Below are 55,161 nucleotides of genomic sequence, written 5' to 3' on the forward strand. Positions count from 1 at the left end.
GCAGCGCCAAGTGCTCGGCCAGTTCCCGCAGTTCGCCGGCCGCCTCGGCCAGGATCACCCCGCCCCCCGCCAGCAGCAGGGGGCGCTCGGCGGCCAGCAGCAGCTCCAGGGCGGCCGCCACCTGCGGCGGGTGGGGGCCGTCCACGGGCACCGGCAACCGGGTGTCCAGGTGCGGCTGGTAGCGGATCTCGCGCTGGGCGATGTCCACCGGGATATCGATCAGCACCGGCCCGGGGCGGCCCCGGCGGGCGGTGCGGAAGCCCTCGCGGAGCAGCCAGGGAATCTGGGCGGCCTCCTTGGCCTGGACGGCCCACTTGGTGACCGGGCGGGCCATGCCCACGATGTCCACCGCCTGGAACGCCTCCTGGTGCAGCCTGCCGGAGGACGCCTGGCCGGTGATGCACAGCAGCGGGATGGAGTCGGCGCAAGCGGTGTAGAGGCCGGTGAGCAGATTGGTGGCACCGGGGCCGGAGGTGGCGATGGCCACGCCCACCCGGCCGTTGGTACGCGCCCAGCCATCGGCCATATGGGCCGCGGCCTCCTCATGCCGGACGATCAGGTGCCGTATCCCGCCGTCCGCTTCCAGCGCCTGGTAGAGCGGGAGGATGGCGGCGCCGGGGCAGCCGAAGACCACATCCACGCCCTCGTCCTTGAGGATATGGACCACCGCCCGCATGGCGGGCACCGGGGCCGGGCGGTTCATCGCCCGCCTGCCGGGGAGGACAGCCGCTGGACGCCGCGCAGCAGGGCGGAGTGGTCCAGCCCGCCGTCGCCCTGGGCGCGCAGCGCGGCCATCAGGGTGGCCACCAGATTGCCCACCGGCAGTACGGCGCCCACCTCCCTGGCCGCTTCGGTGAGGATGCCCAGGTCCTTGTGGTGCAGCTCGACCCGGAAGCCGGGGGTGTGCTCACCGGTGAGGAAGTCGCGCTTTTTGCGGGTGAGTACCGCGGAGGCGGCCAGTCCGCCGTTGAGCACCTCCAGTGCCGGGGCGGGGTCCACCCCCGACTTCGCCAGGAAGACCACCGCCTCGGCGCAGGCCTGGATATTGGCGGCCACGATCAGCTGGTTGGCGGCCTTGACGGTCTGGCCGCTGCCATGCGGGCCGCAGTGGACGACGGTGCTGCCGAGCGCCGCCAGCAGGGGCCTGGCCTCCTCGAAGTCGGCCGGATCGCCGCCGGCCATGATGGAGAGGGTGCCCTCCACCGCCCCGGCCTCCCCGCCGGAGACCGGCGCGTCCAGCACCCGGATGCCGAATTCCGCGGCCCGCCGCGCCAGTTCGCGGGCGGTGCGGGGGGCGACGGTGGACATCTCGATCAGCAGGGCGCCCGGCCGGGCATGGGCCAGGATGCCGTCCTCGCCATAGGCCACCGCCTCCACCTGGGCATCCGCCGGAAGCATGGTGATGATGACCCCGGCCTCGCCGACGGCCGCCGCCACCGAGGGGGCGCGGTGGCCGCCATGGGCGGCCAGGCGGTCCAACTTGTGCTGTTCCAGGGTGAATCCGGTGACGGGGTATCCCGCCTTGAGCAGGTTCTCCGACATGGGCGAGCCCATGATGCCGAGCCCTATCCAGGCGACACGGGGGAGCATGGCGGTCCTTTCGGGTCAGGGGCGGGCGGGCCCGGGGGCGGCCAGCCAGGCGAAGGGGTCGGTGCCGTCCTCGGGGTGGCGGTACTCCAGGCCGATCCACCCCCGGTAGCCGGCCGAGCGCAGCCGGCCGAGTAGGCCGGGGAAGTCCAGCCGGCCCGAACCGGGCGCGCCCCGGCCGGGGTTGTCGGCGATCTGCACATGGCCGGTCAGGGGCGCGTAGCGGTCGATGACCGAGGGCAGGTCCTCGCCGTTCATGGACAGGTGGTAGAGGTCCATCAGAAATCTGGCGTTGTCCAGTCCGGTCATGGTGTTCAGCCGCCGTACCAGCTCGATCGCCGACTCGGCGCTGACCAGTGGATAGCCGGGTGATTCGCGCGAGTTGAGCGCCTCGATCAGCAGCATGGCACCCGCCCGGTGGGCGGCCCGGGCGGCCAGTACCAGGTTGTCCAGGGCCAGTTGGTCCTGGACGTCCGGATCCACGCCGGGGACCCGGTTGCCGTAGAGGGCGTTGAGCGCGGGGCAGCCCAGCGAGGCGGCGAATCCGGCGGCGAGATCCAGGTGGGCGCGGAAGCGCTCGGCCTCCTCCCCCGGGATGGACAGGGCGCCGCGGTCGGGGCCGGGCAGCTGCCCGGCGTAGAGGTTGAGCGCCACCAGTCGGGTGCCCGCCTCGGCCAACGCCGAGCGCAGCTCGTCCAGTTGGGGCGGCCGGGGGAGCGGTGACCCGGGCCAGGGCCACCACAGTTCCACCGCCCGGAACCCGGCCGCGGCGGCAGCCGCGGGGCGCTTGGCCAGCGGTAGCCCGGTGAAGAGGAGGGAGAGATTGACATCCATCTGATTCCGGTATTCGGAAAATCCGTTCTGCTCCACGGAAGTTGATGCTGGCGAGAGACGGCGGATGTGTCAAGGCGATAGGGTCCTGCCATGCGTCCGACCGTGCTCGCGCCTCCCGCCGCCTAGGCGGGACGCCACCATTACCCGCGCGCCGAGGCCAATGAGCCCGGCGCGCCGGTCGGTTGTGCCCGCACTCAGAAGACCGTGACCACACTTCCGACTTCTGACGCATGCGGAGAAAACGCACAGTGCGCGACAACGTCATATCCCGTGGCCTGGCCTGTCTGGCCCTGGCCGGTGCGGCCTGGGGGACCACCGGGGCCGCCGTTGATCTCATCTACCGGTCCAGCCAACTGGGCCCGGTGTCCGTCTCCTTCTGGAGGCAGCTCAGCGGCCTGGTGCTGCTGTTGGCCGCCCGGCGGCTGCGCCCCGCGCCCCGGACCGCCGCCGCGCCCCGCAGGCCGCTGGTACTGCTGGGTACGGGGCTGGGCCTGGCCGTGTTCCAGACCGCCTACTTCGGCGCGGTACGGGAGACCGGGCTGGCCGTGGGCACCATCATCACCCTGGGCGCGGGCCCGGTGTTCACCGCCGCCGGAGGGCGGCTGCTGCTCGGTGAGCGGCTGGGGCGCGGCGGGATCCTCGCGGTGGGCGGGGCGATGGCCGGGCTGTCGGTGCTGCTGCTGGGTGACGGGGGCGGTACGGTCCAGCCGGTGGGCGCCGCCTGGGCGTTGGTGTCCGCTGCGGGCTATGCGGCGGCCACGGTCCTGGCCCGCTGGGCCGGGCGGCGGGGTGCCGGTGCGGAACCGTACGTCCTGACCGTCTGGGCCTTCGGCATTGGCGCGGTGCTGCTGATGCCCTTCGCCTGGGCCGAGGGGCTGCTGCCGCATACCGCCCATCCGGGGCGGGTGTTGCTGCTGATGTCCTATGTCGGCGTGGTCACCACGGCCCTGGCCTACCCCCTGTACTTCGCGGGGGCCGCCGTGGTGCGGGCCGCCACCACCTCGGTGGTGATGCTGATCGAGCCGGTGAGCGCGACGGTGCTGGCGGTGAGTGTGCTGGGCGAGCGGCTCACGGTGGCCACGGTGAGCGGCACGGTGGTATTGCTGGGGGCGGTGGTGTCACTGGGGGTGGCCGAGGCGCGGCGACGGATGTAAGTCACCGCCATCACCGGTGAATTGGCGCGATGCCCCATGCCTATCCGGAACGGGACGGATGCCGGCCGTCCGGTGACGGGTGGTACCCCAGGGGAGGAAAGCCGTCACCTTCCCATGGACGGCCGTGGCATGGACGTATCCGTCCCTGCGGGCCGTCCATGGCCGGTCGCGCCCACCCGGCGGAGCCGCATGGTGCCGGTGCCCCTGCGCCCCTGACGGGGCGCCGTTACCCAGGAGGCTTTGTGCGCAAGAGACTTGTGTCCGCCGCGATCGCGGTCGCCGCCGTGGGCGCGCTGGTGTCACCGGGGATCGCCCAGGCGGCGCCCGCCGCGGGGCCGGTCACCGTGGATGTGGCCGCCCATGGCACCCGGCCCGGAACCTCCGTCCTGGACGGGAAGGTCAAGCCCGGCACCACGGTCCGGCTGGCTCCCGCGCGGACCGCGGGCGACCACACCCTGGGGGTGGACTACCAGGTCCAGCAGACCCCCAACTGGTGTGGCCCGGCCGCCACCAGGATCGCCCTGTCGGCCAGGATGGCCGCGCCCAGCCAGGCCGACCTGGCCGGGCAGCTGGGCACCACCGACAACGGTACCGACTGGATCGGCCAGGTGACCCGGGTGCTCAACAACAACCTGGGCGGCGGCTGGTACGAGACCAAGGAGATGCCCAACGACCCGCCCACCCAGGACCAGCGGGACCTGCTGTGGCGCGACATCGTCTTTGACATCGACCGTGGTTACGCCCTGGTGGCCAATATCGTCGCCCCGGCCAACAACCACCCGCCCGGCTATCCCAACGAGACGATCTACCACTACTTCACCGTGATCGGCTACAACGACGACCGCGGGGTGCTGATAGCCGACCCGGCCAGTTTCGGTGGCAACCAGATCTACTGGCTGTCCTTCGACCAACTCGCCTCACTGATCCCGCCCAAGGGGTATTCCGCCTGACCGCATCGGAGAACCGGCGGGCGCGGCCCTACCGCGACAACCTGCGGAACCGGGTCATTCCCTGACCTTGCGCATCCCTGACCGACGGTCCTGCCGCCTCCCGGCGGCAGGACCGTTGACGTCCTGGAATCCGGCCGTCCTAGAAGTAGGACTGCAGAGTGCCCCGCCGCCGCACATCCAGGGTGGCGCAGTGGAAAGAGCCGCCAAAGCTGTTGAAATTGCGGAAGTTGCAGGGAATGGGGGTGAAGCCGAACTTCTTCATGGCGTCGATCATCGGCTGGTCCTGCCGCTCCACGATCACCCGCTGCTCGTCCAGCATCAGAATGTTCATGTTGATGGACTTGCTGGTCATATAGAGCGGGTGCGAGTCCGGAATCACCGGGGCCGGTGCGGCCATCACATCCCAGCCCTTGAACAGCGCGGGCACCTCCGGCACCCGCTCGGGGTGGATCAGCAGCTTGCCGGGGGCCATCGGCACCAGGGTGGCGTCGATATGCATCGGGTGCTGGTCATTGAACTCAAAGACATGGATGCGGTAGTCATCGCCCAGATGACGGCGCAGCCACTCGATGCCGAAGTCATTGGTGACATGGCTCTTCTGCGCGATAATGTCCCGGCCGCAGCGGGTGAAGTCCGCGGCGTCGAAGGTCGGCTCGAACTCGGTCACCACCAGCCGCTGGGGTCCGTCCTCGCCCGGGTCGGTCCACTCCTGGTCGAACTGGGCGTCGGTCAGCTCCGGTTTGGGCCCCGCGCTCCACTTGGCGCCGCCGTGGAAGTACTCCTTGAGCAACGGCCGGTAGGCCAGCGACTCGTAGTAGCGCGAACGCCAGGCCATCGGGCACTCGATGATGTCCTCGCCGATCACCAGCAGGGCGTCCCGTGGCATGGCCGCGTACATCCCGGTGCTGCTCCAGTCCAGGGTGGAGTACTCACGGCGCTGCGGAATGGGCTCCGGGCGGCGGACCTTGACCCCCTCGGCCTCCAGGATGTGGGCGAATTCCTCCAGTTCGGCGCTGGCGGCGGCCACCTGCTCGGCCGGGAAGGGCTGGCCGGCTCTGGTGCGGAAGGTCTCGTGCATACCGGCGGGCAGAACCGGCGGCAGGGCCATATGCCAGGTGGGGAAGCTGGCCCCGTCCACGATCCCGACGATCACTTCCTCCAGCGGGTCCCACTCGGTGTACGAGCTGACCGGGCTGGCCGGGCGGTCCGCGGGGGCGGTGTGCGCTCCGGAGGCACCGGAGGTCTCCAGGTAAGGCTTCACTTGTGTGCTCCTGAGGTGGCGTTGAGCAGCTCAGGCCGCGCGGGAGGCGTCGGCGAGGGGTGGGGGTCGGTGGATGCGTTGCCTCGCCGGTCCTCGCCGGAAAGGGCGGCGTCTGCGTGTTCGATTCAAACAATGGGCCATCTGACTGGCAAGAAGCGCCCGGAAGTTGTCCGGAAACACCCCCTGGCAAGGGAATAGAGCCGCCGTGCGGAGCGGCCAACCCGCGCCGGTCCAGGACCCCTTCGCCATCCCTTGGCCGGTTTCTTACGGTGGGGCCGGGCACTACGGTGGCGGCATGGCGCGATGGAGAGTGGAGTTCACCACCGAGCCCTTCGACCTGGACCGGCCGCCGCCGCATGCGGTGGTGGCCCGGCGGATCGTGGAGGGAGCGGGGCTGGACGAGGTGGAGGTCGGCCCCTTCGGCAACACCGCCGAGGGCGGCCGGGAGGCCGTACTGACGGCCGTTCAGCGGCTGTTGACGGAGGCGGTGGACGCCGGGGCCACCCGGATCTCGCTCCAGCTCAATGTGATCGAGGGGGACGGACCGTGACCTCCTCCTCGTCCTCCTCCTCCGACCTCTTCCGTGCGGCGGTCAAGCCTCTGGTGGACGCCATGGGCGGCCGCCTGATCGAGCCCGCGGAGGCGGGCCGGGACGATGTGATGCTGTCCTGGGAGGGCCGCCAGGTGGTGGCGGTACGGCTGCCACGGCTGTCCGACTCACTGGACCATCTGCTGGCCGACCAGGAGCGGCGCCATGGCATGCCGCTGACCCAACTCGACCGCAAGGCCAAACAGTCGGTGGTGCGCACCCTGGAGGAACGCGGGGCGTTCCGGATGCGGCGCGGGGTGGAGACGGTGGCGGCCGCCCTGGGGGTCAGCCGCTTCACGATCTACAACTACCTCAATTACCGCGATGAGCAGCGGGCGGGGCAGGGTGGGGAGGGGCGGTGAGGGCCGGCACTCCCACGGTCGCAGTCCGGGAGCGGACTGCTGCGGCAGGGGGCATCGCCCGCCGGCGGCCCAAGTGAGAAGGCGGGGACGGCCTCCCGCCACCGGAACCCGGTTCCCGCCGACCGAGGCCAGCAGCATCATCGCCCGCCGGAACCGCACCGAGCTGGTGCTGCCCCGGCGCGCGATCTGCCCCCAACGATCGGACGGACGCCACCGCACATCCAACCGCTGTTACCGCGAGCCGGGTGAACCTTCCTGATCGGAGAGCTACTTCTCGCGCAGGGTGTCGATTTCGGCTGCCAGCACGGCCATGTCGCGCACGTGCCTGTAGTACCTGGCCGCGTACTCGTCCTCGATCGCCGGGAGAACCTTGTCGAAGACCGCCACCAGCCGCGTGAGACCTACAAAGCGCTGTTCGGAGATAGGCCCTTTGAGGACGCTCGTGGCGTAGCCATACGCGTCCGCGTCGAGCGTCACCGTGTCCTGATCCTCGATGTCCAGGCCGCGGAAGCCAGACGGGAACGGCAGGGCCGTGTGTTCGGCCGCCATCCGCGAGAGCGCATCCAACTTTTCTTCGAACATGTCGGCGATCACCCTAGCGGTGCAGCGGCCGGTTCGGGCACGTTGGGCCCCGTAGGGAGGGAGGCTCTTCACGTCGCCTCCAGGGGGACGACCTCGTCCACGATGCGGCCGCCGACCCAGCTGATCCTGCGGCGGCGGACCAGGTTCGCGTCCTTGAAGTCCTGGTCCGTGGCCAGACGTACCGCCGACGGTTCAACAGTCCATTCGCGACCACCACCCGGCGGCCGTAGATAGACCACGCCGTCGAGCTTGTCTTCGTCCATGAGCTGCCCGACCTTGCCGCGCTGCGTGTCCATCAGCCATGCGCCAGGTCGGTAGGTGATTGACGATGCCATCCGTTCGCGCCTCCGTGTGTTCAGGCCACGCGGGGCGGGTAACTGGCGTTGTGTACCCCGGCACTGCCCACCATCGCGTGGGTGGTGTTTCCTGTCTGGCCGTGGCGTAGGCGTCGAACTCTCGCTGCGGCCAGACGGCTTTCAGCATCTGCCCGCAGCGGTACCGGCGCCAGGTGTAAACGTGTAAGGAGCGGCAGGCTTAAATTTGGAGTCGAACAACCGTGTCCCGTCGTAGAGTTGATCCATCGCAGGCGTTCATCGCGCGCTACGGTTTGGCGCTTCAGCAGTTTCGTGAACACAAGCGGTGGACGCAGGCGCAGCTGGGCAAGCAGGTGTGGCTGTCGCACGCTCGCATTTCACAGTTCGAAGCCGGAGAAAGCCTGCCGCCCAAGGACATTGCGGAGCTCCTGGACCATGTGCTTGAGGCAAATGGTGCCTTGCTTGATCTGTGGGACCGCCTCAACGACAATCCCGATGCAAGGTGGGCTCAGAAGATCCTCGCAACCGAGGCCAGGACAGTTCACTTCCGGCACGTGACCAATACAATTCCAGCCCTTTTGCAGACGGAAGCGTACGCTCGGGCACTGCTGGGCAAAGGAATTCCCTATTATGGGGGCAACGTTGACGAGAAGGTTGCGTATCGCGCTGAGCGCCGCAAGGTACTTCATTCCTCCGATCCGGCACAGTTCTGGGCGATTTTGGAGGAGTCGGCGCTTCACTGGCAAATTGCTGACCACGCCGTCATGCGTGAGCAGTTCACACATCTGCTGGACATGATGACGAGGCCGCATGTATGCCTTCAGGTGATCCCGTTCCGCAGTGTCGGGCTCATCCCGAACACTGGAATCACAACGCTGTTGACTCTGCGCAACGGACGGACCATTGTCTACCGAACAGATGCCGATCAGGGTACGTACATCACCAAGCCCAGCATCGTCGCCGACTTCGCGGCTCTGTACGACCACCTGCGGCACAGTGCCTTGACAGCGGATGAGTCAAGGGACTTGATTCAGCAAGTTTTTGAGGAGAATCTCCGTGTATACCTTTCCTGACACTACTTCAGCTGTCTGGCGTAAAAGCAGCTACAGTCAAATGGCCAACGACTGCGTCGAGATCACGGATCATTTTTTGCCTGCGGCCGTCCCCGTGCGGGACAGTAAGGCGCCCGTAGGGCCCGTGTTGGCCTTCCCGGTGCCCTCTTGGGAGGCGTTCGTGATGGGCGTCAAGAGCCTGGCCCGGTCGGCGGGTTAGCCTCTCGGTCCGGGAGGCCCCGGTCTGCTCAGCGGCGAGCTGGGGCTGCTGTGGGAACCGGCACTTTGATTCAACAAACTGTTGACGGCGTGCGGCCCAAGCGGTTGGCTGGGCGCAGCTTGTCCGAGCGCAGCGATCAGTGTCACGGAGGTTCCCGTGCCTGTCAGTCCTACGCCGGGCCTGGCCCGGTTCAACGCGGCCGGCGAGAGTGAGGCCACCGCGTTCCTTGAGGAGATCTGCACCAGTGCCGCCTGGGCGGGCGAGTTGCTGGCCCGGCGGCCGTACCGTGATGTCGCGGCGCTGCTGGCCGCGTCCGATGAGGCCGTGGCGCGGCTGGATGAGGCCGGGCTGGCGCAGGCGCTGGCCGGGCATCCGCCCATTGGGCGGCCCCGGCCCGGCGATCCGGCCTCCGCGCGGGAGCAGAGCGGGATGGCCGGGGCGTCCGAGGCGCTGAGGTCCGAGATGCTGGAACTCAACCTGGCCTACCAGGAGAAGTTCGGGCAGGTCTTTCTGATCTGTGCCAGCGGGCTGGGTGGCGAGCGGCTGCGGGACGCTCTCCGGGAGCGGCTGGGCAACAGCCCCGAGAACGAACGGGTGGTAACCAGAGCCGAGTTGGCGAAGATCAATCGGCTGCGGCTGGCGGGGCTGCTGGCGCGCGGTTCGGTGTCCACTCATGTGCTGGACACCGCGGCCGGCCGCCCGGCGGCGGGTATTGAAGTCCAACTGGAGGCGGCGGGTGGGGAGAAGGACCCCTGGACGGTGCTGGGGGAGGCGCGTACCGATGCCGACGGCCGCTGTACGGACCTGCCGGCGATGCCGGCGGGCAGTACCCGGGCCCGGCTGGTGTTCGACGCCGGCGCCCATTTCCCGGGGACCGGCTTCTTTCCCCAGATCACGGTGGTCTTCGCCGTCGAAGCGGGCGAGCACTACCATGTGCCGCTGCTGCTCAGCCCCTTCGGCTACTCCGTATACCGAGGGAGCTAGCGAGAGATGAGCGAGTCAGCCCGGCCGGCGGTGCTCGGCCAGAACCAGTACGGCAAGGCCGAGACCCGGGTGGTGCGCATCACCCGGGACGGGGCCGTCCACCACCTCAAGGACCTCAGTGTCTCCGTCGCCCTCTCGGGACGGATGGAGGAGGTCCATCTGCGGGGCTCCAACACCCATGTGCTCACCACCGACACCACCAAGAACACCGTATTCGCCTTCGCCAAGCAGCATGGCATCGCCTCCGCCGAGGAGTTCGGCATCCTGCTGGCCCGGCACTTCGTCAGCAGTCAGTCCGCCATCTCCACCGCCCGGATCCGCATCGAGGAGTATGCCTGGGAGCGGGTGGACGCTCCCGGCTGTGGCACCGCCCGGCACTCCTTCGTCCGCTCCGGCCAGGAGACCCGTACTGCGCAGATCACCTTCGACGGTGAGCGGTTGGAGATCGTCGCCGGGCTGAAGGGCCTGGTGGTGCTCAACTCCACCGGCTCGGAATTCCATGGCTATATCAAGGACCGCTACACCACCCTCAAGGAGACCACCGACCGCGTGCTGGCCACCGAGGTCAACGCCCGCTGGCGGTACGGGCGTACGGACGCCGACTGGGACGCCTGCTACCGGGGCACCCGCGAACTGCTGCTGCACGCCTTTGCCGAGACCTACTCCTACTCCCTGCAACAGACCCTGTATGCGATGGGTTCCCGGGTGATCGGGCAGCGGCCCGAGGTCGAGGAGATCCGGTTGTCCCTGCCCAACAAACACCACTTCCTGGTGGATCTGGCGCCATTCGGGCTCAAGAACGACAACGAGGTCTACTACGTGGCCGACCGCCCCTACGGTCTGATCGAGGCGACCGTCCTGCGGGAGGGCGCCGAACCGGGCATACCGGTGGACCTGACCAACCTCTAAGGACCCCCCATGGCCTCACCCATCACCCGCACCGTCATCGAGCACTGCGCCATCGCCACCGTCGATGCCCGGGACACCGAGTACGCCGACGGCCATATCGTCATCGCCGGCAACCGGATCGAGTCCCTGGGGCCGGGCCCCGCCCCGGAGGGGCTGACCGAGGTCACGCGCCGGGTGGACGGCCGCGGCCACCTCGCCACTCCCGGACTGGTCAACACCCACCACCACTTCTATCAGTGGCTCACCCGGGGACTGGCGCAGAACGCCGGTCTCTTCGACTGGCTGAAGGCGCTCTACCCGGTCTGGGCGCGGATCGACGAGCCCATGGTGTACCAGGCGGCGCGCGGCTCACTGGCCATGATGATGCGCGGCGGGGTCACCACCAGCACCGACCACCACTATGTCTTCCCCCAGGGCTGCGGGGACCTGCTGGGCGCCGAGATCCGTGCCGCCGGGGAACTGGGCGTACGCTTCCACGCCACCCGGGGGTCGATGGACCTCGGTGAATCTGACGGCGGGCTGCCGCCGGACTTCGCGGTGGAACGGCTGGACGAGGCACTGGCCGCCACCGAGCGGGCGATCGACGCCTACCACGATCCCTCGCCCGGCTCGATGCTGCGGATCGCGGTCGCGCCCTGTTCGCCGTTCTCCGTCAGCAGCGAACTGCTGCGGCAGTGTGCGGAGTTGGCCCGCGACAAGGGGGTGCGGCTGCACACCCATGGCTCGGAGACGGTGGAGGAGGAGCGCTACTGCAAGGAGCGGTTCGGCATGGGGCCCACGGAGTATCTGGAGTCCACCGGGTGGCTGGGGGAGGACGTATGGATGGCGCACTGTGTCCATATGAACGACTCCGATATCGCGGCCTTCGCGCGCACGGGTACGGGGGTGGCGCACTGCCCGTCCTCCAACGCCCGCCTGGCCGCCGGGACGGCGCCCGTTCCGGCGATGCTGGCGGCGGGGATTCCGGTGGGGCTGGGAGTCGATGGAACCGCTTCCAATGAATCCGGCGAACTGCATACGGAGTTGCGCAATGCCTTGCTGATCAACCGGCTGGCGGGTGGGGAGGGTGCCCTCACGGTGCGGCAGGCGTTGCGGCTGGGCACGTATGGGGGCGCCCAAGCGCTGGGGTGGGCGGATGAGTTGGGCTCGCTGGAACCGGGGAAGCTGGCGGATGTGGTGCTGTGGCGGCTGGACGGGCTGGGGCATTCCACGATTGCCGATCCGGTGGCGGCGTTGGTGCTGGGCGCTGCCGCGCCGGTTGGGTTGTCCCTGGTCAACGGGCGGCCCGTGGTGGCCGATGGGCGCCTCCTCACGGCCGACGAGTCCGCTATCGCTCGCGCCGCCGCGGCCGAGTCCCGGCGCTTGGGTGCCCCATAAGGGGCGCGGGGAACTGCGCGACAAGCCAGCCACGGCCTGCGGCCGACCGGCAAGGGCCGCTGGCAGACACGGTTTCGTTGCCGGGTGCGGCCCGGTGGGCGGTTGTGCCCACCCTCCCCCAGCTACCGCTGGGAGGTGCCCCCATCGCCCTGCGGAACGCCTGCCCACAACCGGCTAGGGACGCGGAGAACCGCCCGCGGTCGAACGGCGGCCCACAACGCGAGAGGATGCAAGCCGCATCATGCCCGTGCACCCCGTCGATCAAGTCCCGCCGCCAACACAGCTGCTGGCCACCGGCCTGCAGCACGTAGCCGCCAGCTACGCCGGAGTCGTCGCGCCGCCACTGGTGATGGGCGCCGCCCTGGGGCTGGCCCCAGGGCAGGTCACCTTCCTCGTGGGCGCCGGCCTGTTCACCGCAGGCCTGGCCACCCTGTTGCAAACCATCGGCTTCTGGAAAGTCGGCGCCCGGCTCCCGTTCGTCAACGGTGTCTCCTTCGCGGGGGTGGCCCCGATGCTGGCCATCGCCGGCCAACAGCCGGACCCCCGGCACGCCTTGCCGGTGATCCATGGCGCGGTGATCACCGCCGGAGTGCTCGGCTTCTTTCTGGCGCCCCACTTCTGCAAACTGGTCCGCTTCTTCCCGCCCGTGGTCAGCGGCACCGTCATCACCCTGATCGGCCTCACCCTGCTCCCCGTCGCCTTCGGCTGGATCCAGGACGGGCATCCGGAGCGTCCCGCCTCGCCCACCGGCCTCGGCCTGGCCGGCGCCACCCTGGTGATCGTCCTGGTGTTACGGCGCGTACTGCGCGGCTTCCCCCGGCAGATCGCCATCCTGCTGGGGCTGGTGGCCGGCACCCTGCTGGCCGTACCGGCCGGGGCGGTGGACACCAGTGCCACCCGGCATGCCGCCCCGCTCGGCTTCCCGGTGCCCTTCCACTTCGGGCATCCGGTCTTCCAGCTCTCCGCCGTGATCAGCATGTGCATCCTGATGCTGGTGTGTATGACCGAGTCCACCGCCGACATGCTGGCGCTGGGCGAGATCGTGGGCCGCCCGGCCGACCCGCCGCTGATCGCCGCCGGACTGCGCGCGGACACCCTGGGCAGCGCCCTCAGCCCGTTCTTCAATGGCTTCGCCAACAGCGCCTTTGCGCAGAACATCGGCCTGGTGGCCATTACCAGGGTGCGCAGCCGGTTCACCGTGGCGGTCTGTGGGCTGATGTTTGTGCTGCTGGGCCTCAGTCCGGCCGTCGCCTCGCTGATCGCCCTGGTGCCCCGGCCGGTGCTGGGCGGCGCGGGCATCGTACTGTTCGGCACGGTGGCCGCCAGCGGCGTGGGAGTGCTGCTGAAGGCGGGCCTGGACCAGGGGGACAACCTGCTGATCGCCGCCGTTGCGCTGGGTGTGGGCCTGATCCCGGTGGTCTCGGCGGACTTCTACGCCGACCCGGCCGTGCCCCGCACACTGCGGATCATCCTCAACTCCGGGGTGAGCGCCGGGTGTCTGACCGCGGTCGTGCTCAACCTGGCCTTCGGCCGGGCGGCCGCGCGTGGCGGCTGGGGAGAAATGCCGCATTAGGCAACAATCTCCGCACAATGCTGCCCGGATGTGCGGAGAGGCCCCACCGTGGACGTACCCGACGACAAGCGCGAGCGGCGCTTTGTCTTCCCCAGCGCGCTGACCGTGCTGGCGGTTGTGACCATTGTGGTGTGGGCCGTGGCCTTCGCCGTTCCCTCCGGGGTCTACCGGCGCACCGCCCAGGGCAAGCCCATCCAGGGGACCTATCATCACGCCCCGGCCCCCGGGGACTTCGTTCACCGCCTGGGGGATCTGTACCTGGCCCCGGTCAACGGCCTCTACGGGATCCGTGACCCGGCCACCGGCCAGGTCGGACCGGACGCCTCCGGCACCCTCTACGGCAGCGCCGCGGTCTTCCTCTTCGTCCTGGCCATCGGCGCCTTTATCACCGTGGTCTTCGCCACCGGGGCCCTGGACCGGGGCGTGGAACGGCTGGCCCACCGGCTCAAGGCCCGGGGTGCGCTGCTGATCGCCGGGGTGATGACGGTCTTCTCCCTGCTGGGCACGGTGGAGGGCTTCGCCGAGGAGACCCTGGGCTTCTACGGTCTGCTGGTGCCGCTGATGCTGGCGCTGGGCTATGACCGGATGGTGGCCACCGGCACCATCATCCTGGGCGCGGGCATCGGGGTGCTCGCCTCCACTGTCAACCCCTTCTCCACCGGAGTCGCCTCCTCGGCGGCCGGGATCTCCCTGGGCGACGGCATCGCGCTGCGCTTCGCCATGTGGGTGGTGCTCACCGCGGTCACCATCGGCCATGTGCTGTGGTACGCCCACCGGGTGCGCGCCGACCCCGGCCGCTCACTGACCGGCTTCCTCCCCGGCGACCGGGAACTGGCCGCGGCCGCCGAGGAACCGCCCGAGCTCACCGGCCTGCAACGGGCGGTGCTGGTCACGGTCGCCCTGGTCTTCCTCTTTATGATCTTCTCGGTGATTCCCTGGGCGAGCGCCCTCACCGGCAGCGCCGACGCGGCGCCCTATGGCTGGGAACTGGACTGGTCCTTCGCGCAGTTGGCCGCGCTGTTCATCGTGGCCGCCCTGCTGGTGGGGCTGGTGGCCCGGCTGGGCGAGCAGCGGCTGAGCGCGCTGGTGGTGCAGGGCGCGGGCGACTTCATCGCTCCGGGGCTGACCATTGTGCTGGCCCGGGGCGTCACCGTCATCATGAACAACGCCCTGATCACCGACACCGTGCTGCACTCCATCGAGAAGGCGGTCAGCGGCACCTCGGCGGCGGTGTTCGGCATCCTGGTCTATATCGTCAATCTGCCGCTGGCCTTTCTGATCCCCTCCACCTCCGGGCATGCCACCCTGGCCATGCCGGTGCTGGCACCGCTGGCCGACTTCGCCGGGGTCTCCCGGGCGCTGGCGGTCACCGCCTGGCAGTCGGCCAGCGGCTGGATGAACCTCTGGGTGCCGACCACCGCCGTCATCATGGGCGGGGTCTCCCTGGCGAAGGTGGGCTACGACCGCTATCTGCGCTTCGTCTGGCCGCTGTTGGCCGTACTGGCGGTGCTCATCTGCTGCTTTGTGGCCCTGGGCGCCATGGCGTCCTGAGCCCTCGCCCGGCTACCGCCCCTCGCCGCGCACTCTGGTGCACAGCCGGCAGGAGGTGCACCACCACAGCCGGCCGTCCGCGTCCACCGCCCCGCTGCCACAGGCCAGGCACTCCGGGGTGGCGAAGTTGGCCGGGAGGTAGCTGCGGGACCGGTCGCCCGGCCGGGGCGGGTGCTGGTGCTCCAGGGCGTAGCAGGCGATGCACAGCCACACCTCCTGGCCGGCCAGTTTGATGGGCCGCTCATGGCATCGGGGGCAGAGCGCGGTGCCCAGGGGCACCTCCTCCGGCAGCAGCCGGGCCGGGAAGGGCTCGGGGACCAGCGTCACGCCATCACCCGGCCCGTCCCCATGCAGTTGCCGCACGAGGTCTGCGTCCGCTGCCCGCCCGGCGTCTCCCACTCCACCCTGCCCCGCCCCTCGCACTCCGGGCAGGCGGTCTCGGGCGGCAGCCCGTCGTTCCCCAACTGACTCATGAGTCCTCCAACGCCCAGTGGACCTGCCCGGAAACGGTAGACCCCCACCGGGTGCCGGGGTGGCCGAACGGCGACAGAAGGTGCTTGGTCAGTGCTTGGTCAGTCCAGCAGTTCATACGCCGGGAGCGTCAGGAACTCCACATAGTCCTCGTCCAGGGCGACCTTCAGCAGCAGATCGTGCGCCTGCTGCCAGCGGCCGGCGGTGAAGGCCCGTTCCCCGGTCTCCTGCCGGATCGCGGCCAGTTCGTCCGCCGCGATGCGGCGTACCAGCCCGGCCGTGGCCTTTTCGCCGCCCTCGAAGACCACACCCGCGTTGACCCACTGCCAGATCTGGGAACGGGAGATCTCCGCGGTGGCCGCGTCCTCCATGAGATGGAAAATGGCCACCGCGCCCAGGCCGCCCAGCCAGGCCTCCAGATAACGCAGGCCCACCTGGACGGCGTTGCGCAGCCCGGCCAGGGTGGGGCGGGCGTCCAGGGCGTCCACGGCGAGGAGTTGGGCGGCGGTCACCGCCACGTCCTCGCGCAGCCGGTGCTTCTGGTGCGGGCGGTCGCCCAGGACCGCGTCGAAGCAGGCGCGGGCGACCGGGACCAGATCGGGGTGGGCGACCCAGGAACCGTCGAAGCCGTCCCGTGCCTCGCGGTCCTTGTCGGCCCGCACCTTTTCCAGGGCGACCCGGTTGACCTCGGGGTCCTTGCGGGAGGGGATGAAGGCGGCCATCCCGCCGACGGCATGCGCACCGCGCTTATGGCAGGTACGGACCAGCAGTTCGGTATAGGCGCGCATAAAGGGCGCGGTCATGGTGACCGCATTGCGGTCGGGGAGGACGAACCGGGGGCCGGCGTCACGGAAGTTCTTGATGAGGGAGAAGAGGTAGTCCCAGCGGCCGGCGTTCAGTCCGGAGGCATGCTCACGCAGTTCATAGAGGATCTCCTCCATTTCGAAGGCGGCGGTGATGGTCTCGATCAGTACGGTGGCCCGTACGGTGCCTCGGGGCAGGCCGAGTTGCTCCTGGGCGAAGAGGAACACTTCGTTCCAGAGCCGGGCTTCCAGATGGGACTCGGTCTTGGGGAGATAGAAGAACGGGCCCTGGCCGCGCTCGGCCAGCGGCCGGGCGTTGTGGAAGAAGTAGAGGCCGAAGTCCACCAGCGCGCCCGGCACTTGACGGCCGTCAACGCTGAGGTGACGCTCGTCCAGATGCCAGCCGCGCGGCCGTACCACCACGGTGGCCAGCTCCCGCTGGGGGCGCAGGGCGTAGTGCTTGCCCTCCGGGGTGGTGAAGTCGATCCGGCGTTCCCGGGCGTCGATCAGGTTGAGCTGCCCGGAGATGACGTTGTGCCAGGTGGGGGCGAGGGCGTCCTCGAAGTCGGCGAGCCAGATCCGGGCGCCGGAGTTGAGGGCGTTGACCGTCATCTTGCGGTCGGTGGGGCCGGTGATCTCCACCCGGCGGTCCTCCAGCGCGGCGGGTGCGGGGGCGACCCGCCAGTCGGGGTCGGCGCGGATATGCGCGGTCTCCGGAAGGAAGTCCAGGCTCCCGCTCCGGGCGATCTCCTCCCGGCGCCGGGCCCGCAGTGCCAGCAGCTCGTCGCGGCGGCCGGTGAAGCGGCGGTGCAGGGCGGCGATGAAGTCCAGCGCGGCGTCGGTGAGCACTTCTTCCTGGCGGGGGAGGGCGGGGGTGCCGGGGCTGACGGTGGCCGGTGCGGGCATGGGGCTCCTTCGGCGCGTTGGGGGTGGGTGGCACGGGGTGCCGGTGGGTTGTGTTGTGGGAGGGTATTTTTCTTATGGCGGAAGTTCAATATCGCCATGGGGGTATGCGGTTCCGCCGCGCCCATCAGGGGCGCGGGGAACTGCGCGACCGGCCATGTGCGGCCCGCACCTGAAACATGCCGGACGCAAAGCGGTCCCAGGGCCGTCAGGGCTCCAGGAGGGCCAGGTCCTCAGGGGTGTCGATGTCATCCGGCGCGGCGATGTCACCGCACTCGACGAGGGTCAACTCGGCGGCGTGGGCGCGGAGATAGGCGCGCGCCCCCTGGTCGCCGGTGGCGAGCTCGGTGATCCGGGGCCAGTGGCCACGGGCGAACAGTACGGGGTGCCCCCGGTGTTTCCCGTACACCGCGGCTGCCAGCTCCGCACCGGAGCGGTGCGCGGCCAGGACCCGCGCCACCGCCGGTGCGCCGATGCGCGGTTGATCGACCAGCAGGACGGCCACCGCGGAAACATCCACCCCGGCAAGCGAGTTCAGCCCCGCCCGGAGGGAAGAGCCCATGCCCCGGGCCCAGTCGGGGTTGTCCACCAGGACGACTTCGTCCGGCGGGGCGGCCCGTACCTCGGCCGCCCCCGCCCCCAGCACCGCGTGGACCGGTGCGCAGCCCGCCGTGCGCAGTGCCGTGGTGGCGTGTTCCAGCAGCGTACGGCCCCGGTGCGGGAGCAGCGCCTTGGGGCGGCCGCCCAGCCGCCGGCCGCCGCCCGCGGCCAGCACCAGGCCCGCCACCGGGCGTTGTCTCGTCTTTGTGTCCGTCGTCAGCGCCATGGACCCCTGCCTATCGCAATCGCGGCAGCTTGTGCGGGGTATGCCAGTTCGTCACCCGGACCGAGAACATACGGCCTCAATTTCGCCGTGCGTGTGGCGCGGCACACGGAAGGTGGCGTTAACTGATCGGCGCGAGCGCGTGGGAGGGGGAGAGTCGTGACGGAAGGCGCGGTAGCGGTGGAGCAGCAGCCGATGAACCCAACCGAGGGTCCGGATCCACGGGTGGATGCCCTGTGCGGGGCGGTGTCCCGGCTGCGCCGGGCGCTGGCCGCGCATCCGGCGCCCTTACCCGACCGGGACGCGGCCGAGGACGAACTGGCCGCGCTGGACGCGATGGTGCGGGCCGGAACGCCGGAGGTGTCCCGGCTGCGGCGGTCGCTGCTGCTGGTGGCCGGGGCGGTGGGGTCGGTCAGTGCGCTGGGGTCCGCGCTGGGTGAGGTGCGGGGGGCTGTGGAGTCCTTTGCGGGGCTCCCCGATCAGGGGCGCGGGGCGGATTCGGCTGCGGCTCCGCGGCCGTAGATCTGCCGTGCGTTTTCGGGTGCGCGTCCGTTGTGGCTGATCGCGCCCACGCGGCGGAGCCGCACATGGATTCCGCCCCGCGCCCCTTGGGTGCCCTCAATGGCCTGGGGCGCCGGAGGCGTGAGGGGGCGCCACATGTCCGGCCGGTTCGTCGGGTGCGGGCCGTCTGTGGTTGATCGCGCAGTTCCCCGCGCCCCTTACGGGGCGCACGCGGCGGAGCCGCAAATGGAGCACGCCCCGCGCCCCTTACGGGGCGCCCGTGCTGGCCAGTGCGGCGGACAGTTCGGTGGCGACCTGCTTCAGGAGGGGGACGATCTTCTCCGCGGCCTCCGCGGTGACCCGTCCCGCCGGGCCGGAGATGGAGATCGCCGCCGAGGTCGGCGCGTCCGGCACCGGTACCGCGAAGCACCGCACCCCGATCTCCTGCTCGTTGTCGTCCACCGCGTAGCCGCTCTCCCGCACGCCCGCCAGGGCCTGGAGGAAGTCGTCCGGGCTGGTGATGGTCTTGTCGGTGGCGGCCGGCATCCCGGTGCGGGCCAGAATCGCCCGTACCTCGTCGTCCGGCGCCTGGGCCAGCAGCGCCTTGCCGACGCCGGTGGTGTGCGGCAGAACCCGGCGGCCGACCTCGGTGAACATCCGCACCGAGTGCCGTGAGGGCACCTGGGCCACATAGACCACCTCGTCACCGTCGAGCAGCGCCATATTGGCCGTCTCGCCGGTCTCCTCCATCACCCGGGCCAGGTACGGGCGGGCCCAGGTGCCCAGCAGCCGGGCCGAGCTCTCGCCGAGCCGGATCAGGCGGGGCCCCAGGGCGTACCGCCGGTTGGGCTGCTGGCGGACATAGCCGCAGGCCACCAGGGTGCGCATCAGCCGGTGAATGGTGGGCAGCGGCAGGCCGCTGCTGGTGGCGAGCTCGCTCAGTCCGACCTCGCCGCCGGCATCGGCCATCCGCTCAAGCAGGTCGAAGGCACGCTCTAGGGACTGGACGCCTCCGGTGGCTGGGACGGGGCGGGGCTCGGCGGACGAGGGCACGTGCGGGGTCCTTCCGGGATGGGGGGTGGGAGCAGCCTACCGGGCCGTGGCCGATGGCTCACGCTCGGTTGGTGAGAGTGAACTACCGCTTTCGCTTTACGGAAATGGGGACATAGGGCCGCTGATCACCCACCGGGGGTTGACGGGCTCCGGGCACCTCTGGAGACTGCGGGGCATCGCTGTTCAACAGAACGTTGAAATCGGGCTGTTGGGGAGGACCGCCGTGCCCGGAACCGAGTTATGGCTGCGCTCCACGCGGGTGGTCACGCCCCAGGGCGTACGCCCCGCCTCGGTGGCCGTGGCGGGGGGCCGGATCACGGCCGTACCGCCGTATGAGGCGGCGCCGCCACCCGGCGCGCTGGTCGAGGACCTTGGCACGGATGCCCTGCTGCCGGGGCTGGTGGATACCCATGTCCACATCAATGACCCGGGCCGCAGTGAATGGGAGGGCTTTGGCACGGCCACCCGGGCCGCCGCCGCGGGCGGGATCACCACCCTGGTCGATATGCCGCTCAACAGCCTCCCGCCCACCACCACCCTGGCCGGTCTGCGCATCAAGCGGCGGGCGGCCGAGGGCGTCGTCCAGGTGGATGTGGGGTTCTGGGGCGGGGCGCTGCCGGACAATGGCGCCGATCTGGGCCCGCTGCACCGGGCCGGGGTGTTCGGCTTCAAATGCTTCCTCTCCCCTTCGGGGGTCGAGGAGTTCCCGCCTCTGACGGCGGCCGATCTGGAGCGGGTGGCCGCCCAGATCGCAGCCCTGGACGGGCTGTTGATTGTGCACGCCGAGGACCCGGAGCAGCTGGAGCGGGCGCCGGAGCCCCATGGTCCGCGCTATGCCGGGTTTCTGGCCTCCCGGCCGCCTGCCGCCGAGAACCGGGCGGTGGACCGCCTGGTGGAGGTGGCCTCCCGGCATGGGACCCGGGTGCATGTGCTGCATCTGTCCTCGGCCCAGGCGCTGGAGTCGCTGACCCGGGCGCGGGCCCGGGGCGTACGGATCAGCGCCGAGACCTGCCCGCACTTTCTGACCCTGACCGCCGAGGAAGTCCCGGACGGGGCAACGGAGTTCAAGTGCTGCCCGCCCATCCGGGAGGCCGCCAACCGGGAGGCGCTCTGGGCCGGGCTGGCCGACGGGACCATCGACTGTGTGGTCTCCGACCACTCGCCGTGCACCGCCGAGCTGAAGGTGCCCGACTTCGGCCGGGCCTGGGGCGGCATTTCCTCGCTCCAGCTGGGCCTGTCCGCGGTGTGGACCGAGGCACGGCGGCGCGGCCACCCCCTGGACCGGGTGGCCCGCTGGATGGCCACCGCCCCCGCGGCGCTGGCCGGCCTCGGCGGCAAGGGCGCCATCGAGGCGGGCCGGGACGCCGACTTCGCGGTGTTCGCCCCGGAGGAGACGTTCACCGTGGACGCCGCCGCGCTGGAGCACCGCAATCCGGTCACCGCCTATGCGGGCCGCACCCTGTACGGCGTCGTACGGTCCACCTGGCTGCGCGGCCGCCGGATCCACCACCACGGCACCTTCGCCCGGCCCTGCGGCCGGCTCCTGGAGAGGCAGCCCGCCCTATGAGCACCAGTAGCAGCACTGGTACGAGCATCAGCGGCATACCCCGCTTCACCGGTGACGCGGCTCCCTACCCGGGCGGTGACCCCTACGCCGACTACCGGGGGGCCGACTTCCCCTTCGCCACGCTGCCCGACCTCGCCGACCGGCGGCTGGGCGGCGCCGTACTCGCCGCCAGCGACGAGTTCTTCGCCGAGCGGGAGAACCTGCTGCTCCCCGGCCCGGCCCGGTTCGACCCCGAGCGCTTCGGCCACAAGGGCAAGGTGATGGACGGCTGGGAGACCCGCCGCAGACGCGGCGGCTCGGCCGGTGACCCCTGCCCCGCGGACCATGAACACGACTGGGCGCTGATCCGGCTGGGCGTGCCGGGTGTGGTGCATGGCATCGTGGTGGACACCGCCCACTTCCGCGGCAACCATCCGCAGGCGGTGGCCGTCGAGGGCACCGAACTGCCGGGCACCCCCTCGCCCGCCGAACTGCTGGCGCCGGGGACGCGGTGGACGGCGCTGGTGCCCCGTACCCCGGTCGGCGGGCACGCCGCCAACGGCTTCGCGGTGCGGGACCGGCAGCGCTGGACCCATCTGCGGCTGAGCCAGTTCCCGGACGGCGGGATCGCCCGGCTGCGGGTGTACGGACGTCCCGTACCGGACCCGGACTGGCTGGCCGCCCTGGGCACCTTCGACCTGGCCGCGCTGGAGAACGGCGGCATGGTCGAGGACGCCTCGGACCGTTTCTACTCCTCGCCGCTGAACACCATCCGGCCGGGCGGCTCCCGGCGGATGGACGAGGGCTGGGAGACCCGGCGCCGCCGGGACAAGGGGCATGACTGGGTGCGTTACCGGCTGGCCGGGCGGTCGGTGCCGCGGGCGGTGGAGATCGACACCAGTGAGTACAAGGGCAACTCGGCGGGCTGGGTTGCCCTGTTCGCCCTGGACGCGGGCGGTGGCGGTGCGGATCCGGCCGAGGGGGCCGAGGGCTGGACCGAACTGCTGCCCCGTACGGCGCTCCAGCCGGATACGGTGCACCGTTTCGTACTGCCCGGGGACCGGACGGCCACGCATCTGCGGATGGAGATCCATCCTGATGGGGGGATAGCGCGGCTGCGGGTGCATGGGTCGCTGGCGGGGGAGTGAGCGGGTGGCTTCGCGCCCCTGAGAGGGCGTCCCGCGTCCCTGAGCGGGCACCTGGCGCCCCTTACGGGGCCAGTGTGTTCCAGAACATCAACTCATAGGCCTGGAGCAGCCGTCCATGGCGATGGGCGAGGACGGGGGTGTAACGCCCCGCTTCCAGCCCGGCGTTCACCGCCGCCACCGCGCGCCGTTCGCCCTCGGGGTCGGGGGCGGCGAAGAGGTCGAAGAAGCCGCAGTCCTGGCCGGAGAATCCGTAGTGGGTGCGCAGGGCGTGGGCCACGGTGGCGCAATAGCCGCTGAACGCTGCGAAGTTGGCGGTGACGGCCACCACCACGTCCACCGGCTCGGCGTTGAGGGCCAGCCAGGCGGTGTACGCCGGATACGCCTGGCAGCCGGCCTTCGGTTCATACGCGGCGATGGCGGTCTCGTCCTGCCCGCAGGCGGCCAGCAGGGCCGGAAGCCGCTGAAGGGCGAGGTCCTCGCCCGCGGCGAGCGCGGCGAAGTAGGCCGCCTCGGCAGGCCGTTGGGCGCAGCGGTCGCGGAGCAGCCGGTAGCCGGTGCGGTCGGCGGGGATGATGTGGTGCTGCTCCAGGGCGAGCGCGGCGATGGAGTCCAGCGGGGCGCGGCCCTCGGCGATCAGCGGGACCAGCCGGTTGGCCCCGGTGCCCGGGGCGAGCCGGCGGACCGCTTCGGCGAGGACGTCCTGGGCGGTGGCTGCCATGACGGCAGCGTATCGGCGGGCCTCAGGCGTCGCCGCCCAGATAGAAGATGAGGAAGAAGAAGGCGGCGATGAAGTGGACGGCGACCAGGTAGATGAAGACCCGCACCGCTATGCCGGCCGGGGTCCGCTCCTCCGTCCTGGCGCGGGGGGTGCTGTTGGCGGTGTCGCTCATGGAGTCCTCCGGTGCGTCGGTCGGTGGTCGCCCAGGCACAGCTCGGCCGCGCCGCTCTGCAGCAGCGTGTGGAGGAAGAGCAGGTCCACGCCGCCCGGCGAGGCGGCGGCGATGCGGTGCGGGGTGAGCGAGTCGAAGTGGGCGGCGTCCCCGGTCTCCAGCAGATGGATGGTGCCGCCGAGCGTCAGCCGCAGCCGGCCCCGGGTGACGTAGAGCCATTCCTCGCCCGGGTGGACCCGGACCAGTTCCTCCTGGCCGCGCGGGCCCGTGGGCACATGCAGCCGCAGTGCCTGGAGGGCGCGGCCGGAGCCGCCGGCCCGCCAGTAGGTCCAGCCGCCGGCCTGCTGGGGCTCCATCCGGTCCGCCCGGATCACCGGTTCCCGTTCCTCGCCCACCTCGCCCAGCAGTTCGGATACCGTCGTTCCATAGGTGCGGGCGAGGGTGAGCAGCATCGGCAGCGAGGGGGTGCGCCGGCCGGTCTCCAGCCGGGACAGATGGGCGGGGGAGAGGCCGATCCTGGCCGCCGCGGCCTCCAGGGTGAGCCCGCTGCGGGAGCGCAGGGAGCGCAGTCGCGGGGCCATGTCGGGCAGTTCGGCCGACGGCTGGTCGGCGGGGCTGGGGGGCCGGCTCATGGCTCCAGTAGAAGCCGGTTCTGCCTGCGAGGCAAAAGTTTTGCCTGGCAGGCAATAAGCCGAACGAAGATCATCGAACGGTCATGGCGCGGTGAACGTTAAGGAAACATTAAGCGCTTGTCGTTGACATGACATGCGCTACGCGCGTCATGCTGAGCGCCATGAGAATCCCCCACATCGTGCGGACCGGCTCGCTCGGTGCCGTTCTGGCGTCCACCCTGCTGCTCGGCACCCCGGCCGTAGCCGCCACCGCCGCCCCCAGCGTGGCCGCCTCGGTCACCGTCGAGTCCGTCGGCAACATCTGCTACGGCGACCTGCCCTCGCAGGCCCAGGACACCATCGGTCTGATCGACCAGGGCGGCCCCTTCCCGTACCCCCGGGACGGGATCGTCTTCACCAACCGCGAGGGCGTGCTGCCCCAGCAGCGCAGCGGCTACTACCACGAGTACACGGTGATCACCCCGGGCGCGCCCACCCGCGGCACCCGGCGCATCATCACCGGCGAGCAGTACCACGAGGACTACTACACCGCTGACCACTACCAGACCTTCAGCCTGGTGGACTTCAGCTGCTGAACGGGCAGTTGGCAGTATCGGTAGCCGGCAGTAATCGACCGTAGGAGCCCGGCCCCGCCCCGACTTCGGGGCGGGGCGTTTTCCGTTGTGCGGTGGTGGCGCGGGGCGGTGGGGCGGGGGCGGTGGCGCGTCAACCGCCTTTCCGCGCTTGGTTGTGCGCCCCGGCGCTGGTCCGTGCGCCGTCACGCGGGCGGTGTGGTCGGAGCGGGGTCGATTGTCGGTGGGGGCCGTTAGCGTGTGGTGGCAGGACGAGCAACCCACCTACCCCGTCGGCCGTTTGGCCGGCCAGGCCAGGAGAAGGGCGGCGAACTGCCGTGTACCGCTGGGAGATCACCCGGGCCGCGCTGGCACAGCGAGTTCTCGCCGTGGTGCACGGCGAGAGCTATGACCAGGCCGCGGAAATCGCGGGCACCCTGGTCTCCGCCGGGATCACCAGCGTGGAGATAGCGCTCACCACCCCCTTCGCCCTGGAGGCGGTCGCCACCCTGTCCCGGGAGGTCGGCGACGAGGCCCTCATCGGCGCGGGCACGGTGCTGGACGGGCACTCCGCGCGGATGGCGGTGGAGGCCGGGGCACGGTTCCTGGCCTCGCCCTCGCTGGACGCCGAGGTGCTGCGCACCGGGCACCGCTATGGGGTGCCGGTCTTCCCCGGCGCCGGTACCCCCACCGAGATCCTCCGGGCCCTGGAGCTGGGCGCCGACGCGGTCAAGCTCTTCCCCGCCTCCTCGCACCGGCCGGGCGGGCTGCGCGAGATCCATGCGGAGCTGCCGCAGGCCGCCATGGTGCCCAGCGGGGACATCGAGGTGGACAGCGCCCCGGAGTGGATCGCCGCCGGAGCGGCGGCCATCGGGCTGGGCGCGTCCCTGTCCGAGGGCGACCGGGATTCGGTGACCAAGCGGGTGGGGGAGCTGCTGACCCGGCTGGAGGCGGCGGCCGGCTAGGGGGCGGGACGCCGGGCGAGAGGTCGGGAGCCCGGGTCCGGGATGCGTGCCCCGGCCCCGCAGAACGCGACCCAGGGCCGGTGAACGGCAGCCATGTCCGGACAACCGGACTTCCCGTCAACACGCCATCCGACTACGCTCCCGGCGTGGCAACGCACCAGTACCCCCGCTTCACCCTCGACCGCGGCAGCCCCGTACCGCTCTACTACCAGCTCTCCCAGCAGCTGGAGGCGGCCATCGAGCAGGGCAGCTTCGCCCCGGGCAGCCTGCTCGGCAATGAGATCGAGCTGGCCGGGCGGCTGGGGCTGTCCCGGCCCACGGTCCGTCAGGCCATCCAGTCGCTGGTGGACAAGGGCCTGCTGGTGCGCCGCCGGGGCGTGGGCACCCAGGTGGTGCACAGCAGGGTCCGCCGCCCGCTGGAGCTGAGCAGCCTCTATGACGACCTGGAGGCGGCCGGCCAGCGACCGGCCACCCGGGTGCTGCGTCACACCACCGAGCCGGCCGCCGGACAGGTGGCCGCCGCCCTGGGCGTTCCGGAGGGGACCGAGGTGGTGCGGGTGGAGCGGCTGCGGCTGGCGCACGGCGAGCCGGTGGCGTATCTCTGCAACCACCTGCCGGCCGGGCTGCTGGATCTGCAGGGCGGCGTCCTGGAGGAGACCGGTCTCTACCGGCTGCTGCGGATGACGGGCGTCACCCTGCACAGCGCCCGGCAGACCATCGGCGCCCGGGCCGCCACCGGGCCGGAGGGCGAGCTGCTGGCCGAGCCGGCCGGGGCGCCGCTGCTGACCATGGAGCGCACCACCTTCGACGACACCGGGCGGGTGGTGGAATTCGGCGCGCACCTCTACCGCGCCTCCCGGTACTCCTTCGACTTCCAGCTGCTGGCCCGTTCCTGAGGCCCGTTATCGTCAGAATGTTCTGACAAAGCCTTGACGCAGTGTGGCGCCCGCCACTAGAACTCCAGGCGTATGGCCCGGCCCCGCTGAACCGCGGTGACGGATGGTGACGGATACTTGGGCGGTTGGGCCCGCGGGATCGGGGTCCGGACGCACCGTGACAGACAGTGGGAAGGGCAAGTCCTCGTGGCAAGGGTTGGGACAGGCGTACGCGCGGTCAGCGCCGTGCTGGTGGCGGTGCTCGGCGCCGCACTGGCCGGGTGCAGCAGCACGGGCGGCAAGCGCGCCGAGGAGCGGGCCGCCCGGGCAGCCGCCGGAGGGCACGCCGCGGTCGATACCCCGCGGTGGACCTTCGCGATGGTCACCCACTCGGGAGACGGCGACACCTTCTGGGACATCGTCCAGAAGGGCGCCAAGCAGGCGGCGGTCAAGGACAACATCAAGTTCCTCTACGCCCATGATGTGGAGGGCAACAAACAGGCCCAGGACGTCCAGGCCATGATCGACCAGAAGGTTGACGGACTGATCGTCTCGCTGGCCAAGCCGGACGCCATGAAGGACGTGGTCGCCAAGGCGGTCAAGGCCGGCATCCCGGTGATCACCGTGAACTCGGGCTCGGAGGAGTCCAAGCAGTTCGGGGCGCTCTCGCACATCGGCCAGGACGAGTCCATCGCCGGTGAGGCGGTCGGTGAGGAGCTCAACAAGCGCGGCCGGAAGAAGGCCGTCTGTGTGCTGCACGAGCAGGGCAACGTCGGTCATGAGCAGCGCTGCGCCGGGGTGAAGAAGACCTTCAAGGGCGACCTTGAGAACCTCTATGTGGACGGCACCAATATGCCCTCGGTGCAGTCCTCCATCGAGGCCAAGCTGCAGTCCGACAAGGACATCGACTCGGTGGTCACCCTCGGTGCCCCCTTCGCGCCCACCGCGGTCAAGGCGGCCCAGCAGGCCGGCAGCAAGGCCGAGGTGGACACCTTCGACCTCAATGAGAAGGTGGCCGACGGCCTCAAGGACGGTTCGCTCGGCTTCGCCGTGGACCAGCAGCCCTACCTCCAGGGGTACCAGGCGGTGGACCTGCTGTGGCTGTACAAGTACAACGCGGACGTCCTCGGCGGCGGCCGCCCGGTGCTCACCGGCCCGCAGATCGTCACCAAGGACGACACCAAGGCCCTGGCCGAGTACATCAGGCGGGGCACCCGATGAGCGCGCAGACCGCAGCACCCGCCGGAGAGCACGTCGCCGGACGCTCGTATCTGCGCCGTCTGGTCGGCCGGCCGGAGCTGGGCGCGGTGGTCGGCGCGGCCGCCGTCTTCCTGTTCTTCTCCTTCGCCGCCGAAAGCTTCCTGCAGGCGTCCAGCCTGTCCACGGTGCTCTACGCCTCGTCCACCATCGGGATCATGGCGGTGCCGGTGGCGCTGCTGATGATCGGCGGCGAGTTCGATCTGTCGGCCGGTGTGCTGGTGACCAGCTCCGCGCTGATCTCCTCGATGTTCAGCTACCAGATGACCGCCAATGTCTGGGTGGGCGTGGGGGTCTCGCTGCTGGTCACCCTGGCCATCGGCTTCTTCAACGGCTTTATGCTCACCCGCACCAAGCTGCCGAGCTTCATCATCACCCTCGGCACCTTCCTGATGCTCACCGGCCTCAATCTGGGCTTCACCAAGCTCATCAGCGGCACCGTCTCCACCAAGACCATCGGTGATATGGAGGGCTTCGACTCCGCCAAGGCGCTGTTCGCCTCACATCTGACGGTGGGCGGAGTGGACCTCCAGGTGACCATCCTGTGGTGGTTCGCCCTGGTCGCCCTGGCCACCTGGGTGCTGCTGCGCACCCGCGCGGGCAACTGGATCTTCGCGGTGGGCGGTGGCGCCGACGCGGCGCGTGCGGTGGGCGTACCGGTCAACCGCACCAAGATCGGCCTCTATACGGCCGTCGCCTTCTGCGCCTGGATCTCCGGCCAGCACCTGCTGATGTCCTATGACGTGGTGCAGTCCGGCGAGGGCGTGGGCAATGAGTTCCTCTACATCATCGCGGCCGTCATCGGCGGCTGTCTGATGACCGGCGGTTACGGCTCGGCGGTGGGCTCCGCGGTGGGCGCGTTCATCTTCGGCATGACCAGCAAGGGCATTGTCTACGCCCAGTGGAACCCGGACTGGTTCAAGTTCTTCCTGGGCGCCATGCTGCTGCTGGCCACCCTGCTGAACGCCTGGGTGCGCAAGAGGGCGGAGGCGAGCAAGTGAGCGCGCTGGTCAGGCTCACCGAGGTGAGCAAGTTCTACGGGAACATCAAGGCGCTCCAGGATGTCTCGCTGGAGGTCCACCCCGGCGAGATCACCTGTGTGCTGGGCGACAACGGCGCCGGCAAGTCCACCCTGATCAAGATCATCGCGGGGCTGCACCGGCATGACGGGGGCAGCTTCGAGATCGAGGGCGAGGAGGTCTCGCTGGGCTCGCCCCGGGAGGCCCTGGACCGGGGCATCGCCACCGTCTACCAGGACCTGGCGGTGGTATCCCTGATGCCGGTGTGGCGCAACTTCTTCCTGGGTTCCGAGCCCACCAGGGGCCGCGGCCCGTTCCGGCGGCTGGACGTGGCCGCCATGCGCGAGACCACCCGCACCGAGCTGGCCCGGATGGGCATCGAGCTGCACGATGTGGACCAGCCCATCGGCACCCTCTCCGGCGGGCAGCGCCAGTGTGTGGCCATCGCCCGCGCCGTGTACTTCGGCGCCAAGGTGCTGGTGCTGGACGAGCCGACCGCGGCCCTGGGCGTCAAGCAGTCCGGGGTGGTGCTGAAGTATGTGGCCGCCGCCCGGGACGCCGGTCTGGGTGTGGTGCTGATCACCCACAACCCGCACCACGCCTATCTGGTCGGCGACCGGTTCGTCCTGCTCAAGCGGGGTGCGATGGCCGGCAGCCACGCCAAGAGCGAGATCGGCCTGGACGAGCTCACCCGGCAGATGGCGGGCGGCAGCGAGCTGGAGCAGCTCAGCCATGAGCTGGAGCGGGCGCCGGTGCCGGATGTCATCGGCGGGCGGCGGATGGACGTACCGGACGCGTCGGGTGTTTCCGGTGCCTCCGGTGTTACCGGCGCTTCGGGCGAGCCCGGTGGTTCCGGCGCTTCCGGCATCTCCGGCGCTTCCGGCGCTTCCGGCGCTTCCGGCGCTTCCGGCGAGGAGTAAGCCCCCTCGCCGGGGCGCCAGGACCCGGCATTATGCGGGGCACACGGCCGGTGAGGCACAATCGGCCAGGCGGGGCAATGCCCCGTGGAACGCAGACCACGAGGCTCCGGCCTCCCGAGACCACCCCAGGGACGACGACCTCCGTGCGAGCACGCCCCCGTATCCCGGTCATCCCCCGCCCCGTGGAGGCCGCACGATGAGCATGTACCGCGAGCGGGTCTACCGGGGATCCGCCAGGGCCACCATGCTGCGTACCGCGGGCACCCGCGAGCGGCGCTCGCATCTGACCGCCCCCCGGGTGCCGACCGTCGGCATCGACATCGGCGGCACCAAGGTGATGGCGGGCGTGGTGGACGCCGACGGCAACATCCTGGAGAAGCTGCGCACCGAGACCCCGGACAAGTCCAAGAGTCCCAAGGTCGTCGAGGACACCATCACCGAGCTGGTCCTGGACCTCTCCGACCGGCACGATGTGCACGCGGTGGGCATCGGCGCGGCCGGCTGGGTGGACGCCGACCGCAACCGGGTGCTGTTCGCCCCCCACCTCTCCTGGCGCAATGAGCCGCTGCGCGACCGGCTGGCCGGCCGGCTGGCGGTCCCGGTGATGGTGGACAACGACGCCAACACCGCCGCCTGGGCGGAGTGGCGCTTCGGCGCGGGCCGCGGCGAGGACCACCTGGTGATGATCACGCTGGGTACCGGCATCGGCGGCGCCATCCTGGAGGACGGCCAGGTCAAGCGGGGCAAGTTCGGAGTGGCCGGGGAGTTCGGCCATATGCAGGTGGTGCCCGGCGGCCACCGCTGCCCCTGTGGCAACCGGGGCTGCTGGGAGCAGTACAGCTCGGGCAACGCCCTGGTGCGCGAGGCCCGGGAGCTGGCCGCCGCCGAGTCCCCGGTGGCCTACGGCATCATCGACCGGGTCGGCGGCAATATCCCCGAGATCACCGGCCCGCTGATCACCGAGCTGGCCCGGGGCGGCGACGCCATGTGCGTGGAGCTGCTCCAGGACATCGGCCAGTGGCTGGGCGTGGGCATCGCCAACCTGGCCGCCGCCCTGGACCCCTCCTGCTTTGTCATCGGCGGCGGCGTCAGCGCGGCCGACGACCTGCTGATCGGCCCCGCCCGGGACGCCTTCCGCCGCCATCTGACCGGCCGCGGCTACCGGCCGGAGGCCCGGATCGTCAAGGCCCAGCTCGGCCCGGAGGCGGGCATGGTGGGCGCGGCCGACCTGGCCCGGCTGGTCGCCCGCCGCTTCCGCCGGGCCAACCGGCGCCGGGTGGAGCGCTATGAGCGGTACGCACGGGCGGGCCGCGGGTGAGCAGCATGACGGACACCGAGCGCGAGACCGTGCCGGAGCTGCCGGACCTGCCCGAGCCCTCCGGACCGGCGTCCCGGCCGCGCGAGCGCCGCTGGCTCAGGCTGCTGGTGGTCTTCCTGCTGATCACCATCCCGGCGGGCTACCTCTATATCTCCGCCATGCAGAGCCGGGCCGGCAACGGCGACGCCCAGGACGAGGCCGCCGCCGGCCTGGAGGACGGCTGGCCCTCCCGGCTCCAGCGCCGGATCTACGAGGTGACGGTGCCGCCGTATGCGGAGGATGTCTCGCACTTCGAGACCAACTCCTGGAAGTCCAGCTCGCTGTTTCTCCAGTTCACCACCACTCACGACAAGTTCCAGCAGTGGCTCAACGACCGGGGGGTGCACCCCTCGGAGCTGGAGGCCGGCGATGTGACCATCGACCAGGACGAGGCCGACCTGGTCGGCTGGAACTTCGGCGGCAAGCACCACTGGGCGGGCACGGTCCAGGAACAGGACAAGCCGCGCCCCACCCTGGAGATCACGGCCAACCTGGACAACCCGGAGTACCCACGGGTCTTTGTGGTCTCCACCACCTCACCCTGAGGCGGCCCCCGGTGGCGAAGGTGTGCCGCCGGTTCACACCAGCCGATGGCCGCCATCGGCATGGAGCACGGTTCCGGTGATGAATTCATTGCGCATCACCGAGACAAACGCCTGGGCGATGTCATCGGGGCTGCCGATGCGGCGGGCCGGGAGCCGCTGGGCGAGTTCGGCGAAGGCCGCCCGCTTGTCCATGCCGAGCTGGTCCCAGATGGGGGTGTCCACCCAGCCCGGGGAGATCACATTGACCCGCACCGGCGCCAGTTCGACCGCCAGCCCGTACGCCAGCGACTCCAGCGCACCATTGGCCGCGGCCACGATGGTGTTGGACCCATTGGGACGGTAGGCGTTGATCCCCGAGGTGTAGGTGACGGATCCGGTGACGTGCCCGGCCGCGTACTTGCCGATCAGCCAGGCGCCGAGCAGCTTGGTCTCCACGATGGCCCGGGCGGCCGCGGTGGGGACATCGGCGGTCCGGCCGTATACGCCGGTCGCGTCCGCGGCGGTGACCGCCACATGCTCCACCCGGCCCATCCGGGCGAACAGTTCGGCCACCTCCTGCTCCCGTCCGATGTCCGCGCGTGCCGTGCGGACCGTTCCCCGTGCGGTCCGCTCCAGCTCCGTCCGGGCCGCCGTAAGCCGGTCCGCGGAGCGGCCGACGATGGTCACATCCATGCCGTCGGCGAGCAGGGTACGTGCCAGGGCCAGGCCCATCCCCGAACTTCCGCCGAAAATCAGTGCGTTGGTCATGGCCCCAGCCTCCGCCGCTGCCCGGCGGCCGGGGAGACCGCGCCGTTCCTGGTAGTGCCGGGACCACCCAGGAGTGGATCAACCGGTGGCACACTCAACACATGAACGCTATGGCGGAGTTCCTGCGGGTCCGGCGCGGACGGATCGGCCCGGCCGATGTCGGCCTGCCCACCGGACCGGGCACCAGACGCACCCCCGGACTGCGCCGCGAGGAACTGGCCGCGCTGGCCGGGGTGAGCGTGGACTACTACATCCGGATCGAACAGGGCCGGGAGACCGCACCCAGCGACGCGGTACTCGACGCGCTGGCACGGGCGTTGCGGCTCACCGACGACGAACACGCCCATCTGCTCGGCCTCGCCGACCGGACCGCCGGCCGGACACCGCGTCGCAGGCGCGCCGACATGCCAACGGCCCGCCCCGGGCTGCGGCTGCTGCTGGAGTCGGTCCGCCCCAGCCCGGCGTATGTCCTCAACGACGTCAACGATGTACTGGCCGCCAACCAGGAGGGCCTGGCCCTGATGCCCGGCCTCGGCGACTGGCCGCCCGGGCAGCGCAACACCATCCGCTACACCTTCCTGCACCCGGCGGCCCGGACCCTCTTCGCCGACCGCGACCGGGTGACCCGCAACTGCGTCGCCCATCTGCGTACCGCAGAGCTGACCGACCCGGAGCGCACGGCCGCGCTCGTCGCCGAACTCTCCGAGGCCAGCGCCGAGTTCGCCACGCTGTGGCAGCGGCATGAGGTCTGGGTGAAGCGGGGCGGCGAGACCGCCTTCCGGCACCCCGTGATCGGCCCGGTCACCCTTGCCATCGAGCTACTGGGCGCCGCCGACGGCGGCCAACGCCTCCTGGTCTACCAGGCCGCGCCGGGTACGCCCGAGCGGGATGCCCTGATCCTGCTGGGCCTGGCCACGCAGAACGCGGGCTAGCAGCGCTCCAACAGCTCTCGGCCCGGCCGCTGGCGTGCCTCACGGGTATCAGGAAGGCCCGCAACCCTCAAGGAACTCAAGACGGTTGCCGACCTTGTCGAAGGTGTGGAAACGATCGAAGCCGGGCAGACCGTCCTCCCAAGTGACGGGGTGGCCTTTGTCCTCCAGGCGCCGGGCGAGATCTCCGAGGGAGCGCACCAGGATGGCGGGGTGCGCCTTACGGAAGGGGCGGAAGTCGTTCTCGACGACCAGCCGGACCTCCAGCTGGCCCCCGCGGAACCAGCACCCGTCCAGGCTCCCCAGTTGTACCGGCTTCTCCAGTTCGGTCATCCCGAGGAGCTCTCCCCAGAACACCCGGCTCAGGCCCTCGCCGCCCGGCGGGATGGCGAGCTGAAGGTGGTGCACACCGGTGAAGGTGAAATCGAAGGCGTAGTCAGCGATGGTTGCGGCAGTCATGGGTGTCTCTTCCTCGGTCGTCCGGTCGGAGGGAGGGGTATTTCCCGGTGAGCGGTGCCGGTTCACACCGCCGCCTTCGACGGTTCGAATGCGTACCCGGCCTGGCCGGCGTCCGTGATAACGGCTCCGTACCGGGAGCCGAGCTTGCGCCGCAGGCGTGCGATGTGCGTATCGACCGTATGTGTCTCGTCCACGGCGGACCGCTGCCACACCAGTTCCATCAACTTTCCGTGCGGTTGGGGGCGTTGGGGGTGTGTGGCGAGGTGGGCGAGGAGTTCGAACTCCATGCAGGTCAGCTTGACCGGCCGGCCGTCCGCCGAGACTGTGCGGCGTTCAAGGTCAAGGACAAGACCGTTCACGTGGTGTACCGGTGCGTGCGGAGCCTTCCCGTCGTCGGCAATCGCCGTTGGCTGTTGGTCCAGGTGCCAGTGCAGATCACTGACCGCGGGCTCCAGCCAGACGAGGGAGAGCAGTTGTGACAGGACGGCGGTGATGGGGCCCTGGGCGGCGAAGCCGGCTTCCAGGAGCGCCGAGCCGGGTGCCTCACTCCGGCTGGTCATCTCCGTCAGGCATACATCGGGGCCGGTCAGGGCCCGGGCGAGCCGGGCCCGTACCCGAGGTTCGTCGGTCATGTCGCACATGACATGTGCGACGCCGTACAGCGGAGTGTTGACGGTCGCATAGGGGGCACTGGCAATGAGGCGTTCCACGGTTTCCTGCAGGAGGCCGGCCGGAAGGAACATGTCGGAGTCTCCTCTCTGTTTCCAGGAGAGCTGCTGGTCGGGGGACCGGACGCGAGATGGCCGCACGGCGGGGCCGTCCATCGCGGCTGACGGCCAAGGACCGGTGGTGCTACGGGCGTTCGGGGTGGATGTGCGTCTGGGGGTGCAGGACGATGAGGACGGACGCATGCGGGAGTCACCTCCATAAGGCGAGTTCGGGGAAGGAAGGCTGTCAGGCGTGGGACAGCACGGCTGCTCCGGCGATGCGGCGCGCGGCGGGCAGGGGCAGGCCGGTGAACCGGGAGAGCCAGTGGGCGTCGTGGCCCTGCTGGGCGAGGATATAAGCGAGGTGTACCCGCGGGTCGTACGCGGCGTGTGCGGCATAGGGCCGGGGACAGGTGCTGGGGTCGTCCAGCCGGTAGGTCCGCTCCGGGCCGTCATCCAGCACCAAGTTGACGTGTGGACAGGCGTATTGGGGACAGCGCTTGCAGCCGGCGGCGGGCGGGCACCGGCGGGTCGGTGCGGAGAGCCTGGCGCGGTGGGTGAGAAGGCGCACGGTGCCCTCCCTTCATGGGAAGTCGTTGGACGGGTCGGGTGGCGATGGGTGGTCGTGGGAGTGCGTTCCGTCACCGCTGTGGGGGAGGGGTGGCCGGTCACCTGTCACCAACCGCGCGACGCGCACGATCGCCGGGTGTGGAGCCGTGTGCCGGTCAGCTCACAACAGCACGTAAAACGCGGGGTGTTGTGCTTGCCGAACAAGCAAGGCACGGCGTTCACCCCCGTGAGCGCGCAGAACAACATCCCGGAACGGCATCGAGGCCGTACGGGTGCCAGGGCGGTGCCGGGTGTGCGCAGGAAGGGCGATTACCGCGTGCCGGAACGGAGTGGGGACAGGCGGGAATGGGGCTGACTGTGGCCCGGACTGCTGCAACTACTGCCATCCATGTCTCTCGCCTCCTCCCGGCCGGGGCGCACGCGGGCGCCGGACGACACGGCAAGGAGCGGACCGGTCCGCAGACGGCCGGCTCACCCCAACTCGTCAGAGCTTTGGCACTGCACGGCGTAATCCCCTTGGCAGGGAAGCCACTTGGGGTCACCCCTTGGGCCGGGGAGACCTGTCCTGACCCTGGGCGTCTCTCGACGTCGTGGGGTCAGTGGCCTGTGTCCGTACAGACGCCTCACCGAACGAGGTGCCTCACATGCCACCAGCGTAGCGTCCTGATCATGCCTGGGTGCAAACGCTTGACCCAATCTTGACGCGGGAGGGTAACCGGATACCTCCCGGTGTCCGGTTCAACTCGTCGTGCCCGGCACATAGTTGGCGGCTGTGCGCCGGACGGCCTGGCACATGCGGGGCGGCGCCCGTGTGGTTCCGGGCCGCTGTCGGTGGAGGGCGATGGCAGTGCGCCAGCCCTCACGGCGCTGGACCGAGAGCGGCGGAGGTTTCTCCTGGGCCCCCGGTACCCGGCCCCGGGCGCCGGCATTGCAGCGCGGCGCCGCGAGTGGGTGCCGCGAGTGGGTGCCGCGAGCGGCGATGCTGAGCCCGCAAGCTGAATCAGGAGTTCCCCGGACCCGGAATTCCGGCCACCGGCCGGGGCCCCCGCCGACCGTGGGCCCATGGACGTGTTGACAGCCGAGGTGCGGCAGGAATTCCGCCGGGCGTGATCTCCTGACCGGGATGGGCGTGCCGGGAGAGCGCGGAGGCGACTGATGGTGGATACAAGCGGATTCCCTTCCCGGAGAGTATGGCGGCGGCCGCCGTCGCGGTGGGTCGATCTGGTGGTCATCGTGGCCCTGATCGCACTGCTGTACGGGCTTCTGCGGCTGGCTCCCTCGCTCAACGCACCGTTTCTGCCGAATACCGCACCCAAGGCGGTATCGACGGATCCGTCGAATCTGCCTTTCTATGCGGTGCGGTCGCTGCTGCGCATGTTTGTCGCTCTCCTCGCCTCGGTCCTGTTCACCTTTGTGTACGCCACCGCGGCGGCGCGGCTGCGCCGGGCGGACAAAGTCCTGCTGCCGGTGCTGGACATTCTGCAGTCGGTGCCCGTCCTGGGTTTTCTGTCGGTGACGGTCACCGCGTTCATCAGCCTCTTCCCGGGTTCGGAGCTCGGTCTGGAATGCGCCTCGATCTTCGCGATCTTCACGGCGATGGCCTGGAATATGACGTTCGCCTTCTACGCTTCGCTGGTCTCCCAGCCGCGGGAACTCGATGAAGCGGCCCGGGTGATGCGGCTGACGAAGTGGCAGCGGTTCTGGCAGCTGGATGTGCCCAGCGGGGTGATTCCGCTGGTGTGGAACGGGATGATGAGTTTCGGCGGGGCGTGGTTCTTCCTGGCCGCCTCGGAGTCCATCTCCGTCCTCAACCACCAGTACGCGCTGCCCGGCATGGGGTCCTATGCCGCCGCCGCGATCGCCGAGGGGGACCTGGGCAAGGTGGGCAACGCCATCGCGGTGATGGTGGTCCTGGTGATCGGTGTCAATGTGCTGTTCTGGCGGCCGGTGACCGCCTGGTCGGAGCGCTTCCGGGTGGAAGAGTCCCGGGCCGCCGAGCACCCCCGCAGCCTCGTACTGGACTTCCTGCGGCGCTCTCAGGTGCCCCGGCTGATGGGACGGCCCCTGAAGCCGCTCTGGCCGGCGCTCGACCGGCTGATGCGGCCGTTCGGACTGGCCGAGCACGCCATCGGCGTCTCCCCGGCGCGGGAGCGCACCGGGGATGTGTTCTTCGCCGGAGTGGTCAGCGCCATCGTCGCCTACGGCGCCTGGGAAGCCTGCACCTATGTGAACTCGAGCGTCGGTTTCGGCGCCTTCGGCTCCGCACTGGCGCTGGGCGCGGCCACCTTTGCCCGGGTGGTGGTGCTCACCGTTGCCGCGACGCTGGTGTGGGTGCCGGTGGGGGTGTGGATCGGGATGAATCCCCGGGTGACCCGGTTCGCCCAGCCGGTGGTCCAGATTCTGGCCAGCTTCCCCGCGAACTTTCTGTTCCCCTTCGCCACCGCTGCCTTTGTCGCACTCGGGATCTCGCTGAACTTCGGGGCGATCCTGCTGATGGCACTGGGGGCACAGTGGTACATCCTCTTCAATGTCATCGCGGGCGCCTCGGCGATTCCGTCCGATCTGCGGGAGGCGATGACGACATTCCGGGTGGGAGGGTGGCTGCGCTGGCGGGAATTCATCCTGCCCTCCGTCTTCCCGTCCTATGTCACCGGCGGCATCACGGCGGCGGGCGGGGCGTGGAATGCCTCGATCGTCGCCGAGGTGGTCGACTACGGACAGCACCATCTGACCGCGACCGGGCTGGGCGCCTACATCACCGAAGCCACCGCCACCGGAAACTTCCCCAGGATCCTGGTGGGGATCTTCGCCATGAGCCTGTATGTCGTTGTTGCCAACCGGCTGTTCTGGCGCCGCCTTTACCGGCTGGCCGAGACCCGCTACGCCCTCTGACCCCGTTCCCTGTCCGTCCATCCACCCCTTCAAGTCCCAGGCAGGATCAGTGAACAGCAGCGAAGCGATCGTCCGGGCCGATTCGGTCACCAAGACCTTCACCACGCCTCAGGGCGGTGCCCTGCCGGTCCTGGACGGCATCAGTTTCGACCTGGCCGAGGGCGAGATCGTCGCCCTGCTGGGCAAGTCCGGATCCGGCAAGTCCACCTTGCTGCGCTGTGTGGCCGGCCTGATCGCGCCCTCGTCCGGTTCGGTCTTCTACCGGGGCGCCCCGCTGACCGGCGCCAACCCGGGCGTGTCAATGGTCTTCCAGTCCTTTGCGCTGCTGCCCTGGCTGACGGTGCAGCAGAACGTCGAACTCGGCCTGGCGGCACTGGGCGTGGGCGAGGAGGAGCGCCGCCGGCGGGCCTTGAAGGCGATCGACCTGATCGGTCTGGACGGCTTCGAGTCGGCCTATCCCAAGGAGCTGTCCGGCGGCATGCGTCAGCGGGTGGGCTTCGCCCGCGGCATTGTGGTCGAACCCGACGCGCTCCTGATGGACGAACCCTTCTCCGCCCTGGATGTGCTGACGGCGGAGAATCTCCGCACCGAGCTTGTCGGCCTGTGGGAAGGCCATGAGGCACCGGTGAAGTCGATCCTGATCGTCACCCACAACATTGAGGAAGCCGTGCTGCTGGCCGACCGGATCCTGGTGCTCTCCTCCAACCCCGGCCGCGTCCAGGCCGAACTGACCGTCGATCTGCCCCGCCCGCGCAACCGGCAGCACCCCCGCTTCGAAGCCCTGGTCGATACGGTCTATGCCATCCTCACCGGCCGTGAGGCGGCAGCGGCCGCCGCTGCCGAGGCTCCGCCGCCGGGTGGCCCGGCCCGTCCGGCGCCCGCGCCGACCCCCATCAGCGCCCCGCTGCCGGACGTCAGGGTCGGCGGTCTGGCCGGTCTGCTGGAGATCCTGATCGCGCGCGGGGGCGAGGACGGACTGGCCGAGATCGCCGATGAGCTCAACTTCGAGGTCGATGACCTGCTGCCGCTGGTCGATGCCGCTGTCCTGCTCGGCCTGGCGCGCCTTGACGGCCCCCGGATCGCCATCACCGGCGCCGGCCGCGAATTCTCCGCCGCCGACATCCTCACCAGTAAAAGGCTCTTCGCCCGGCATGCCGCCGCCCGTGCCCCGCTGGTGCGCGCCATCGTCCAGGCCCTGGCGGCGACCGAGGGCCACACCCTGCGCGAGGACTTCTTCCTGGATCTGCTCCGGCGCGGGTTCTCCGCGGAGGAAGCGCGCAACCAGCTGGAGACCGCGATCGACTGGGGCCGCTATGGCGAGTTGTACGACTACGACCATGACGACGGCAAGCTGACCCTGGAGCCCGGCGCCCAGGACGCGTTGTAGTTCACCACCGCCGGTACCGGTGGGCACCGAGTGCATTCCGCTTGCGAAGGCCGCGGTCAAGGTTGCGCCAAACACTTGCGTGGATACGCAACTACTAGGGTAAGGTTTCAGCCGTTCGAAAAGAATAAGGCACCTCGTTCGGTGAGGCGTCTGCACGGACACAGGCCACTGACCCCACGACGTCGAGAGACGCCCAGGGTCAGGACAGGTCTCCCCGGCCCAAGGGGTGACCCCAAGTGGCTTCCCCGGCAAGGGGATTACGCCGTGCAGTGCCAAAGCTCTGACGAGTTGGGGTGAGCCGGTCGTCTGCGGACCGGTCCGCTCCTTGCCGTGTCGTCCGGCGCCCGCGTGCGCCCCGGCCGGGAGGAGGCGAGAGACATGGATGGCAGTAGTTGCAGTAGTCCGGGCCTCAGTCGGCCCCGTATCCGTATGTCCTCGTTGACCTCCGGTACGCGGTAACCACCTTTCCCACGCGTCTTTTTGCTCTGCGCCCCGCTGTCCGTACGGCCATCCGCCGTGCCCGGGCACCGCGCGCTCGCGGGAGGGCTGCTGCCGCATGCCCGCAACCTCCCCCACGGGGGACTCGGGAGGCTGTCATGACCGACCTCACCACCACACCACCGACCTCGGCCCAGCGCGTCGCGGTCCTGGACGAAGCCCACCTCGGCGACATCCGGGGCGCGCTCGGCACCATCAAGCTCGATGACACCGCTCCCCGCAAGGGACTGTCCGCCAAGCTCAAGACCCTGCTGGCGATAGTCGGCCCCGGCCTGATCGTGATGGTCGGCGACAATGACGCGGGCGCCTTCGACACCTACGGCCAGGCCGGCCAGAACTACGGCACCAGCCTGCTGTGGACGCTGCTGCTGCTGGTGCCCGTCCTCTATGTCAACCAGGAGATGGTGCTGCGGCTGGGCGCCGTCACCGGGGTCGGGCACGCCCGGCTGATCCTGGAGCGGTTCGGCAAGTTCTGGGGCGCGTTCTCCGTCATCGACCTGTTTCTGCTCAACGCCCTGACGATCGTTACCGAGTTCATCGGTGTCACGCTGGCGGTGGGCTATCTGGGACTGCCCAAGACACTGAGTGTGCTGGTGGCCGCGGCGGTGGTGATCGCGGCTGCAACCACCGGCTCATTCCGGCGGTTTGAGCGCATATCGGTGTTCCTGTGTGTGGGATCGCTGCTGCTGATCCCCATCTACTTCGTGATCCACCCCGGCACCGGCACGATGGTCCACGACTTCGTGGTGCCCGGCATGCCCAAGGATTCCAAGCTCTCCGACGTCATGCTGCTGATCATCTCCATCGTGGGGACCACGGTGGCGCCCTGGCAGCTGTTCTTCCAGCAGTCCTATGTCATCGACAAGCGCATCACCCCGCGCTTTATGAAGTACGAGAAGGCCGACCTGTGGATCGGCATCGTGATCGTGGTGCTGGGCGCCGCCGCGATGATCGGCTTCACCGCCGCGACCTTCGCGGGCACCAAGGAGTTCGGCAACTTCGATGACGCGGCGGGCATCGCGCGGGGACTTGAGGCCCACGCGGGCAAGCTGGCGGGAGTGCTGTTCGCCATCGCGCTGCTGGACGCCTCCATCATCGGCGCCTCGGCGGTCTCGCTCTCCACGGCCTATGCGCTGGGGGACGTACTGGGCCTGAAGCACTCCCTGCACCGTGGAGTACGCGGCGCCAAGGGCTTCTACGCGGTCTTCGCCGGTGTGGTGCTGCTCGCCGCGGTCATCGTCATCATTCCCGGTTCGCCGCTGGGGCTGATCACCACCGGGGTGCAGACCCTGGCCGGAGTGCTGCTGCCCTCCGCCACGGTGTTCCTGCTGCTGCTCTGCAACGACAAGGCCGTTCTGGGCCCTTGGGTCAACGGCCGCTGGACCAACGCCTTCACCTCGTTCGTCGTCGGTGTGCTGGTGACCCTGTCCATCATCCTGACCGCCTCGGTTGCCTTCCCCGACATCACCTCCGGCGCGATCCTGGACATCATGGCTATCTGCGGTGTCGCCGGCATCCTGGCCATCGGCTACGCCGAGGTACGCCGCCGTCGCAAGGGCTGGGCCCTTGCCGCGCCCATCGACCGTACCGGCAAGGGTGGTTGGCGGATGCCGCCGCTGGAGGAACTTCCCAGCCCCGTGATGTCCACCGGCCGCAAGATCGGGATGTCCGCGCTGCGTGCCTATCTGGTGGTCGCCATGGTCCTGGTGGTCATCCACGTCTGGCAGCTCGCGACCGGCCACGCCAACTGAGCGTCCCTGGGCGGCGGTTGTCTTCCCCGTCCGCCGCCCGGGGATGTTCCCCGACGCTGATCTCTCTTCGGCCGCCCGCACCTTCTGCCGAGTGCCCGTACGGCACATCACCGCCGATGTTGCTTGTCGCCCTTGTCGGACCGGAGCGCGCTGTCCAGGAACTCCACTGGCACCTCGATGGCCCGGCCGTCGGCGGTGACGGCGCCTGTCAACTCGTCAACTCATCAGCTCGGCAGGGAGCTCGCTGTGAAACTTCTGACCCGCCACCTCTTCCGGCGCCCCAGGGCCGCCGTCCGCGGCACATTGACCCACTGCACGCTCCAAGCGGTATGTGATCCCGGTGTGGAGGGCAAAGTACGCGCGTTGTGTGTCGTCGCCTTCGGCGGCACCGGGATCCGTCTGAACAGTTTCCGCTCTTTCGAACCGGACGACAGCGTCAATGTAGTGATCGAAGTGACACTGACCTCGGACGGTCCCGCGGCCGCGGCCCTGGACCGGCTGGTCGTCCAACTGGCACGCGAACCCCGGGTGCGCGATCTGCGGTGGGACCTGCACACCGGCCCGCTCACCGTGGTCGGACCCTGACGGACCCCGGTGTCGCCCGCGGCATTCGGGTCCGCGGCCACGGCGCATGACAGGGTGAGGGCGGAGCCGGCCACTTGTGGCGGCCGCTGCCACGGCCTTCGCATTGGCAGGATCGTTGACTGCACGGCGGCGAACAAGTTCCCGGGCTTCCATGTCCTGGGATCCCGGTCGATCAACGGCACGACCGACTGCACCGCCGATGTCGGCAAGCAGCAGCTGACCACGTCGATCTCGTACAAGTTCGTCCTCAGCAAGCTCACTTGCACTCCCGCCTGCTTCACCCAGAAGTCGCCCGACTACCGGTGGGGGCGAGCTCCACCGTCTCGACGCCCTCGGCGGTGCGGCCGGTCACCAGCAGCCGGGTCGCGGCGAGGCGGTGGGCGATGCCCCACTCGTCCTCCCGGAGCTCCGTGCGCAGCGCGGTCCGGCGGGTCACGGTGGGCGCGTCGGCCGGGAGCCGTACCGGCTTGGTGAACAGCCGCCGGGCAGCGGGCTCTTCTCGGCCGGCACGTACTACCGCCGGACCTGGTCGGCGTAGCGGCCCAGGGCTCCGGCGACGCCGCCCAGCCGCTCGTATGCCCTGGGCCCGATGGGCGAGGATCCGCTCCGCCGGCCCGGCCTCGTAGGACACGGACCGGACGGCCTCGACCGCGTCGTTGACCACATGCCGCAGCTGCTCCTCGCCCATCGGGCCCAGGGCGTAGAGGTGTTGGCGGAGCATGGGCCCGAGCCGGCGGTGGGCCGGCGCGGGTTCCAGGAAGTTGGCGCGCATGGTGAGGAGGACGCGCGGGCGCGGGGACGGTGCCCCGGAGAGGGCCTGCGCAGGCGGCCCGGACGGACCCTGCGGTGCTGAGGTGTTGTCCTCTTCCTCGCCCTTCAGCAGCGGCCGGCCGGGGCGGTGCGGGGCGATCAGGCCTATGCCGATGGATGCGCGTCCGGGCGGTGGCCACCGCCAAGCGCGGGTCGGCATCGACGATGACCTGCACATTCGCTGAGAAGCGGTAGTTATGGCCGAACGCGGCCACCCGATGGCCCCGCAGCGGGATCGGCGTCCCGTCCCGGTCCGCAACCGCTGAACCGCACCCTCCGCAGGCCGGACGGGATCCAGTGCGAGCAATGGGCCCGGCCGCTGAGCTACCCGGCACATCCTGATCGACGAAACACCGGACAGCACAGCGACCTGCCGCATCCGCAGCCCGGTGAACGCCTGCCTCATACCCGCTCGGCCCTCAACTCGCCAGCTGTACAAGGCAGAAAATCCCGCTCACCGCCTTGGGGAACACGCTTCAGGAGGCCGCGCTCCCGCCATCCTGTACGGCTCGATCACCTGCCGCCGCAGCAGCGGCTTGTCGGTCCGACCCGACTGGGAGCCGAAGGATCCGGACCGATACCGGCAATCAGGCCGCGACCAGCTCCTGCCCGCGGTCCGAAGCCTTGACCTTGGGCTTCTTGTTCGGCAGCGAGAGCCGGAAGACCTTGTGCCAGGCGGAGAACACCTGCTTGGGCAGCGGCCCGGTGACGTACTCCAGCTCGTACTTTTCGAACAGCGCGCGCACCTTCACCGCGACCTCGGCATACCGGTTGCTCGGCAGGTCCGGGAACAGGTGGTGCTCGATCTGGTGCGAGAGGTTGCCGGTCATAAAGTGCATGGCCCTGCTGCCGCTGATGTTCGCCGAGCCCATCATCTGGCGCAGATACCACTGGCCGCGCGTCTCGTCCTTGATCGACCGGCGCTCGAAGACCTGTACGCCCTCGGGGAAGTGCCCGCACATGATCACCGAGTGGGACCAGATATTGCGGACCAGGTTCGCGGTGAATGTGGCGGCCAGCGTGGTGAGGAACGACGGGCCCGACAGCAGCGGGTGGATCACATAGTCCTTGAGCACCTGCTTGCGGATCTTGCGGCCCACGGCCTTGGCCCGCGCGCGGAACTCCGGGTCCTTGCGGCGGCGCTTGTGCAGATTCTTGCCGAGCTCCAGGTCGTACGCCGCGATGCCGTACTCGAAGAAGCAGGCGTTGATGAAGTTCCACAGTGGCTGACCGAGGTGGAACGGGTGCCACTTCTGGTCCTCGTCAACGCGCATGATGCCGTAGCCGAGGTCGTTGTCCTTGCCGATCACGTTGGTGTACGTGTGATGCAGCTCGTTGTGCGAGTGCTTCCACTGATCGGACGGCGAGACGTGATCCCACTCCCAGGTGGTGGAGTGGATCTTCGGGTCCCGCATCCAGTCCCACTGGCCGTGCAGGACGTTGTGGCCGATCTCCATGTTGTCCATGATCTTCGCCACGGACAGACCGGCGGTGCCGAGCAGCCACGCGGGCGGGAAGATCGAGAACAGCAGCACGCCCCTGCTGACCAGCTCGAGCTTGCGCTGCGCCGAGATGACCTTACGGATGTAGGCGGCGTCTTTCTCGCCGCGGTCGGCGAGCACCTCGTCGCGGATCGCGTCCAGCTCGCGGCCAAGCTCCTCGATCTGCTCCGCGGTCAGATGGGCGGTGGGGTCGATGGCGGTCAAGGTGCTCCTACTGTTCGATGTCGCAGGGGCCCGCCGCGGCGGACACGCAGGTCTGGATGAGGACGCCCGGCTCGGCCTCGGTGATCTCGCCGGTGCGCAGGTCGCGGACGGCGCCCGCCTTGAGCGGCGTGACGCAGCCGAAGCAGATGCCCATGCGGCACCCGGAGGGCATGAGCACGCCGGCCTCTTCGCCGATGTCCAGCAACGGCGTGGCACCGTCCGCCTCGACGGTCTTGCCGGTGGCGCTGAATGTCACCTCGCCGCCGTCGCCTGCGACGACGACGCTGGGGCGGAAGCGTTCGGTGTGCAGGCGCTCTTGGACGCCGTGCTCGGTCCAGTGCTCTTCGGCGGCGTCGAGCAGGCCCGCGGGCCCGCAGGCCCAGGTCTCGCGCTCGGCCCAGTCGGGCACGAGTTCGTCGAGACGGGCGATGTCGAGCCTGCCGTCCGTGTCGGTGTGCACCTCGGTGAGGCGCAGCTTCCTGTCCGCGACCAGGTCGTGCAGTTCATTGCGGAAGATCACGTCTTGCGGCTGCGGCGCGCAGTGGACCATAACGACGTCGTCGAACTCGGTGTCGCGCAGCATGCCCATCACGGGCGTGATGCCGCTGCCGGCCGTCAGATAGAGCACCTTGGCGGGCTTGGTCTGTGGCAGCACGAAGTCACCGGTCGGCTGGTCGAGCTGGATCAGCGTGCCCGGTGTCGCCCTGCGGACCAGGTGGTTGCTGACCTTGCCGCCCGGGATCGCCTTTACGGTGATCGTGACACGGCCGTCCTGGCGGTTTGTCGGCGAGGTGATGGAGTAGGCACGCCACAGGCGCCTCCCATCGACATCGACCCCGATCCGCACATACTGACCGGCTGTGTGGCCGCGCCAGCCACGTCCCGGCCTGATCACGATGGTCGCGGCGTCACCCGTCTCGGGGTGCACGGCCTCGATGCGCCCACGCAGGTCGGCGCCCGCCCGCAGGGGGCTGATCAGGTCGAGGTAGTCCGACGGCAGCAGCGGCGTCGTGACCATCTCGAGTAGTTTCCACGCCCTGCTGCGGAGGGCTGCACTCGTCATGACTCCAGCTTGCTGCGCCTCAAGGCGTAAAGTCCTGACCGCAGGATGTAAATCTGGTGGGCCGAACTGTTCGCAGGGAACAAAAAACATGAGCCATGCAATCCGGAGGGCCAGCGAACTGACCCTGGATGAGACGACGGTCACCGCACTTCGGGCCGCGCTGAAGACCACCGCCGACGAGGTCGTCCAGGCGATCATCGACGAGGTCCCTCCCTACGCCAACGCTCTTTCGGGCAGCATGGGCGGCACCATCCGCCGAGCCGTCCGCACCGCCCTGGGGCACTACCTGGACCTCGCGAGCGGGAACGCCACCGGTGGCGACGCCGGTGACGCAGCCTATGAGCTGGGCCGCGGCGAGGTGCGCGACGGCCGTTCGATGGACGCCCTGCTCAGTGCCTACCGCGTCGGCGCCCGTGTGGCCTGGCGATGCCTGGCAGCGGGTGCCGTACCCGCAGGTCTGCCCGCCGCCGAGGTCGCCAAGTTCGCCGAGCTGACCTTCGCCTACATCGACGAACTCTCCGCCGCCAGCGCCGCGGGCCACGCCGACGAACTGGCCGCCCGGGGCAGGGCCCACGAGCGCCACCTGGAACACCTGGCCCGCGACATCCTCGCCGGTGCGAGCCCGGATGTGCTGCTGGCCTCTGTTCAGCGGGCCGGGTGGCAGCCTCCGGTTTCGCTGACCGCGGTCCTGCTGCCCGCCGCCCAGGCCCGGCCTGCCTACCGCGCGCTGGACCCGAGCACCCTCGTCCTGGACGATCTGCCGGACGCCACCGGTGTGCTGCTCGTCCCCGATGCCGACCGATCACATCTCCTGCGGCAGCTGGCCGACCGCACGGCCGTGGTCGGCCCGGCCCGGCCCTGGACTCGTGCGTCCGCCTCGTACGCACGAGCCGTACGTGCGCGCTCCCTCTCTTCCGATATTCGCGACACCGAGGACCACCTGCCCGAGCTGGTGCTGAGCGCCGACGCGGAGGCGTTCGCGGACCTGCGTGCCCGAGCCCTCGCACCATTGCGGACCTTGCCTGCCGCAACCGCACAGCGGCTGGAGGAGACATTGCGGGCGTGGCTGCTGCACCAGGGGAGGCGGGAGGAGGTGGCGGCGGAGTTGTTCGTCCATCCCCAGACAGTCCGGTACCGGATGTCGCAGCTGCGCGAGCTGTTCCCGGACCTCGGCTCGCCACACCGGGTCCTTGAACTGACGCTGGCGGTGGGTCTTCGGATCAGCTGACGCGTACCGCCTGCCTCAGTCCTGCCGGTGGCCACGCAGGACGAACAGGGAACGGTCCTCGACCTCCACCTCGCTGCCGCACTTGATCAGCGGCCGGAACTCGGTGTGCGGGATGGCCGTGTCCACCTCCACCGCCCACCAGGGGTCGAGTGAGAACACGGCGAAGTTGGTGTCGGCGCCATCGAAGGTGGCGCCCAGCGGGGACATCTGGCCCGGCCGCGGGCCCATTTCCACGCTTTCCTGCCAAATCCGCATGATCACGCGCTCCCGGCACGGTCGGTGGGCAGCCGCGCACCGAACGTATTCATCCGCCCGTGGGCGCGGTACGCATTCCCTGTGTGGCCGGCCCCGACGGATATCTCGTGCCCGCCCTGTCTTTCCGCAGGCCGGGGCGCATGGAGAGCGTCCGCCGGGGCGGCCGTTCCAACGCCCCTGCTCGCCGCCCTGGTGACGCTGCTGGCCGCGGCCGGTGGCTCGCCCCGATGGCTGTTCGCGGCGGTACCGCTCATGCTCCTGGGCCTGTTGGGCGTCCGGGATCCGCTCCCGCGCCGGCACTCGGTGCTGCGCAACAACCCTGGACTGGGCCAAGCCCGCTTCCTTCTGGAGCGGATCCGGCCGGAACTCCAGCAGTACTTCATCGAGCGGAACTACGGCGGGTGCCCCTTCGACCGGGACGTGCGCAGCATCGTCTATGCGCGGGCGAAGGGCTCCGACGCCCAGGAGCCCTTCGGCACCGCTGAGAGGTGTTCCCCGCGAGGGGCTCGGACCACGGACACCAACGAATCGATCACCTGATCGGTAACGTCGCCGCCGGCGTCACGGGGCCAGTGAGCCCGTCTGAATCAAAGGGCTCCGGGGCCCGGTGGTGCTTCAGGCTTCACCAGCCCCGTGACTCCCCATTGGATGGTGCTTGGAGCCGGCCCGGCCGCAGCCGACCGGCGACGGGCCCGTGCGGCTTCCCCTGTTAGCTGCCCTGACCTGGCTGGAGTCGGCGACCGCACGGGGCCGGTCCAGCCTGAGCGCCGAGTTGAGCTCGGCCAGGAGCACCTCATGGAGCTGCTGCAGCGAGCGAGCTGCTGCTGCCGCGCAGGGAACGCCGGTTCCGACCCCCGGGCCGTAAGCGGCTGCCGGACCGGCAGATGCTGTTGGGCGTTGTAAGTGGCGGTCAGATCACCATCGATACCAGCGGCCTCGGCCGCCACCGGCTGTGGTGGAGCGCATGACGAAGCCCAGAAGCCAGATCACCAGGACGGCGACGGCGACCCACCAGAGAATTTTGATGGCGAAGCCGGCACCGAAAAGGATCAGTGCGAGCAGTAGAACGAGCAGCAAGGGTCCCATATTTATCAACCTCCTGACCGCACATATGCCCTGCGATTTCGACTTCATTCATTTACCAGAAGCCGATGGTGAGTAGTGGTGGTGGGCTGTGTTTGTGGGGGCGGGCTCGGGGAAGACGCGGGTTACCGCGACAGCGGCACACGATCTATCGGAGGTGCTCTTCCATGACACCCGGCGAGAAGGCCAAGGCGAAGACCGGCCAGGTCAAGGGCAAGCTGAAGGAAGCCCTGGGAAGGACTGTCGGTAATGAGCGCATGACCGCCGAGGGAGAGGTGGAAAGGCGCACGGGTGATGCCCGTGAGGCCAAGGAAAAGGTGAAGGACGCATTCAGGCCCTAACGCTGCCTTCTCCTCCGAGGATTCGGCAACGACAAGGGGCCTGCTCGCCGCGAATACAGCGTGAATACGGGCAGGCCCCTTAAGGGCTACCGCCCAGGACCAAAAACCGGAATACCGAGTTCCGTCCCGTCGTCGGCGCGGCCGGACCGGCCGGGGTGGTGGGCAAGAGGCGCGAGGGACCCGCGCGGCATCGGGCGGTCTGGCACATCGGTGCCGGCCGAGGCGGATCGAGAAGGACGCGGGGTGAGACCATCCGCGGCATGGACAGTGCGGACGATCGCAGGGCACGGTGGTGGGCGGCGCTGCGCAGGACGCCGGTGGCCATGTGGAACAACGACATCACGGACTGGGCCGCCGCGCTGACCTATTACGCGGTTTTGGCCTTGTTTCCGGTGCTGCTGGTGATCCTCTCGATCCTGGGTCTGACCATGCCCACGGCCGAGCCGGAGGTCATCGACCATATGGCGCAGGCCGCCCCGGCCGCGTCCCGCGCGCTGCTGCGCAGCACTCTGCGCCAGATGTCCGGCCAGACGTCAGCGGCATGGACGCTGCTCTTCCTCGGCGGGTCGGCGGCACTGTGGTCGGGATCCAGCTATCTGAGCGTCTTCCGCCGGGCGTTGCACGCCATGCACCGGACCAGTGCACACCGGCCGGTCTGGCGTACCGCTCCGCGCATTGTTGCCACGGCCCTGGTTCTGGTCCTGCTGCTTCTCACCTCCACTCTGGCGTTGACCCTCACCGGCAGCCTGGCCCGCCGACTGGGCCGGGTACTGAATCTGGGCACCGCTCCGCAAACCGTCTGGGACGCCTTGCGGTGGCCGGTCGTGGCCGGCGTCGCCGTCGCCTTGGTGCTTGTCCTGTACCGTTCGGGCCCCGCGCCCTCCCGGCCGCTGCGGAAGATGGCGCCCGGTGGCGCACTGGCGGTAGCGCTCCTGCTGGCTGCCTCGCTGGGGCTCGCTGTCTACACCTCCCATGTCAGCACCTACAACCGTCTCTACGGTTCGCTGGGAGGCGTCGTGGTCTTCCTGATCTGGCTATGGCTGTCCAACCTGGCACTGCTGAGCGGCGCCCAGTTCAACGTGGAGCTGGCGCGGCCTGCGCAAGTGGGGTGACCGGTTCGGCTTTGGACCGTGTCCGGTGCAGGAGTTTGAGGAGTCGTTTGCAGCAGCAGCGGACGGCGGCTGCGAGGCCGGGAAAGGCCAGATGGTTCCGGTGTGGTGTTCCTAGCGGGTGGTGAGGGACGGTAGCCGGTCGGTCGGCCACGCGATGGTGCGCTCGGTCACCCAACGGCGTCGGCCGAGGCTTTTGCTGAAGCCGATGCCCTTGCGGGCGATCCGCACGCGGATGTGCTTGCCCCACAGCCATCTCGCAGGTGAGGGACGTCGCAGGTCTTGTCCGCAGCCCCGGCAGGGGATTCGTGTCCCATGTGGAAATGGGACAGCACCGGCTTCACCCTGTCCGTGGGTGTCCAGGCCAGTCCACGATGACCGCGTCATGCCAGGTCGGGGCATACGGTCCGGGAGTTAATGCAGTCAGTGACAGGCGTGTGACAGCGGAGTTCGACGAGAAGCCCCCAAGGCGCGGCCTGGCGAGGCTTCCGAGTGGGTGGTGTCTCGCCTGGTGTCGGATCCTCCGCAGCGGTTCGGGCGTCCAGGTGCTGCTGGCGGGCGATCTGTTCCGGCGGCAGTGACGTGGTCGGCCGGGGCCTGGGCGAGCGGTACCCGGGAGCGGCGCGGGAACGTCTGCCCTAGCAGCAGACCCGCCGCACGAAGGCACTCTCCGGTGCGAAATACTCTCCCGATGACCTCACGCACGTCCCCGGCCAACCGGCCGGTCACCATACGGAGGGCCGTCGCGCGGGATGCCAAACGGCTCACGCGGCTCGTGCGTGGCTCAGGCGCCTACGAGGGCAAGTACGCAGCCGCAGTCGCAGGCTACCGAGTCGGCCCTGATTACATCGAGGCCCACCGCGCCTTCGTAGCCGTCGGCGCCGACGAACACGCAGGCCGGGTCCTCGGGTTCTACTCGCTCGTCCTCGCTCCACCGGAGCTCGACCTGCTGTTCGTCGCCGACGAAGCACAAGGACGGGGCATCGGACGACTGCTCGTCGCGCACATGCAGTCCGAGGCCCGTGCCGCCGGGATCGACCGCGTCAAGGTCGTGTCGCATTCTCCCGCCGAGGACTTCTACCGCCGCGCCGGTGCAGTGCGGACCGGGACCGCGCTCGCGAACCCGCCCGCCGTGCCGTGGGACCGCCCCGAATTCGAGTTCCACATTCCTTTGGAATGACGCGGTGTGCCGGTTCGCAGGGCACCCTTCGCCCGCATGGCGCGCTCCGTGTGTGCCGTCGTCTCTGCCCTGGTGGGGGACCGCCTGCGTCGGCGGCCTCTCCCCGCATCGCAAGCGAGGTGAGGGTGCTGCTGGACGCCTTTTGAAGGCGTCTTACGGACAGCCGCGTACGTCGTCGCCCCCTGGCGGTCAGGGTTGCATTTTGCGAGACCGCTCTTCCTGAAACGCAGCACTCCGAGTGGGGCAATATCTGTACTTGCGAAGTGAGGCTTTGGCGGACCGTGTGGTGAGAGTTTTTGCCGCACTGAGTGGAGCAGAATTGCGTAATGTGCACGGGCCGTTCCGGTGTGCTAGCGTCGATCTCGGTTGCAGTTGTGGTTCCCGAAACTTCAAGTGCTCCACCGGGTTCTGTCGGTCGGAGGCGCTTCTGTATTTCCGGTCATTTCCGGACGGGGTAATCATTGCGGCGACACGGCGTTCGCGCAGTGCGGATCCCGATGTACTGCCCCGAAGGAGATATGACATGGCTACTGGTACCGTGAAGTGGTTCAACGCCGAAAAGGGCTTCGGCTTCATCGAGCAGGACGGTGGCGGCGCCGACGTGTTCGCCCACTACTCGAACATTGCCGCGCAGGGCTTCCGTGAGCTCCTCGAAGGCCAGAAGGTGACCTTCGACATCGCGCAGGGCCAGAAGGGCCCGACGGCCGAGAACATCGTTCCGGCCTGACGCTGACGCACACTTTGCAGCTGGGGCCCGCATCCTTCGGGGTGCGGGCCCCAGCTGCACGCATCTCCCGCAGTGATTTCAACTGCGGGTGCCTCGGGGGAATTGGCAGTCTCGTCACGCGCGGCTCCTCCTTCGGTGATGTAGGAGCGTGCTGAAGAGCTGCGCCGCAGCCGACGCCCGGATCTCCAGGTCCCCCTTGCGTCACTCATTTCAGTACCCGTGCCCCGGATATTTCCGACCCCGTGCAAAGGACGGCAATGGAGGTCATGGACGCGGCCGGACCGCAGGTCTGTGACGATATGAGCATCGAGGTGGCGCTGGCCGTCATGGCCGCCGCACGCACGGGCCGACTGGTCGTCTGCGACCAGGACGACCAGCGCATCGGCCTGGTGACCGGAACCGACCTCACCGCCGTCCGCGACAGCGGCGCTCACACGGACCGCGCCAGCGCCCCGGGCATCCTCGCCCCCTTCCACTGAAACGCCTTGCCCTGGTCGGACCGTTCTTCCCTTCTCCTCTCCCTGTGAGGCCACATGCGCTGCGTCATCGCCCGCTTCCCCTTCGAGCTCACCAAGGGCGGAGTGCTGGCGTCGATGAAGGGCATCAAGCCCGAACCGGTCACCGGAGAATCGGTGATCATCGGCCGCCGCCGCTACCCCGTCAAGCAAGTCGGTCAAGTCATCACCCGCCAGGACCGCCGTGACTTCAGCGCCGCAGAAGTTCTCCGGGCCATGACTCAGCTCGGCTTCACCTGCCGCGCCGCCCTCCCCGAGGCCGCGCCTGTGGGCATCCCCGGCTCGCTGCAGCACGCCTCCGCGATGCTCGGCACCCCCGGTGACGGTCCGATCGGGTAAACAGGCACGTGCCGACATTTGACCAGCAGTGTGTGCGTCGGCGACGGCCGTTGCGGAACGGACGGCTGTGGCGCCGGCCATCACCGTGATCATCAGGGTCGCCCTGGTCCTTGGTTTGTCCATGCCCTGCGCGTGCCTGCCCAACCCCTGTGCCCGCCCCTCCACCCGCCAACCCCGCAGGGCCACAGTGCTTGCCTGAAGGGGACTGAGAACCGCAGTCGCGCATGGCGGCACCTGCTGCCGTGAGTCCGTGTCCCGGCAGCCATGGTCTGGCTCGAGTCGGGGACGTGCCGGTTCGCGCAAGCGGCCCCTCCGCGGCGATACCACCGGCCGGGCGAGCGCGGGAGAGTGACCCGGGACGAGGAAGCAGATCCTCGCCAAGGCGCTGAGGCGGCAGCAGGGGCATCGACCCGCGGATCGCGGCACCCGCGTGCACACTTCCACGAGCTGCTCGATCATCCCGGGATCGTCGAGGGCGGCGCAGACCCTCGTGCCGCGCCCGTCAACCGCCGGCCTGCGGAGCGTCACGGCTGGGAGCGTCCGTCCCGGTCGGTGGTGTCCTTCACGAGACGCGGTGTTGGCCGGTGCCCGCCGACGGTAGTCGCGGCACGGTCGGCGACGTCACGCTCAGCCCGACGTGCTGCGCGGCGGTGGGTCACTGTGAGTGCCGGACTGGGCCTCGGAGCTGCATGAACCGCCCATGGACCGGTCGAGGCGGATTACCTTGTCTTCGAGCGTGCGGAAAACTATGCCAGCCGGAGTAGAAATTTGGTGGCGGTGTGGTTATGCTTTCTCTCGTAGCAGAGATCGAGTGAGGCCCGGCAGAAATGAACGGCCGGGCAGCAGCACCGTAGTTGCAGTTCGCAGGGCGGTGCGGTGGTGGAGTTCCGAAGCCAGAGCGGTTGCAGGACGGCGACGGGACTGACGACCGGACCGGGTGGCCCGCAGTGATCAGGGGCCGCCATGAGCAGTGCCGCAGTGGCAGTACCCGTAAGTGCAAGTTCGCAGTACCCAGCAGTGAAGTCAGCGAGCGGTACCTCGGTGAATGGCGTCGGCTGCGGGCGCGCGCACCGGGAGGTTCGGCAGTGGGGTTCCAAGCCGGAGCAGATGCAGGACAGGCGACGGGGCTGGCTGCCGAAGGTGGCGCTGTTCGAGGCCGCCAGCAGTTTGCAGTACCAGCAGTCCGTGGTTTTCGTCAGTGAGTATTTGATCAAGAGAAAGGACGGAGGAGCCGAGCGCCATCAGGATCGCCCGGGTGGAAGTCCAGGACCCGGGTACCGCAGGACATCGATAGTGAGGTGGTCTCCGGTCAAGCAACCGCGATCCCCGCGCCCCCGACAGCGTCTCGGTCGGGTCTGCGGAAACAGGGGGCCGGTCCAGTGTCAGGGCCGGCAGATGGTGTAGTAGTTCCTTCGGGGCCCTGGTGCCAGACGGCGCAGGGCCCCTCGACGCGTTCCACAGAGAGGTGCAATGACAGCAGATGACACGTTCGGCCGTCTCGACGACGACGATTACCCCGCCTACACCATGGGCCGGGCGGCCGAGATGCTCGGTACCACCCCCGCCTTCCTCCGCGCCCTCGGCGAAGCCCGCCTGATCACCCCCCTGCGTTCCGAAGGCGGCCACCGCCGCTACTCCCGCTACCAGCTGCGCATCGCCGCCCGCGCCCGGGAACTCGTCGATCGGGGCACCCCCATCGAGGCCGCCTGCCGGATCGTCATCCTCGAAGACCAGCTCGAGGAAGCCCAGCGCATCAACGCCGAGTATCGCCGCGCCGCCGAATCAGCGAACCCAACGGCAGCAGAATGAGATGAGCGTGCCCGTCAGCGCCGGCGGGCATCGCACGCACGGTCTCGGTGTGCAAAGTGATCTTTTCCTATGGTGACGCGGCGTGTGGGCGTGTAGCGTCTGCGTCAGCTGTCGTGGTTCGGAATTCCCTCTTGCCCACGCCTCTGGTGTGGGCGTTTTGCTGTGCTGTGCCGCAGGGACCAGGGCGATCACCTCCGTCTGCCAGGGCTTCGGCTTCATCGCCCAGGACGGCGGCGGCCCGGATGTCTTCGCGCACTACTCCGCGATCAACTCCACAGGCTTTCGTGAGCTCCAGGAGGGTCAGGCCGTGACGTTCGACGTCGCCCAGGGCCATAAGGGCCCGCAGGCCGAGAACATCAACCTGGCCTGACCTCGCAGACCTGCCGAGGGATCGTGCACGCCGCGTCCGGTGGCCGCCGCCCGTGCGGGCCCTGCCGCCCACCTGGACGAAGTCGCCTGATCTCGTGCCGGGCCGGCACAAGATCAGGGGCCACGCAGCAATGGCTGCGCGGCCCCTGATGGTCGCCTGGCACGCGAGCCGCATGTCCTGCGCGGCTACCGTGCAGCTGGACTGCGGGTTTTCGCGCCTTCTGTCCTGGGACGTGTTCCCGATGACCGATCAGTCTGACGCTGAAATGACGCTCGTGACGCTCCACGGTGGGGGACAACCCGGAACGCCTGGGCAGTGAGGTGTCCTTCGCCGCGCTGTGCGGGGTCAGCCTGGTCGAGCGTTCCTCGGGCAGTCGGCAGTACCGTCGCCTCAACCGCGGCGGCGACCGGCAGGCCAACGCCGCCTTGCACCGGATTGTGCACACCCGCCTGCGCTTCGACCCGCGCCCCCAGGATTACTACGAACGCCGCATCAAGGAGGGCAAGACCCGGCGCGAATTCGTCCGATGTCTCAAACGCTACG

59 protein-coding genes, 2 pseudogenes and 2 riboswitches (1 of these 63 only partly in view) are annotated in these 55,161 nt (G+C 69.6%); of the genes and pseudogenes, 38 read left to right on the plus strand and 23 right to left on the minus strand.

What is annotated here, in order from left to right:
* The 3 genes from CV755_RS12645 to CV755_RS12655 all read right to left on the minus strand — a co-directional run.
* Positions 1-703 (minus strand): thiamine pyrophosphate-binding protein (locus tag CV755_RS12645; RefSeq protein ID WP_277751808.1); only part of this gene is annotated, 703 nt, incomplete at its 3' end.
* The gene (locus CV755_RS12650; protein WP_109280318.1) at positions 700-1,590 is read right to left on the minus strand and encodes a 2-hydroxy-3-oxopropionate reductase; all 891 of its coding nucleotides are present in this window, start codon (positions 1,588-1,590) and stop codon (positions 700-702) included. The genes CV755_RS12650 and CV755_RS12645, both read right to left, overlap by 4 nt.
* Before the next feature lie 15 nt (positions 1,591-1,605).
* Positions 1,606-2,421, minus strand: coding sequence for a TIM barrel protein (locus CV755_RS12655; protein WP_109280319.1), 816 nt, complete (start codon positions 2,419-2,421; stop codon positions 1,606-1,608).
* Between the two features lie 248 nt (positions 2,422-2,669).
* On the opposite strand from CV755_RS12655, the gene CV755_RS12660 reads away from it, so the two are divergent.
* The gene (locus tag CV755_RS12660; RefSeq protein WP_241561169.1) at positions 2,670-3,575 is read left to right on the plus strand and encodes a DMT family transporter; all 906 of its coding nucleotides are present in this window, start codon (positions 2,670-2,672) and stop codon (positions 3,573-3,575) included.
* 242 nt (positions 3,576-3,817) lie between these two features.
* Positions 3,818-4,525, plus strand: coding sequence for a C39 family peptidase (locus tag CV755_RS12665; protein ID WP_164503286.1), 708 nt, complete (start codon positions 3,818-3,820; stop codon positions 4,523-4,525).
* A gap of 139 nt (positions 4,526-4,664) precedes the next feature.
* Here CV755_RS12665 and CV755_RS12670 read toward each other — a convergent pair whose 3' ends face one another.
* The gene (locus CV755_RS12670; protein WP_241561170.1) at positions 4,665-5,786 is read right to left on the minus strand and encodes an amidinotransferase; all 1,122 of its coding nucleotides are present in this window, start codon (positions 5,784-5,786) and stop codon (positions 4,665-4,667) included.
* 295 nt (positions 5,787-6,081) lie between these two features.
* On the opposite strand from CV755_RS12670, the gene CV755_RS12675 reads away from it, so the two are divergent.
* Positions 6,082-6,336, plus strand: a complete 255-nt coding sequence (locus CV755_RS12675; protein ID WP_109280322.1) for a YkoF family thiamine-binding protein — start codon at positions 6,082-6,084, stop codon at positions 6,334-6,336.
* A 62-nt stretch (positions 6,337-6,398) separates the two neighbouring features.
* Entirely contained in the window at positions 6,399-6,737 is a 339-nt protein-coding gene (locus CV755_RS12680) for a helix-turn-helix domain-containing protein (protein WP_109280413.1), read from the plus strand.
* A gap of 267 nt (positions 6,738-7,004) precedes the next feature.
* Here CV755_RS12680 and CV755_RS12685 read toward each other — a convergent pair whose 3' ends face one another.
* Positions 7,005-7,319 carry a hypothetical protein gene (locus CV755_RS12685; protein ID WP_109280414.1) on the minus strand — a complete coding sequence of 105 codons (315 nt, stop codon included), beginning with the start codon at positions 7,317-7,319 and terminating at the stop codon, positions 7,005-7,007.
* A 68-nt stretch (positions 7,320-7,387) separates the two neighbouring features.
* Complete coding sequence (locus CV755_RS34925) at positions 7,388-7,654, minus strand: hypothetical protein (protein WP_109280323.1); 267 nt, start codon at positions 7,652-7,654, stop codon at positions 7,388-7,390.
* Positions 7,655-7,875: 221 nt separating this feature from the next.
* On the opposite strand from CV755_RS34925, the gene CV755_RS12695 reads away from it, so the two are divergent.
* The 7 genes from CV755_RS12695 to CV755_RS12725 all read left to right on the plus strand — a co-directional run bounded on the left by CV755_RS12695 (position 7,876) and on the right by CV755_RS12725 (position 15,299).
* The gene (locus CV755_RS12695) at positions 7,876-8,706 is read left to right on the plus strand and encodes a helix-turn-helix domain-containing protein (protein WP_161968677.1); all 831 of its coding nucleotides are present in this window, start codon (positions 7,876-7,878) and stop codon (positions 8,704-8,706) included.
* Complete coding sequence (locus tag CV755_RS12700) at positions 8,690-8,905, plus strand: DUF397 domain-containing protein (protein WP_109280325.1); 216 nt, start codon at positions 8,690-8,692, stop codon at positions 8,903-8,905. The genes CV755_RS12695 and CV755_RS12700 overlap by 17 nt, the downstream gene beginning before the upstream one ends.
* 156 nt (positions 8,906-9,061) lie before the next feature.
* Positions 9,062-9,889 (plus strand): 2-oxo-4-hydroxy-4-carboxy-5-ureidoimidazoline decarboxylase, encoded by an 828-nt coding sequence (gene uraD, locus CV755_RS12705; RefSeq protein WP_109280326.1) that lies wholly within the window; start codon positions 9,062-9,064, stop codon positions 9,887-9,889.
* Positions 9,890-9,895: 6 nt separating this feature from the next.
* Positions 9,896-10,798, plus strand: coding sequence for a factor-independent urate hydroxylase (gene pucL / locus CV755_RS12710; protein WP_109280327.1), 903 nt, complete (start codon positions 9,896-9,898; stop codon positions 10,796-10,798).
* A gap of 9 nt (positions 10,799-10,807) precedes the next feature.
* Positions 10,808-12,175: an 8-oxoguanine deaminase gene (locus CV755_RS12715; protein ID WP_109280328.1), complete on the plus strand. Its 1,368-nt coding sequence runs from the start codon at positions 10,808-10,810 to the stop codon at positions 12,173-12,175.
* Positions 12,176-12,416: 241 nt separating this feature from the next.
* The gene (locus tag CV755_RS12720; protein ID WP_109280329.1) at positions 12,417-13,748 is read left to right on the plus strand and encodes a nucleobase:cation symporter-2 family protein; all 1,332 of its coding nucleotides are present in this window, start codon (positions 12,417-12,419) and stop codon (positions 13,746-13,748) included.
* Positions 13,749-13,796: 48 nt separating this feature from the next.
* Positions 13,797-15,299, plus strand: coding sequence for a YfcC family protein (locus CV755_RS12725; protein WP_241561171.1), 1,503 nt, complete (start codon positions 13,797-13,799; stop codon positions 15,297-15,299).
* A 12-nt stretch (positions 15,300-15,311) separates the two neighbouring features.
* On the opposite strand, the gene CV755_RS12730 is transcribed toward CV755_RS12725, so the two are convergent.
* From CV755_RS12730 to CV755_RS12740, 4 genes are all read right to left on the minus strand, one after another.
* Positions 15,312-15,626, minus strand: coding sequence for a hypothetical protein (locus tag CV755_RS12730; RefSeq protein ID WP_109280331.1), 315 nt, complete (start codon positions 15,624-15,626; stop codon positions 15,312-15,314).
* Positions 15,623-15,772, minus strand: coding sequence for a hypothetical protein (locus tag CV755_RS34930; protein ID WP_162605215.1), 150 nt, complete (start codon positions 15,770-15,772; stop codon positions 15,623-15,625). Before CV755_RS34930 ends, CV755_RS12730 begins: the two co-directional genes overlap by 4 nt.
* Positions 15,773-15,871: 99 nt before the next feature.
* A complete protein-coding gene (aceB, locus tag CV755_RS12735; protein ID WP_109280332.1) occupies positions 15,872-17,479 on the minus strand; it encodes a malate synthase A in 1,608 nt (535 codons plus the stop codon).
* Positions 17,480-17,684: 205 nt separating this feature from the next.
* Positions 17,685-18,302 carry a nucleotidyltransferase family protein gene (locus CV755_RS12740; protein ID WP_109280333.1) on the minus strand — a complete coding sequence of 206 codons (618 nt, stop codon included), beginning with the start codon at positions 18,300-18,302 and terminating at the stop codon, positions 17,685-17,687.
* A gap of 192 nt (positions 18,303-18,494) precedes the next feature.
* Between CV755_RS12740 and CV755_RS12745 the strand changes: the two genes are divergently transcribed.
* Positions 18,495-18,821, plus strand: a complete 327-nt coding sequence (locus CV755_RS12745) for a DUF5955 family protein (protein ID WP_109280415.1) — start codon at positions 18,495-18,497, stop codon at positions 18,819-18,821.
* Positions 18,822-19,067: 246 nt separating this feature from the next.
* Here CV755_RS12745 and CV755_RS12750 read toward each other — a convergent pair whose 3' ends face one another.
* On the minus strand, positions 19,068-19,853 hold the full coding sequence (locus tag CV755_RS12750) for an IclR family transcriptional regulator (RefSeq protein WP_109280334.1): 786 nt from the start codon (positions 19,851-19,853) through the stop codon (positions 19,068-19,070).
* A gap of 223 nt (positions 19,854-20,076) precedes the next feature.
* Between CV755_RS12750 and allB the strand changes: the two genes are divergently transcribed.
* Positions 20,077-21,420, plus strand: coding sequence for an allantoinase AllB (gene allB, locus CV755_RS12755; protein WP_109280335.1), 1,344 nt, complete (start codon positions 20,077-20,079; stop codon positions 21,418-21,420).
* On the plus strand, positions 21,417-22,547 hold the full coding sequence (gene alc, locus CV755_RS12760) for an allantoicase (RefSeq protein ID WP_109280336.1): 1,131 nt from the start codon (positions 21,417-21,419) through the stop codon (positions 22,545-22,547). Before allB ends, alc begins: the two co-directional genes overlap by 4 nt.
* Before the next feature lie 61 nt (positions 22,548-22,608).
* Here alc and CV755_RS12765 read toward each other — a convergent pair whose 3' ends face one another.
* From CV755_RS12765 to CV755_RS12770, 3 genes are read right to left on the minus strand one after another with little or no spacing between them, the layout of a single operon-like run.
* The gene (locus CV755_RS12765) at positions 22,609-23,265 is read right to left on the minus strand and encodes a transcriptional regulator (RefSeq protein WP_109280337.1); all 657 of its coding nucleotides are present in this window, start codon (positions 23,263-23,265) and stop codon (positions 22,609-22,611) included.
* A gap of 22 nt (positions 23,266-23,287) precedes the next feature.
* Positions 23,288-23,437 (minus strand): DUF6126 family protein, encoded by a 150-nt coding sequence (locus CV755_RS34645; RefSeq protein ID WP_161968678.1) that lies wholly within the window; start codon positions 23,435-23,437, stop codon positions 23,288-23,290.
* Positions 23,434-24,069, minus strand: a complete 636-nt coding sequence (locus tag CV755_RS12770) for a helix-turn-helix domain-containing protein (RefSeq protein ID WP_109280338.1) — start codon at positions 24,067-24,069, stop codon at positions 23,434-23,436. The genes CV755_RS34645 and CV755_RS12770 overlap by 4 nt, the downstream gene beginning before the upstream one ends.
* Positions 24,070-24,230: 161 nt before the next feature.
* Here CV755_RS12770 and CV755_RS12775 point away from each other — a divergent pair, with 161 nt between their 5' ends.
* The 8 genes from CV755_RS12775 to CV755_RS34650 all read left to right on the plus strand — a co-directional run bounded on the left by CV755_RS12775 (position 24,231) and on the right by CV755_RS34650 (position 31,558).
* Positions 24,231-24,644, plus strand: coding sequence for a guanyl-specific ribonuclease (locus tag CV755_RS12775; protein WP_109280416.1), 414 nt, complete (start codon positions 24,231-24,233; stop codon positions 24,642-24,644).
* 314 nt (positions 24,645-24,958) lie between these two features.
* On the plus strand, positions 24,959-25,585 hold the full coding sequence (locus CV755_RS12780) for a bifunctional 4-hydroxy-2-oxoglutarate aldolase/2-dehydro-3-deoxy-phosphogluconate aldolase (RefSeq protein ID WP_109280339.1): 627 nt from the start codon (positions 24,959-24,961) through the stop codon (positions 25,583-25,585).
* A gap of 146 nt (positions 25,586-25,731) precedes the next feature.
* Positions 25,732-26,481 carry a GntR family transcriptional regulator gene (locus tag CV755_RS12785; protein ID WP_109280417.1) on the plus strand — a complete coding sequence of 250 codons (750 nt, stop codon included), beginning with the start codon at positions 25,732-25,734 and terminating at the stop codon, positions 26,479-26,481.
* A gap of 186 nt (positions 26,482-26,667) precedes the next feature.
* A complete protein-coding gene (locus tag CV755_RS12790; protein WP_241561172.1) occupies positions 26,668-27,681 on the plus strand; it encodes a sugar ABC transporter substrate-binding protein in 1,014 nt (337 codons plus the stop codon).
* Positions 27,678-28,718 (plus strand): ABC transporter permease, encoded by a 1,041-nt coding sequence (locus tag CV755_RS12795; protein WP_109280341.1) that lies wholly within the window; start codon positions 27,678-27,680, stop codon positions 28,716-28,718. The genes CV755_RS12790 and CV755_RS12795 overlap by 4 nt, the downstream gene beginning before the upstream one ends.
* A complete protein-coding gene (locus CV755_RS12800; protein ID WP_241561173.1) occupies positions 28,715-29,656 on the plus strand; it encodes an ATP-binding cassette domain-containing protein in 942 nt (313 codons plus the stop codon). The genes CV755_RS12795 and CV755_RS12800 overlap by 4 nt, the downstream gene beginning before the upstream one ends.
* 196 nt (positions 29,657-29,852) lie before the next feature.
* Entirely contained in the window at positions 29,853-30,974 is a 1,122-nt protein-coding gene (locus tag CV755_RS12805; protein ID WP_109280342.1) for an ROK family glucokinase, read from the plus strand.
* 5 nt (positions 30,975-30,979) lie between these two features.
* Positions 30,980-31,558, plus strand: coding sequence for a hypothetical protein (locus CV755_RS34650; RefSeq protein WP_241561174.1), 579 nt, complete (start codon positions 30,980-30,982; stop codon positions 31,556-31,558).
* 33 nt (positions 31,559-31,591) lie between these two features.
* On the opposite strand, the gene CV755_RS12815 is transcribed toward CV755_RS34650, so the two are convergent.
* Complete coding sequence (locus CV755_RS12815; RefSeq protein WP_109280343.1) at positions 31,592-32,305, minus strand: SDR family oxidoreductase; 714 nt, start codon at positions 32,303-32,305, stop codon at positions 31,592-31,594.
* Between the two features lie 101 nt (positions 32,306-32,406).
* Between CV755_RS12815 and CV755_RS12820 the strand changes: the two genes are divergently transcribed.
* Complete coding sequence (locus CV755_RS12820) at positions 32,407-33,237, plus strand: helix-turn-helix domain-containing protein (RefSeq protein WP_338323650.1); 831 nt, start codon at positions 32,407-32,409, stop codon at positions 33,235-33,237.
* A gap of 48 nt (positions 33,238-33,285) precedes the next feature.
* Here CV755_RS12820 and CV755_RS12825 read toward each other — a convergent pair whose 3' ends face one another.
* From CV755_RS12825 to CV755_RS12835, 3 genes are all read right to left on the minus strand, one after another.
* Complete coding sequence (locus CV755_RS12825; protein WP_109280345.1) at positions 33,286-33,693, minus strand: VOC family protein; 408 nt, start codon at positions 33,691-33,693, stop codon at positions 33,286-33,288.
* Between the two features lie 62 nt (positions 33,694-33,755).
* A complete protein-coding gene (locus CV755_RS12830; RefSeq protein WP_161968679.1) occupies positions 33,756-34,436 on the minus strand; it encodes a winged helix-turn-helix domain-containing protein in 681 nt (226 codons plus the stop codon).
* A 211-nt stretch (positions 34,437-34,647) separates the two neighbouring features.
* Entirely contained in the window at positions 34,648-34,971 is a 324-nt protein-coding gene (locus CV755_RS12835) for a hypothetical protein (RefSeq protein ID WP_241561175.1), read from the minus strand.
* Positions 34,972-35,438: 467 nt separating this feature from the next.
* Positions 35,439-35,612: riboswitch (M-box (ykoK) riboswitch) on the minus strand.
* Between the two features lie 591 nt (positions 35,613-36,203).
* On the opposite strand from CV755_RS12835, the gene CV755_RS12840 reads away from it, so the two are divergent.
* From CV755_RS12840 to CV755_RS12855, 4 genes are all read left to right on the plus strand, one after another.
* Positions 36,204-37,862, plus strand: coding sequence for an ABC transporter permease (locus CV755_RS12840; RefSeq protein WP_338323651.1), 1,659 nt, complete (start codon positions 36,204-36,206; stop codon positions 37,860-37,862).
* A gap of 49 nt (positions 37,863-37,911) precedes the next feature.
* Entirely contained in the window at positions 37,912-39,249 is a 1,338-nt protein-coding gene (locus tag CV755_RS12845; RefSeq protein ID WP_241561176.1) for an ABC transporter ATP-binding protein, read from the plus strand.
* A 126-nt stretch (positions 39,250-39,375) separates the two neighbouring features.
* Positions 39,376-39,549, plus strand: a riboswitch (M-box (ykoK) riboswitch).
* Positions 39,550-39,845: 296 nt separating this feature from the next.
* Entirely contained in the window at positions 39,846-41,498 is a 1,653-nt protein-coding gene (locus CV755_RS12850) for an NRAMP family divalent metal transporter (RefSeq protein WP_109280349.1), read from the plus strand.
* 246 nt (positions 41,499-41,744) lie between these two features.
* Entirely contained in the window at positions 41,745-42,083 is a 339-nt protein-coding gene (locus tag CV755_RS12855) for a hypothetical protein (RefSeq protein WP_153068659.1), read from the plus strand.
* A 277-nt stretch (positions 42,084-42,360) separates the two neighbouring features.
* Here the strand turns inward: CV755_RS12855 and CV755_RS12860 are convergent, their stop codons facing one another.
* The 3 genes from CV755_RS12860 to CV755_RS12870 form a co-directional block, all read right to left on the minus strand.
* Positions 42,361-43,053 carry an nSTAND1 domain-containing NTPase gene (locus CV755_RS12860; protein ID WP_153068660.1) on the minus strand — a complete coding sequence of 231 codons (693 nt, stop codon included), beginning with the start codon at positions 43,051-43,053 and terminating at the stop codon, positions 42,361-42,363.
* 427 nt (positions 43,054-43,480) lie between these two features.
* Entirely contained in the window at positions 43,481-44,599 is a 1,119-nt protein-coding gene (locus tag CV755_RS12865; protein ID WP_109280352.1) for a fatty acid desaturase family protein, read from the minus strand.
* A gap of 7 nt (positions 44,600-44,606) precedes the next feature.
* Positions 44,607-45,662 (minus strand): ferredoxin reductase, encoded by a 1,056-nt coding sequence (locus CV755_RS12870; protein ID WP_109280353.1) that lies wholly within the window; start codon positions 45,660-45,662, stop codon positions 44,607-44,609.
* An 88-nt stretch (positions 45,663-45,750) separates the two neighbouring features.
* Between CV755_RS12870 and CV755_RS12875 the strand changes: the two genes are divergently transcribed.
* Positions 45,751-46,890 carry a PucR family transcriptional regulator gene (locus CV755_RS12875; RefSeq protein WP_109280354.1) on the plus strand — a complete coding sequence of 380 codons (1,140 nt, stop codon included), beginning with the start codon at positions 45,751-45,753 and terminating at the stop codon, positions 46,888-46,890.
* 15 nt (positions 46,891-46,905) lie between these two features.
* On the opposite strand, the gene CV755_RS34935 is transcribed toward CV755_RS12875, so the two are convergent.
* Positions 46,906-47,145: a hypothetical protein gene (locus CV755_RS34935; protein ID WP_153068661.1), complete on the minus strand. Its 240-nt coding sequence runs from the start codon at positions 47,143-47,145 to the stop codon at positions 46,906-46,908.
* A gap of 177 nt (positions 47,146-47,322) precedes the next feature.
* Between CV755_RS34935 and CV755_RS12885 the strand changes: the two are divergent.
* Positions 47,323-47,625 (plus strand): annotated as a pseudogene (locus CV755_RS12885) (FMN-binding glutamate synthase family protein); the annotation flags it as partial.
* A gap of 435 nt (positions 47,626-48,060) precedes the next feature.
* Here the strand turns inward: CV755_RS12885 and CV755_RS12895 are convergent.
* Positions 48,061-48,231: a hydrophobic protein gene (locus CV755_RS12895; RefSeq protein ID WP_109280356.1), complete on the minus strand. Its 171-nt coding sequence runs from the start codon at positions 48,229-48,231 to the stop codon at positions 48,061-48,063.
* A 164-nt stretch (positions 48,232-48,395) separates the two neighbouring features.
* On the opposite strand from CV755_RS12895, the gene CV755_RS12900 reads away from it, so the two are divergent.
* The 9 genes and pseudogenes from CV755_RS12900 to CV755_RS12950 form a co-directional block, all read left to right on the plus strand.
* Positions 48,396-48,569 (plus strand): CsbD family protein, encoded by a 174-nt coding sequence (locus CV755_RS12900; RefSeq protein WP_109280357.1) that lies wholly within the window; start codon positions 48,396-48,398, stop codon positions 48,567-48,569.
* Between the two features lie 260 nt (positions 48,570-48,829).
* The gene (locus tag CV755_RS12905) at positions 48,830-49,681 is read left to right on the plus strand and encodes a YihY/virulence factor BrkB family protein (protein ID WP_109280358.1); all 852 of its coding nucleotides are present in this window, start codon (positions 48,830-48,832) and stop codon (positions 49,679-49,681) included.
* 688 nt (positions 49,682-50,369) lie between these two features.
* Positions 50,370-50,858 carry a GNAT family N-acetyltransferase gene (locus CV755_RS12915; protein WP_161968680.1) on the plus strand — a complete coding sequence of 163 codons (489 nt, stop codon included), beginning with the start codon at positions 50,370-50,372 and terminating at the stop codon, positions 50,856-50,858.
* Between the two features lie 523 nt (positions 50,859-51,381).
* Positions 51,382-51,585: a cold-shock protein gene (locus CV755_RS12920; protein ID WP_006136369.1), complete on the plus strand. Its 204-nt coding sequence runs from the start codon at positions 51,382-51,384 to the stop codon at positions 51,583-51,585.
* A gap of 257 nt (positions 51,586-51,842) precedes the next feature.
* Positions 51,843-52,064 carry a CBS domain-containing protein gene (locus tag CV755_RS12925; RefSeq protein ID WP_109280361.1) on the plus strand — a complete coding sequence of 74 codons (222 nt, stop codon included), beginning with the start codon at positions 51,843-51,845 and terminating at the stop codon, positions 52,062-52,064.
* Between the two features lie 54 nt (positions 52,065-52,118).
* Positions 52,119-52,439, plus strand: coding sequence for an SCO5918 family protein (locus CV755_RS12930; RefSeq protein WP_109280362.1), 321 nt, complete (start codon positions 52,119-52,121; stop codon positions 52,437-52,439).
* Positions 52,440-53,909: 1,470 nt separating this feature from the next.
* A complete protein-coding gene (locus tag CV755_RS12935; protein WP_109280363.1) occupies positions 53,910-54,248 on the plus strand; it encodes a helix-turn-helix domain-containing protein in 339 nt (112 codons plus the stop codon).
* A gap of 157 nt (positions 54,249-54,405) precedes the next feature.
* Positions 54,406-54,618, plus strand: a complete 213-nt coding sequence (locus CV755_RS12940) for a cold-shock protein (protein ID WP_422070544.1) — start codon at positions 54,406-54,408, stop codon at positions 54,616-54,618.
* A gap of 284 nt (positions 54,619-54,902) precedes the next feature.
* Positions 54,903-55,161: pseudogene (locus CV755_RS12950) on the plus strand (transposase) (its annotated part continues 56 nt past the right edge of the window); the annotation flags it as partial.

The organism is Streptomyces orinoci, assembly GCF_003121295.1.
Taxonomy (GTDB): Bacteria; Actinomycetota; Actinomycetes; order Streptomycetales; family Streptomycetaceae; genus Streptomyces; species Streptomyces orinoci.

Excerpts from the sequence above, each read along its gene's own strand:
- CV755_RS12825 (WP_109280345.1), bottom strand. The coding sequence starts at position 33,693 with ATGACTGCCGCAACCATCGCTGACTACGCCTTCGATTTCACCTTCACC.
- CV755_RS12870 (WP_109280353.1), bottom strand. The coding sequence starts at position 45,662 with ATGACGAGTGCAGCCCTCCGCAGCAGGGCGTGGAAACTACTCGAGATG.
- CV755_RS34645 (WP_161968678.1), bottom strand. The coding sequence starts at position 23,437 with ATGAGCGACACCGCCAACAGCACCCCCCGCGCCAGGACGGAGGAGCGG.
- CV755_RS12875 (WP_109280354.1), top strand. The coding sequence starts at position 45,751 with ATGAGCCATGCAATCCGGAGGGCCAGCGAACTGACCCTGGATGAGACG.
- CV755_RS12830 (WP_161968679.1), bottom strand. The coding sequence starts at position 34,436 with ATGTTCCTTCCGGCCGGCCTCCTGCAGGAAACCGTGGAACGCCTCATT.
- CV755_RS12860 (WP_153068660.1), bottom strand. The coding sequence starts at position 43,053 with ATGCCGACCCGCGCTTGGCGGTGGCCACCGCCCGGACGCGCATCCATC.
- CV755_RS12820 (WP_338323650.1), top strand. The coding sequence starts at position 32,407 with ATGAACGCTATGGCGGAGTTCCTGCGGGTCCGGCGCGGACGGATCGGC.
- CV755_RS12925 (WP_109280361.1), top strand. The coding sequence starts at position 51,843 with ATGGAGGTCATGGACGCGGCCGGACCGCAGGTCTGTGACGATATGAGC.
- CV755_RS12650 (WP_109280318.1), bottom strand. The coding sequence starts at position 1,590 with ATGCTCCCCCGTGTCGCCTGGATAGGGCTCGGCATCATGGGCTCGCCC.
- CV755_RS12915 (WP_161968680.1), top strand. The coding sequence starts at position 50,370 with ATGACCTCACGCACGTCCCCGGCCAACCGGCCGGTCACCATACGGAGG.
- CV755_RS12740 (WP_109280333.1), bottom strand. The coding sequence starts at position 18,302 with ATGGCGCTGACGACGGACACAAAGACGAGACAACGCCCGGTGGCGGGC.
- CV755_RS34930 (WP_162605215.1), bottom strand. The coding sequence starts at position 15,772 with ATGAGTCAGTTGGGGAACGACGGGCTGCCGCCCGAGACCGCCTGCCCG.
- CV755_RS12895 (WP_109280356.1), bottom strand. The coding sequence starts at position 48,231 with ATGGGACCCTTGCTGCTCGTTCTACTGCTCGCACTGATCCTTTTCGGT.
- CV755_RS12775 (WP_109280416.1), top strand. The coding sequence starts at position 24,231 with ATGAGAATCCCCCACATCGTGCGGACCGGCTCGCTCGGTGCCGTTCTG.
- CV755_RS12685 (WP_109280414.1), bottom strand. The coding sequence starts at position 7,319 with ATGTTCGAAGAAAAGTTGGATGCGCTCTCGCGGATGGCGGCCGAACAC.
- CV755_RS12675 (WP_109280322.1), top strand. The coding sequence starts at position 6,082 with ATGGCGCGATGGAGAGTGGAGTTCACCACCGAGCCCTTCGACCTGGAC.
- CV755_RS12720 (WP_109280329.1), top strand. The coding sequence starts at position 12,417 with ATGCCCGTGCACCCCGTCGATCAAGTCCCGCCGCCAACACAGCTGCTG.
- CV755_RS34925 (WP_109280323.1), bottom strand. The coding sequence starts at position 7,654 with ATGGCATCGTCAATCACCTACCGACCTGGCGCATGGCTGATGGACACG.
- CV755_RS12745 (WP_109280415.1), top strand. The coding sequence starts at position 18,495 with ATGAACCCAACCGAGGGTCCGGATCCACGGGTGGATGCCCTGTGCGGG.
- CV755_RS12900 (WP_109280357.1), top strand. The coding sequence starts at position 48,396 with ATGACACCCGGCGAGAAGGCCAAGGCGAAGACCGGCCAGGTCAAGGGC.
- CV755_RS12905 (WP_109280358.1), top strand. The coding sequence starts at position 48,830 with ATGGACAGTGCGGACGATCGCAGGGCACGGTGGTGGGCGGCGCTGCGC.
- pucL (WP_109280327.1), top strand. The coding sequence starts at position 9,896 with ATGAGCGAGTCAGCCCGGCCGGCGGTGCTCGGCCAGAACCAGTACGGC.
- CV755_RS12930 (WP_109280362.1), top strand. The coding sequence starts at position 52,119 with ATGCGCTGCGTCATCGCCCGCTTCCCCTTCGAGCTCACCAAGGGCGGA.
- CV755_RS12715 (WP_109280328.1), top strand. The coding sequence starts at position 10,808 with ATGGCCTCACCCATCACCCGCACCGTCATCGAGCACTGCGCCATCGCC.
- CV755_RS12680 (WP_109280413.1), top strand. The coding sequence starts at position 6,399 with ATGGGCGGCCGCCTGATCGAGCCCGCGGAGGCGGGCCGGGACGATGTG.
- aceB (WP_109280332.1), bottom strand. The coding sequence starts at position 17,479 with ATGCCCGCACCGGCCACCGTCAGCCCCGGCACCCCCGCCCTCCCCCGC.
- CV755_RS12795 (WP_109280341.1), top strand. The coding sequence starts at position 27,678 with ATGAGCGCGCAGACCGCAGCACCCGCCGGAGAGCACGTCGCCGGACGC.
- CV755_RS12815 (WP_109280343.1), bottom strand. The coding sequence starts at position 32,305 with ATGACCAACGCACTGATTTTCGGCGGAAGTTCGGGGATGGGCCTGGCC.
- CV755_RS12920 (WP_006136369.1), top strand. The coding sequence starts at position 51,382 with ATGGCTACTGGTACCGTGAAGTGGTTCAACGCCGAAAAGGGCTTCGGC.
- alc (WP_109280336.1), top strand. The coding sequence starts at position 21,417 with ATGAGCACCAGTAGCAGCACTGGTACGAGCATCAGCGGCATACCCCGC.
- CV755_RS12850 (WP_109280349.1), top strand. The coding sequence starts at position 39,846 with ATGACCGACCTCACCACCACACCACCGACCTCGGCCCAGCGCGTCGCG.
- CV755_RS12935 (WP_109280363.1), top strand. The coding sequence starts at position 53,910 with ATGACAGCAGATGACACGTTCGGCCGTCTCGACGACGACGATTACCCC.
- CV755_RS34650 (WP_241561174.1), top strand. The coding sequence starts at position 30,980 with ATGACGGACACCGAGCGCGAGACCGTGCCGGAGCTGCCGGACCTGCCC.
- CV755_RS12770 (WP_109280338.1), bottom strand. The coding sequence starts at position 24,069 with ATGAGCCGGCCCCCCAGCCCCGCCGACCAGCCGTCGGCCGAACTGCCC.
- CV755_RS12765 (WP_109280337.1), bottom strand. The coding sequence starts at position 23,265 with ATGGCAGCCACCGCCCAGGACGTCCTCGCCGAAGCGGTCCGCCGGCTC.
- CV755_RS12805 (WP_109280342.1), top strand. The coding sequence starts at position 29,853 with ATGAGCATGTACCGCGAGCGGGTCTACCGGGGATCCGCCAGGGCCACC.
- CV755_RS12655 (WP_109280319.1), bottom strand. The coding sequence starts at position 2,421 with ATGGATGTCAATCTCTCCCTCCTCTTCACCGGGCTACCGCTGGCCAAG.
- CV755_RS34935 (WP_153068661.1), bottom strand. The coding sequence starts at position 47,145 with ATGCGGATTTGGCAGGAAAGCGTGGAAATGGGCCCGCGGCCGGGCCAG.